Below are 56057 nucleotides of genomic sequence, written 5' to 3' on the forward strand. Positions count from 1 at the left end.
CGGGAATTCTCAGTGCGCCTCGTCCCAATTGTGGGCGGCGCGGGCGTCGACCTTGAGCGGCACGCGCATGGACACGGCCGGCATGGCGGCATTTTCCATGATGTCGACGATCACGGGCATGGCGGCATCGACCGCTTCGTCCTCGACCTCGAAGATCAGTTCGTCATGCACCTGCAGCAGCATGCGGCAGCGTTCCGACAGGCCGGCCGCCACGAGTGCTGGTTCGATCTGGATCATGGCACGACGAATGACATCGGCGGCCGAGCCCTGGATCGGGGCGTTGATCGCAGCGCGTTCATTGAATGCGCGCATCGAGGGGTTGGAGGACTTGATCTCCGGGTAGTGGGCGCGCCGGCCGAAGATGGTTTCCACATAACCGTGCTCGCGGGCGAAGGCCTTGGTGCTCTCCATGTAGTCCTTGATGCCGGGGAAGCGCTCGAAATACTTCTTGATGTAGTCGCCGGCTTCCGAACGCTCGATGCTCAGCTGATTGGCGAGGCCGAAGGCGGAGATGCCGTAGATGATGCCGAAGTTGATTGCCTTGGCACGGCGGCGGACTTCCGACGGCATGCCTTCGACCGGCACGCCGAACATTTCGGACGCGGTCATCGCGTGAATGTCGATGCCATCGGCGAAGGCCTGGCGCAGTTGCGGAATGTCGGCGACATGGGCGAGGACACGCAGTTCGATCTGGCTGTAGTCGGCCGAGAGGAGCTTGTGGCCCGGCGTCGAGATGAAGGCCGTGCGGATCTTGCGGCCTTCGGCGGTGCGGACCGGGATGTTCTGCAGGTTCGGCTCTGAAGATGACAGGCGACCTGTTGTCGTCGAGGCGAGCGAATAGCCGGTGTGGACGCGTTTGGTCTGCGGATGGATGTATCCGGGAAGCGCGTCGGTATAGGTGGACTTCAGCTTGGTGAGCTGGCGCCAGTCGACGATCTTGCGCGGCAGCGGCGCGCCTTCGGCGGCGAGGTCTTCCAGAACCTGGGCCGAGGTGGACCACTGGCCGGTCTTGGTCTTGGAGCCGCCGGGCAGGCCCATGCGGCCGAAGAGGATATCGCCGAGCTGTTTCGGCGAGCCGATGTTGAAGCGCTCGCCGGCGAGTTCGTAAACCTCGTCCTCGGTGGCGGCGGCCTTCTGGGCGAGTTCGCCTGAGAGACGCGAGAGGATCTGGCGGTCGACGGTGATGCCGCGCTCTTCCATGTGGGCCAGCACCGGCACCAGCGGGCGCTCCAGACGCTCGTAGATGCGGGTCAGACCTTCGGCGGCCAGGCGGGGTTTCAGCACCAGCCAGAGACGCAGCGTCACGTCGGCATCTTCGGCGGCGTAGGCCGTGGCCCGATCGATGTCGACGAGGTCGAAGGTGATGGAGGATTTGCCGGAGCCGGCGACATCCTTGTAGGCGATCGGGGTATGGCCGAGCCACTTCTCCGACAGGCCGTCCATGCCGTGATTGCCCTTGCCGGCGTCGAGCACGTAGGACATCAGCATGGTATCGTCGAAGGACTGGAGCGTCACGCCATGGCGCTTCATCACCAGGTAGTCGTATTTCAGGTTCTGCGCGACCTTGAGCACGGAGGGGTCTTCGAGCAGACCCTTCAATGCCGCGAGCGCCTCCTTCATCGGGATCTGGCCATCGGCATGACCGCCGCCGAGCAGATCGCCGATACCGGTCTTGTGGGTGAGCGGGATATAGGCCGCGCGGATATCGGTCGAGCCGGGCGAGAGCACATTGTCCTGGATGGCGAGCGAGACGCCGACGAGTTCGGCCTGCATGGGATCGAGCGAGGTGGTCTCGGTGTCGAAGGCGACGAGGCCGGTTTCCCGGGCCGCGGCGATCCAGAGTTCGAGGGTCTCGATGTCGCGGATCGTCACGTAAGTGCTCGTGTCGATCGGCTTGCCGGCGAATGCGTTGGCGCGGCTTGCGACGAGATCGGCGGGTGTCTTGCCGTCGGGGCTGGCTGCCGGATCAGAGGAGGCTGCGGCGGCAGGCGCCGAGGTCGGCGCAGACGATGCGGGAACGTCGCCGGCATCAAGATCGGGGCCACGGGCAGCATCTCCCCATTCGACCGGAACAACGGCCGCGTCAATGGCACCTGCATCACAATCGCAGACTTCGGCGACGCGCCGCGTCAGTGTGGTGAATTCCATCGCCTTGAGGAAGCCGATCAGTTTCGGCCCGTTCTGCGGCTCCAGCACCAGCTCCTCGAGCTTCATGTCGATCGGCACGTCGGTGCGCAGTTCGACGAGCTTACGGGAGAGCCGGGCGAGCTCGGCATTGGCGACGATGTTTTCGCGGCGCTTGACCTGCTTGATCTCGCCGGCGCGGGCGAGCAGCGTTTCGAGATCGCCGAATTCTTCGAGAAGCTGGGCTGCGGTCTTCGGGCCGATGCCGGGGATGCCGGGCACGTTGTCGGTCGAATCGCCGGTCATCGCCTGCAGATCGATCATCTTTTCCGGCGGCACACCCCATTTCTCGATGACGTCGGGAATGCCAATCTGCTTGTCCTTCATCGCGTCGTACATGTGCACATTCGCCGTAACGAGCTGCATCAGGTCCTTGTCGGAGGAGACGATCGTGACATCGGCACCGGTTGCTTCCGCCTGGCGGGCATAGGTGGCGATGATGTCGTCGGCCTCGAAACCTTCCGTCTCGATGCAGGGCAGGTTGAAGGCGCGCGTGGCATGGCGGATCAGGCCAAACTGCGGAATGAGATCTTCCGGCGGGGCCGAACGGTTCGCCTTGTAGAGTGGGTAGATTTCCTTGCGGAAGGTCGTCGACGAATAGTCAAAGATGACGGCCAGATGGGTCGGCGTCACCCCGACATCGGTGTTGCGGGCGTCGCGCAGGAGCTTCCACAGCATGTTGCAGAAACCTGAAACCGCATTGACGGGCAGACCGTCCGACTTGCGGTTGAGGGCCGGGATGGCGTGGAAGGCGCGGAAGATGAAACCCGAGCCGTCGACGAGGAAGAGATGATCGCCTTTTTTCATGTCGGCATGGATAGCGCGGGGCGGCTGAAACGTCCATGACGGTTTGCTGTCCGGCATGCAAAATCACGCGGCTCAGACGACGGGATCTGTTCGTCGGATCACACCTAATCATCACGAAAAGCTTACCGATTTGTAATCTCGCTTTCCCTTGAAAAACCACATTCCAAGCCACAAATCTCAGTCATCGGCGCCTGATCACGCCGTAGTCTGAAAGAGGCTCGTCCCCCGCCGCTTCAGACTCGGGCAAAGGCCTTATCCCCCTCTCCGGGCCTTTGTCCCCATATTTCGGAGCCGTCGTGGCAGTCCCCGCCCTTAGCCACGACGGCTTCCGTCCCCTCATCTGAAAACCCAAAATTAGTCAGCCTCGGAAATGGATCGCATGCGATCATTCCGTAACGACGAACCACGACGACGTGTCGAGTGCCATGGCCCATGACCGTACGATCCCCGACCGCTCCGAGTCGGCCACCTGGCTGGCGAGCCAGCTGGCGCGTGGATTCACGCGAGCGCTGCAGACGCGAGCCGCAAAGCTCGGCTTCTCGCCCGGGCAGTTTCCGATCCTGATCGAACTGTGGGAGGAAGAGGGGCTGACCCAAAGGCAGCTGCTAGACCGGGTCGACGTGGAGCAGGCGACGATCGCCAATACGCTTGCCCGCATGGAGCGCGACGGGCTGATCGAGCGTCGTGCGCACCCGAGAGACAAAAGGGCGCAGCAGATCTTCCTGACCGACAAAGCGCGGGACATGCGCGAGGAAGCGCTGGCCGCGGCCGAAGAGGCGGAACAGGCGGTCTTTCAGGGGTTTCGGCGTTTCGAGAAGGAATTGCTGAAAGAATATATCCGCTGGGCGATCGCCAATGCGCGCAAGCTGTGAACGGAAATCGATCCGGCATTGAGAAAAATTCGCGGTCCCGACGCCTCGAAACGTCAGGAGGTTTGGTCTATCGTCCGCCCCACTTTCAAATTTGCAGGACATGACCATGACCGATCTCTCCCCCATCCTCGCCAAGGCCGACGAGGCCCTGCCGCAGAGCCTCGAGCGCCTGTTCGATCTCGTGCGCATTCCGTCGATCTCGACGGATCCGGCCTACAAGGCTGATTGCCGCAAGGCCGGCGAGTGGCTGGTCTCGGCGCTCACCGAGCTCGGCTTCGAGGCCTCGCTGCGAGACACGCCCGGCCATCCGATGGTGGTTGCCCATCACGCAGCTGATCAGGCCGACGCACCGCACGTGCTCTTCTACGGCCATTACGACGTGCAGCCGGTCGATCCGCTCGATCTCTGGGAAGACGATCCCTTTGCACCTGCGATCAAGGAGAAGGATGGCCGCAAGGTCATCACCGGTCGCGGCACGTCCGACGACAAGGGCCAGCTGCTGACCTTCGTTGAAGCCTGCCGCGCCTACAAAGCGGTGAAGGGTTCGCTACCCGTCAAGATCACCATCCTGTTCGAGGGCGAAGAAGAATCCGGGTCGCCATCGCTGAAGCCCTTCCTCGCTGCCAACGCCGATGAGCTGAAGGCAGACTTTGCCCTGGTCTGCGATACCAGCATGTGGGATCGCGAGACGCCGGCGATTGCTGCCGCACTGCGCGGCCTCGTCGGCGAAGAAGTCACCATCATCGCGGCCGACCGCGACCTGCATTCCGGTCTTTTCGGCGGTGCGGCTGCCAATCCGGTTCATATCCTGACCAAGATCCTGGCCGACCTGCATGACGAGACGGGCGCGGTCACCCTTCCCGGCTTCTACGATGGTGTCGAGGAGACGCCGGCCAATATCAAGGCCTCCTGGGAGAGCCTGGGGCGCACGGCGGAGAGCTTCCTCGGCGAGGTGGGCCTGTCGGTCCCCGCTGGTGAGAAGGGCCGTTCCGTGCTGGAACTCACCTGGGCGCGTCCGACGGCGGAAGTGAACGGCATCATCGGCGGCTATACCGGCGAGGGCTTCAAGACCGTGATTGCGGCCAAGGCCTCGGCGAAGATCTCCTTCCGCCTCGTCGGCACGCAGGATCCGTCCAAGGTGCGCGAGAGCTTCCGCGCCTTCGTTCAGGCCCGCATTCCGGCAGACTGCAAGGTGGAATTCCACGAGCACGGCGGCTCGCCGGCGATCCAGCTCTCCTATGATTCGCCGGAGCTGACCAAGGCAAAGAACGCGCTGTCGGATGAATGGCCGAAGCCGGCCGTGATCATCGGCATGGGCGGCTCGATCCCGATCGTTGGCGATTTTCAGAAGATGCTGGGCATGGATTCGCTGCTGGTCGGCTTTGGCCTGACCGATGACCGCATCCATTCGCCGAACGAGAAGTATGACCTCAACTCGTTCCACAAGGGCATTCGCTCGTGGATCCGTATCCTCGACGCACTCGCCAACGGCTAAGGCCAGAAAAGCAAAAAGGCCGGTCAAAAACCGGCCTTTCCTTTACGCTTCTACGCTTGCCTGCCAGTACATCCGTGGTCAGGGACGGAAACGTGCCATTCGATGTCTCGGATGTTGCCCACCTTCGTGAACCGCATCCCGGATCTTGATGATCGCTCTGGATGCTTAACAACCGGTTAAGCGTTTCGAAGTTCCTGAAACAGGATCTCTGCAAACGCTCTATCGTCTGGTGATCTAGAGATGGGGATGCTCGATCCGGCTTTCAAGATGCGTGCGCTTGAAAAGCCTTGAGCGCTCCGGTTAGACTTCTCCCATGAGCCTCGAATCCGTCCGACAGTTCTTCCGGGAAAAAGCACCCGACGTCTCCGTCATCGTCACCGAGGCAAGCTCCGCGACCGTGGCGCTTGCAGCCGAGGCACATGGCGTGGAGCCGGACCAGATCGCCAAGACGATCTGCCTGAGGATCGGCGAGGACGTCGTGCTGGTGGTCACGGCCGGCACGAAGCGGCTCGACAATCGCAAGTTCAAGGACCGTTTCGGCGTCAAGCCGCGCATGCTCGATGCCGAAGCGGTGGTCGAGGCAACGAGCCATCCTGTCGGTGGTGTCTGCCCCTTCGGCCTGCCCTCCCCGCTCAAGGTCTATGGCGACCTGTCGCTCAAGGCCTTCGACGAAGTGGTGCCAGCGGGTGGCGCGACCAATGCTGCGGTGAAGATCGCGCCGGAGCGAATGATCGCCTTGGTCGATGGCGAGTGGGCCGATCTCTGCCAATAAACTCACGGCACGTTCAAGGCTTGTTTACGGGGCTTTAACCACCCCTTAAATCGCCGCATTTACTGTGCAATTGCGCGATCATTCATCCGGGCGTCGGCGTGATCAACCGAGATTTCTTGAAGCAATTTTCGTGCGGGCTGCAAGCATCGCACAGCGAACATCTGGAGCAAGATCACCGCAATGGTGAGCCGAGGCAAATCCCGTGACCGCATTGAGCCGAGCTTCGACGAAGAGCGCGAAGACGAGGATTTTCGGCTCGACGCGGATGACCGCGTCATTGGCGGACGGCAGGTTCGTTCGGGCGCCAAGAAGACCAAACCGACCGCGAAACGCGGGAAGTCCAGCAATGAGAGAGGCCGCAAGGCCAAAAGCAGTAGCGGCGGCGGCTTCGGCCTGGGGCGGCTGATCTATTGGGGTTTCGTACTGTCGATCTGGTGCGGCATCGGCGTCGTCGGGCTGGTCGCCTATTACGGCTCGCAAATGCCGAGTGCCAGCAGCTGGTCGATCCCAGAGCGCCCACCGAACATGAAGATCGTCTCCGTCGAGGGCACCGTCATTGCCAATCGCGGGGCAACCGGCGGGGAAGCCCTGCCGCTCGAGGAGATGTCGCCATTCATTCCACAGGCGGTGATGGCGATCGAGGACCGGCGTTTCTACTCGCATTTCGGCGTCGACCCGCTGGGTCTGGCACGCGCGATCCTGACCAATGTGACGAGCGGCCGCGCTGTACAAGGTGGTTCGACGCTCACCCAGCAGCTGGCGAAGAACCTCTTCCTCTCGCCTGAGCGCACCATCGAACGCAAGGTGCAGGAAGTGCTGCTCGCCTTCTGGCTGGAGCAGAAATACACCAAAGATCAGATCATGGCGATGTATCTGAACCGGGTGTTCTTCGGCTCCAACGCCTATGGCGTGGAGGCCGCCGCGCGGCGCTATTTCAACAAGTCCGCGCGCGACGTGAACCTCGGCGAGGCGGCGCTTCTGGCCGGGCTTCTGAAAGCGCCCTCGCGCCTGTCACCGGCGCGCGATCCGGAAGCGGCCGAGGCGCGGGCACAGGTCGTGCTGCAGGCCATGCTGGAAGAGGGCTACATCACCGCCGATGAGATCAAGACGGCCATGTCGCAGCCACCGACCAAGGCGAAGCGCTACTGGAGTGGTGCGGGCCAATATGTCGCCGATCTCGTGCGTGATGAAGTCACCATGCTGATCGGCAAGGTGACCGAGGATATCGTGGTCGAGACGACCATCGACATGACGCTCGAAAAGAAGGCCGAGGCGGCGCTGACTGAATCGCTTTCGGCTGAGGGCGAAAAGGTCAACGCCTCGCAGGCAGCCCTTGTCTCCATCGACGGTACGGGCGCGATCCGTGCGCTGGTGGGCGGGCGCGACTATGCGGAAAGCCAGTTCAACCGTGCGGTGAAGGCCAAGCGCCAGCCGGGATCGGCCTTCAAGCCCTTCGTCTATGCGGCTGCCGTCGAAAACGGGCTGCGTCCGACATCGGTGCGTAACGATGCGCCGATCCGGATCGGTTCCTGGACGCCTGAGAATTACGATCAGAAGTATCGTGGCCAAGTGACCGCGACACAGGCGCTGGCCGAATCGCTGAACACGATTGCCGCCCAGCTGGTCATGGAAGTCGGTCCGGATCAGGTGATCAAGGTGGCGCACCGGATGGGCATCGAGTCGGAGCTGCAGAACAATGCCTCGATCGCGCTCGGCACCTCGGAAGTATCGCTGCTCGAACTGACGGCGGCTTACGCGCCCTTCATGAACGGCGGTTACAAGGCAACGCCACACATCGTGCGCCGGATCTCGAAGGCCGATGGGTCGCTGCTCTACGAGAACAATTATCTCGAGCCGCCGAAGGTGCTTAACGACGGCGTGATTGCGGCGATGAATGCGATGATGCGCGATGTCATCGACCATGGCACGGGCAAGAAGGCACAGCTTTCCGGCTGGGAGGCCGCGGGCAAGACGGGAACGACGCAGTCATTCCGTGATGCGCTGTTCGTGGGTTATACGAGCAATCTGACGACCGGCATCTGGTTCGGCAATGATGATGGTCAGTCGATGAAGAAGGTGACCGGCGGCGGGCTTCCGGCGAAGGCCTGGCATGACTTCATGACGGCAGCCCATCAGGGCCTTGCGCCCGCCCCATTGCCGGGTGGCGATTACTTCGAACCGGCACCCGCCGAGGAGCCTGCGACGATCGGCACAATCATCTCCGACGTGCTGCAGGGCGGCGGCGAGGAGCGCTATTCTGGCGACCCCGTCTATGCAGAAGAGTATCCGTCAGGGCCTGTTCCCGCCGGAGATGTGACCGGGTCTTCGGGGCCGGTTCCTCCAGGCGATGTCGGCGGCGAGCAGGGCACGCGACGGACCACGCTTCTCGACTTGATCCTCGGACAATAGAGCCCACATGTGGACAGCAAGACGCCGTCGGCCTGACGCAAGGCCGGCTGACTAGCATGCCCGATCGATCAGGGCGGACTGGCGCTGCAAAGCACATGAAGCTGCAGCGCCAATCTGTTCTTTTTTACCGGTTTTCGGCGGATTTCCAGCCTTGCAGTCGGAAAATCCGCTTCTTATATACGCGACATAACCGCAGCAGCGCTGCAGTATATCCCAGACATCCACGTCGAGGGGTTGTCAGGAATGCCTGATTGGGGTTCCGACGGCCTGCTTCAAGGAGAGAATGACATGGCAAAAGTAATCGGTATCGACCTTGGAACGACCAATTCCTGCGTCGCCGTCATGGACGGCAAGGATGCGAAGGTCATCGAAAATTCGGAAGGTGCGCGCACCACCCCTTCGATGGTTGCATTTTCGGACGACGGCGAACGCCTCGTCGGCCAGCCGGCCAAGCGCCAGGCGGTCACCAACCCGACCAACACGCTCTTCGCGGTCAAGCGCCTGATCGGCCGCCGTCACGAAGATCCGACTGTTGAGAAGGACAAGGGTCTCGTTCCCTTCCCGATCATCAAGGGCGACAATGGCGACGCTTGGGTCGAAGCCCATGGCAAGGGTTATTCGCCCTCGCAGATCTCGGCCATGATCCTCCAGAAGATGAAGGAAACGGCTGAGGCCTATCTCGGCGAAAAGGTCGAAAAGGCCGTCATCACCGTTCCCGCCTACTTCAACGACGCGCAGCGCCAGGCAACCAAGGATGCCGGCCGCATCGCAGGTCTTGAAGTTCTGCGCATCATCAACGAGCCGACGGCTGCTGCTCTTGCTTACGGCCTCGACAAGAAGGACGGCAAGACGATCGCCGTTTACGACCTTGGCGGTGGCACCTTCGATATCTCGGTTCTGGAAATCGGCGACGGCGTCTTCGAAGTGAAGTCGACCAACGGCGACACCTTCCTCGGCGGTGAAGACTTCGACATGCGTCTCGTCGAATATCTGGCAGCCGAGTTCAAGAAGGACCAGGGCATCGACCTGAAGGGCGACAAGCTTGCGCTGCAGCGCCTGAAGGAAGCCGCTGAAAAGGCCAAGATCGAGCTGTCGTCCTCGCAGCAGACCGAAATCAACCTGCCCTTCATCACGGCTGACGCTTCGGGTCCGAAGCATCTGACGATGAAGCTGACCCGTGCGAAGTTTGAAAGCCTGGTCGACGATCTCGTCCAGCGCACGATCGCGCCTTGCAAGGCAGCCCTCAAGGATGCCGGCGTTACCGCTGCCGATATCGACGAAGTCGTTCTCGTCGGCGGCATGAGCCGCATGCCGAAGGTGCAGGAAGTCGTTAAGCAGCTGTTCGGCAAGGAGCCGCACAAGGGCGTGAACCCGGATGAAGTCGTCGCACTCGGCGCCGCCATCCAGGCCGGCGTTCTGCAGGGCGACGTCAAGGACGTGCTGCTGCTCGACGTGACCCCGCTGTCGCTCGGCATCGAGACCCTCGGTGGTGTCTTCACCCGCCTGATCGATCGCAACACGACGATCCCGACGAAGAAGAGCCAGACTTTCTCGACCGCCGAAGACAACCAGCAGGCCGTGACCATCCGCGTTTCGCAGGGCGAACGTGAGATGGCCCAGGACAACAAGCTGCTCGGCCAGTTCGACCTCGTCGGCCTGCCGCCGTCGCCGCGTGGCGTTCCGCAGATCGAAGTCACATTCGACATCGACGCGAACGGCATCGTCCAGGTTTCGGCCAAGGACAAGGGCACCGGCAAGGAACAGCAGATCCGCATCCAGGCCTCTGGTGGTCTCTCCGACGCCGACATCGAGAAGATGGTGAAGGACGCCGAAGCCAATGCCGAGGCCGACAAGCAGCGTCGCGCCGTGGTCGAAGCCAAGAACCAGGCCGAAAGCCTTGTTCATTCCACCGAGAAGTCTGTCAAGGAATATGGCGACAAGGTTTCGGAAACCGACCGCAAGGCGATCGAGGATGCGATTGCTGCCCTGAAGGCCGCAACCGAAGCCTCCGAGCCGTCGGCTGAAGACATCACCGCCAAGACCCAGACCCTCATGGAAGTGTCCATGAAGCTCGGTCAGGCCATCTACGAGGCCCAGCAGGCCGAGGGTGGCAATGGCAATGCTGAAGGCGGCCAGGATGACAATGTCGTCGACGCCGACTACGAAGAAGTGAAGGACGAAGACGCGAAGAAGTCGGCCTGATGCAGGGTCGCTTCGGACGCCGTTCCACGTGCTGGCTGGCCCTCGGGCCAGCCGCCATTTCGTTGATCCTGACGACCGGTGCCATGGCACAGGACAGGGGGCAGGTCAGCGCCGTTCACCGCCAGGTGGGCGCCGCCGAGGCCAGAGTGGCCAAGGCGATTTCCGCGAAAGACAGCAACTCCCTTTCCCGCATCGGCAATGAACTCGGCAAGATCATCGAAACCGCGCTTCAACGGCGCGAGAGCGGTGGCGAAGTTTCCTCCTGCGATATGGCCGCCCATTCGCTGGCATTCGCTGCAGTGACATCCGCTGACGGGCTGATCAGCAAGGGCGATGCCCGCAAGCTGCTGATGCAGGACGCGATGTCGGCCGCGTCCGACTTCCAGAAAGACATGCAGGCTTGCGACAAGCAGGCCGGCAAGGCAGCGGGCAGCCACACGAGCGTTGTGAAAGCTTTGAGGGCTTTGTAAGACGATGGCAAAGGCAGATTTCTACGAGACCCTTGGGGTCGCCCGTACGGCAGACGAGAAGGAGCTGAAAAGCGCCTTCCGCAAGCTGGCGATGAAATACCATCCGGACAAGAACCCGGGTGACGATGAAGCCGAGAAAAAGTTCAAGGAACTCAACGAGGCCTATGAGACCCTGAAGGATCCGCAGAAGCGCGCGGCCTATGACCGCTTCGGCCATGCTGCCTTCGAACAGGGCGGCATGGGCGGCGGCGGTTTCGGCGGCGGCGGCTTTGCCGGCGGCGGTGGCTTCTCCGACATCTTCGAGGACATTTTCGGCGAGATGATGGGCGGCGGCCGTGGCGGTCGTGCCCGGTCGACAGGTGGCCGCGAACGCGGTGCCGACCTGCGCTACAACATGGAAATCAGCCTCGAAGAGGCGTTTACCGGCAAGACGGCGCAGATCCGGGTTCCAACCTCGATCACCTGCGATGTCTGCACCGGTTCCGGCGCCAAGCCCGGCACGCAGCCGAAGACCTGCACGACCTGTCAGGGCTCGGGGCGCGTCCGTGCGGCTCAGGGCTTCTTCTCGATCGAGCGCACTTGCCCGACCTGTCACGGTCGCGGCCAGACGATCAGCGATCCCTGCGGCAAGTGCCACGGCCAGGGCCGCGTCACCGAAGAACGCTCGCTTTCCGTCAGCATTCCCTCGGGGATCGAGGATGGCACGCGCATTCGTCTGCAGGGCGAAGGTGAAGCCGGGTTGCGCGGTGGTCCGTCGGGCGATCTCTACATCTTCCTGTCGGTCAAACCGCACGAATTCTTCCAGCGTGATGGCGCGGATCTCTATTGCTCCGTGCCGATCTCGATGACGACGGCTGCCCTCGGTGGCACGTTCGACGTGGTGACGCTTGATGGCACGAAGTCACGTGTGACGGTTCCGGAGGGCACTCAGCCCGGCAAGCAGTTCCGCCTCAAGGGCAAGGGCATGCCGGTTCTGCGCTCGACGCAGGTTGGCGATCTCTACATCCAAATCCAGATCGAGACGCCACAGAAGCTGACGAAGCGCCAGCGCGAGCTGTTGCAGGAGTTCGAACAGCTGTCGTCGAAGGAGAACAATCCGGAATCGACGGGCTTCTTTGCCCGGATGAAGGATTTCTTCGATACGCTCAGCGACTGAGCTCGCCATAACCAAAGACACGATTGCAAGGGGCGGTCCCACATCTCCGCCCCTTTTGCATGCGTTCAGGCGACCAAGCGCGGTTGCCGCAGGATGAACCAGGCGAAGTGCTTCTGGATCGCTGGCGCGATGCCGTAGACGATCGACAGCACCATGATCGGCGCCAGAAGCGCCGTGCGGGCCCAGATCGGCCAACCCTCGGTGAGCGGCATCAGGACATAGAGAATGGCTGTAACGAAGGGGTAGATCACCAGGAGCATCAACAGGGCGAGCCTGTGCTTCGAGGGGATTGGGCGGGATGGGGAGATAGGGGTCATGGGAGGCTCCATAAGAACGGTACGTTTCGTTTATATTGAAACGGCCCGTTTCGTTCAATAGATTTTTCTGCTAAGGATCGGTCAAAGGAGCACAGACTGTGACGAGCACCGCACCCGATATCACAAAGCGCACATCGATCGGCGCGCAAAGGAACCCCGCCAGCGAGGACGCCATTCTGACGGCAGCGGCCGAGATCCTGAGCGAAGGCGGATTGTCTGCCTTTTCCATCGAAGCGGTGGCGCGACGGGCCAAGGCGGGGAAGCCGACGATTTATCGCTGGTGGCCCTCCAAGGCCGCTCTCCTGCTCGACGTCTATCATCGGCAGAAGGGCGAGACCTTCTATCCCGACACCGGGAACACGCGGGGGGATCTGACCGCCTTCCTCGAGACCCTGCTCGGCTTCTGGAAGAAGAGTGGCGGGGAGGTGTTCCGGTCGATCATCGCCGAGGCGCAGAGCGATCCAGCCGCTCTGGAAGCGCTGCGCGACTATGCGGTCACGCGCTGCAGGGCAAGCGGCATCATCCTGGAGCGGGGCGTGGCGCGGGGAGAGATCAGGGCCGAACTCGACATTCCGCTGGTCATGGAACTGTTCTCCAGCTTCTGCTGGCAGCGATTGCTCACCGGGCGTCTGGATGCATCGCGCGAACAGCTGTCGCATCTCGTCGACGCGGTGCTGACAGGCTTCGCCAAGAAGGATCGTGCCGTTCAGTAGTGTGGCGGGCGGGTGATGGCGGGGGCTTCGAGGCCCTGCTCTTCCAGAGACAGAAAGCGCTCCGTCAGACGATCAAGCTTCGCCCGCGTCTGCTCAACCACTTTCCACTGTTCCGTCAGCTGGTCAGACAGCTCCTCGATGACACGCATCTGATGCGCAACGGTCTCTTCCAGACGCGTGATGCGTTCGTCTTGCGTGTCCATGGGTCTCTCCATCGTCTCGATACGGCCTAGATGCCGCAAGACGCGAGCGCGGTCAAACGCCGTCTGGCGTCCTTGCGTCAGCGCTGCTTCTTCTTGCGATAGGGCATGGTCATGACGGCCGATGCCGTCACGGCGGCCGCGAAGGTCAATGCGAGGGGAACGGCCAGCATGATGGTCGGCAAGATCGGATGGCTGGACCGAGCGAGCGACGTGCCGAGGCCGCCGAAATCGAGCCAGACGATGGCAAAGGCCACCAGAAAACCAAGGGCTGTTCCAAAACAGGCATTGAGCGCCAGGAAGCCCAGCATCTCCCAATGGTCGCGGCGGGCTTCTTCGGGTGTCAGATCATCGGGATGCAGGGACATGGCTCGGCCTCCGGGCTCGGCTATCCGCTCAAACTACCACCTTCAATGCATGGTTCCATGTCGCCAAGCGCCGCATGGTCCGATCGAGCAGAGATTGGCGGTTGCGCCTTGCCATCGCCCGCCAATCGGCCTAGCTCAAGGCGACAACGATTCCGACCGATGACCCAGAAGACACAGATCCACCGGCTCAAACTCAGCGACTTCCGCAACTACACGCAGGCCGGCCTGACGCTGGACGGGCGGCATGTGGTGCTGGTCGGCGACAATGGCGCGGGCAAGACCAATTTCATGGAGGCGATCTCCTTTCTGTCGCCGGGACGTGGTCTTCGCCGAGCGGTGCTCTCCGACATTCCGCGGGTCGGGGCCTCTGGAAGCTTCACGGTCTTTGCCGCCATCGAGGGCATGGCCGGCGAAGCCGATATCGGCACGGGCACCGAGACGACGGAAGAGGACAACCTGGTCCGCAGGCTGAGGATCAACGGCTCGCCCGCGAAATCCGTCGACGAACTCACCGACCATCTGCGCGTGCTCTGGCTGACGCCGGCGATGGACGGGCTGTTCACCGGCCCCTCTGCGGATCGACGCCGCTTTCTCGACCGTCTGGTCCTGTCGCTCGACCCCGCCCATGGACGGCGCGCGAACGACTTCGAGCGGGCGATGCGCAGCCGCAACAAGCTGCTTTCGGAGGGACGATTCGATCCAAGCTGGCTCTCCGGTATCGAACAGCAGATGGCAGCACTCGGGGTCGCGATGGCCGCAGCGCGGCGGGAGATGCTTGGGCTGCTTTCCGGATTGATCGAGGCGGATCGGGCAACATCGGCATTTCCATCCGCATCTCTCGCACTCTCCGGCTTCCTCGATGACCTCGCCGACCTGCCGGCCTTCGAGTTTGAAGAGCGGTATATCGAGATCCTCGCCCAGTCGCGGAACCGGGATGCGGCAGCCGGGCGCACGCTGGACGGACCTCATCGGGCTGATCTGATCGTCCGCCACATCGAGAAAGACATGGATGCGGAGCGCTGCTCCACCGGAGAGCAGAAGGCATTGCTGATCGGGCTGATTCTTGCCCACGCACGGCTGGTGGCGACGATGACCGGGTTTGCGCCGATCCTGCTGCTCGACGAAATCGCTGCACACCTGGACGAAGGACGGCGGGCAGCGCTTTTTGCCCGCATCGATGCCCTCGGCGGCCAGGCCTTCATGACGGGGACCGACAGGGCGATGTTTTCGGCGCTCGGGGATCGGGCTCAGTTCGTGACCATCAAGGACGGGCAGATCGATGGCTGACACTGCTTTCCTTCAGACCATGCCGGTGGCAAGGTGACCTCCATGGATCCGCTATCGCCTGAAGAACTCTCCCGCTATCACCGCCATATCCTGTTGCCCGAAGTGGGTGGTCATGGCCAGCAATTGCTCAAAGCCGCACGCGTGATGGTGATCGGGGCGGGTGGGCTCGGCTCGCCCGTGCTGCAATATCTGGCGGCAGCGGGTGTCGGCACGCTCGGGATCGTCGATGACGACGGCGTATCGCTCTCCAATCTCCAGCGGCAGGTGATCCATGACACGGGCACGCTGTCCGAGAAGAAGACGGAGAGTGCCGCGCGCGCCATTGCCCGCCTCAACCCGAATTGCCGCACGGTGCGCTATGAAGAGCGCTTTACTGCCGAGTTTGCCGGGGATTACCTGCCGCGCTACACGCTGCTGGTCGATGGCTCCGACAATTTTACCACCCGCTATGCGGCGGCAGATGCTGCGGAGCGTGCGAAAGTGCCGTTGGTGACCGGGGCTGTGGGGCGCTTTGACGGCACTGTGACCGTTCTCAAACCCTATGAGAGCGGGCCTGACGGTATTGCCTATCCACGTTACACCGACCTCTTCCCCGAACCGCCGCCCGAAGGGCTCGTGCCGGCCTGTGCGGAAGCGGGTGTGATCGGGGCCCTCACTGGCGTCATCGGCACGCTGATGGCCATGGAAGCGATCAAGGTCATTACCGGCATCGGGGAGCCATTGGTTGGACGGCTCCTGATGTATGACGGGCTTGCCGCTCGTTTCGACACGGTGCGCTACAAGAGACGGACAGGGATATGAGTGTGACGATCAAACGGATCGATGAGAGTTTCCATCGCTACGAGGAACTGCTGGCGCTGATCATGGGTTCTTTCGCCTATATGGACGGTGTGATCGACCCACCCTCCTCCGCGCATCGGCTGACTGTCGACGCCCTCAAGGACAAGGCGCGGGACGAGATCGGACTGACTGCCGAAGTCGATGGACGGCTTCTCGGCTGCGCTTTCCTGCGGCCCGAGCCGGGCTTCCTCTATGTCGGCAAGCTCGCGGTCTCGCCTGAGGCGCAAGGGTCTGGGATCGGCAGCCGTTTTCTGACCGAGGCGGAGGCGATCGCCCGGGATCTTGGCAAGCCCACCCTGCGGCTCGAGACGCGGATCGAACTTACCGGCAACCACAGACGGTTTGGCGCCTGGGGCTTCGTCCGCACCGCCGAAAAGAGCCATGCAGGCTACGACCGCATCACCTTCATCGAGATGCAGAAGCACCTGGCCTGAGGACCTCAGCCGCGGTTCGGCAGGACACGGTTCGGCGGGCGATGGCCGTCGAAATAAGTGCGGATGTTGATGATCACCTTGTCGCCCATATCGGTGCGACCTTCGATCGTGGCCGAGCCGGTATGCGGCAGGAGCACCACCTTGCCCTCATTGGCGAGCTTCACCAGCTTCGGATTGACCGCAGGCTCGTTCTCGAAGACGTCGAGACCGGCACCGGCGATCTTGCCGGCGCGCAAAGCCTGGACCAGGGCATCCTCGTCGATGATGTCGCCACGGGCAGTGTTCACGACATAGCTGGTGGGCTGCAATAGGGCCAAACGGCGCGCCGAGAGCAGATGGAAGGTGGCCGGCGTGGAGGGGCAGTTCACCGAGACGATGTCGACGCGGGCGAGCATCTGGTCGAGGCTGTCCCAGTAGGTTGCTTCCAGCTCTTCTTCGGTGGCCGGGTTGGCGCGCTTGCGATTGTGGTAATGGATCGACAGGCCGAAAGCCTTGGCGCGGCGGGCAACGGCCGTGCCGATGCGGCCCATGCCGATAATCCCGATGCGCTTGCCCCAGATGCGGCGACCGAGCATCCATGTGGGCGACCAGCCTTCCCATTCGCCCGGCTTGTCCATCAGCACACGCGCGCCCTGCACAAGGCGGCGCGGGACCGCGAGGATCAGTGCCATGGTCATGTCGGCGGTGTCTTCGGTCAGGACATTCGGCGTATTGGTGACGGTGATGCCCTTTTTCGCGGCCGCATCGATGTCGATATGATCCGTGCCGTTCGAAAAACTGGCGATCAGCTTCATCTGCGGGCCGGCCTCGGCGATGAGCGCCGCATCGATTCGGTCCGTTACGGTCGGCACGAGAACGTCCGCCGTCTTCACGGCTGCGATCAATTCTTCGCGCGTCCGCGGCGTGTCATCGACGTTCAGCTCCGCCTCGAACAGCTCCCGCATGCGCGTTTCCACGGCATCCGGCAGTTTCCGCGTGATATAGACCCTTGGTCTTTTCCTGTTCGTCATGGACCGGACCGATGCCTTCTTCAGAACTCGTTAACCAAGTCGCGGGATACTTCGCTCCTCAGGAAGGCAATTTCTACCAAACCCGTCGGCGAAGACAAACAAAACTCGTCGGCTCGTGGCGGATTTGTCCGAAACCCGCGTGACGCGTGACGGGGCGGTAAGAAAGCACTTCATTTCCATAGCTTAGCCCGGAATGACCATGTTTCATAATCTGTGCCGCGTCAGCCTAGCCTTCAGCGTCCTTGCGCTGGCTCTCGTGGCCGGCCCGATGGCCGGTCATGCGCAATCGACGACCAAGGGATCGAGCGGCCTGCCGCTGCCCCGCTTTGTCAGTCTCAAGGCCGAAAAGGTCAATCTTCGGATCGGCCCCAGCACCGATTATGCGGTGTCCTGGCGATACATGAAATCCGGCCTGCCGGTCGAGATCATCCGCGAATACGAGAACTGGCGGCAGATCCGCGATGCCGATGGCACCGAGGGCTGGGTGAACCAGACCTTGCTGACAGGCGAACGGACGGCGGTCGCCGCCCCGTGGATGCGGGGCAATGGCGACAATGTCTATGTGATGATGCGGCGCGATTCGAACTCATCTTCCGCCGTCATTGCCAAGCTCGAGCCCGGTGTGGTGCTCAAGCTCAGCGAATGCAACGGCAACTGGTGCCGCGCCGAGACGGGCGGTGTCAGTGGCTGGCTCTCGCAAAACGAGATCTGGGGCGCCTATCCGGGCGAGGCCTTCAAATAAGGCTGATTGCCGCGGCACCCTTCTGCAGGGACATCATCGGACGCGGGCCGATCTGCTGGATGACAACACCGGCGGCATAGCAGCCGAGATGGCCGCAGTCTTCAAGGCTTCGGCCGTTCGTGTAGCCAAACAGGAAGCCGGAGGCGAAGAGATCGCCGGCCCCGGTCGTGTCGACGACGGTCTCGACCTTCGTTGCAGGCACGCGGATGCGCTGGTCGTTCTTGACGATCACCGCCCCCTGATCGCCCATGGTGACGGCCGCCAGCTTGCAATCCTTTGCGATGCGATCCAGCGCTTCGGCAAAGCTGTCAGTCTCGTATAGGGAAAGTGCTTCCTGCTCGTTGGCGAAGACGATGTCGACGGTGCCGGAGCGCATGAGGTCGAGGAACTCGGCGCGGTAACGTCCGACGCAGAAGCTGTCGGACAGGGTCATCGACATTTCCTGGCCGGCCTCATGGGAGATGCGGGCACAATCGAGGATCGCCTGCTTGGCACGCGGCGGATCCCAGAGATAGCCTTCGAAATAGGTGACCTTGGATTTTGCCACGACCTCGGGCTCGACGTCTTCGGGGCCGAATTCGACGCAGGCGCCGAGATAGGTGTTCATCGAGCGCTCGCCGTCTTCGGTGACGAAGATCATGCTGCGGGCGGTCGGCGGCTGGCTGCCCAGCGGGCGGGTTTCGAAATGCACGCCCTGGGCGCGGATGTCATGCGTGAAGATCTCGCCGAGCTGGTCTTCCGAGACCTTGCCGAAATAGGCAGCCTTGCCACCGAAGTTCGCGATGCCCGCGGCCGTATTGCCCGCGCTGCCGCCAGAGGCTTCCACCGCCGGTCCCATCATGCCGTAGAGCCGTTCGGCGCGTTCCGCGTCAATGAGGTTCATGGCGCTCTTGGTGATGCCGTTGTCGATCAGAAACTGGTCGTCGCAGCGAGAAATAATGTCGACGATCGCATTTCCGACAGTCAGGACATCGAACTGGCTCATGGTGGGCGGGGCTCCGTTTGCTTGGCCAGACGGTCATAGCCGTTTTTCCAGCGATGGGAAGGGGCAAGCGGATCAACGTCATCGTGTCGTTACATCGACAGGCTAGGGATCGACACAAGGACGGCCATCTCCCCTGGACGTCCGGTTGGACCATTACCGGTCCTACACGGGAGAGCCGACCACGGATGTACTGGCGGCGGATCCCAACCCGGCATGAGGCCGGGCGTGAAAGCAGGCAATGGCCTGCTTTTGTCGTTTGTGGCGGATTGGCTGGGATCGGCAGGGGGCCTAAGAAGGTCTCATCTTGCCATTTCCCGAGTCGATTTTCATGACAGCCGTTGCCCAGGACGTCCTTCCCATTTTCATTCTCATTCTTTTCGGCTGGGCTCTTGTCCGGTTGAAGATCCTCGCCGCGGATATCGGCGATGGGCTCGGCGACTTCGTCTTCAAGGTGGCGGTGCCGCTGCTTTTACTCCGAACCATCGCCAATGCCGACTTCCACGGAGCGTCACCCTTCCGTCTGTGGATTGCCTATTTCTCCGGCGTCTTCGTTGCCTGGGCCGTGGGCCATCTGGTGGCGACGCGGATCTTCAAACGCGATCAACGGCTTGGTGTGCTGGCGGGCGTTTCGTCCGCCTTTGCCAACAATGTTTTCATCGGTCTGCCACTCGTGGAACGTACGGTCGGGCCGGAGGGGATCGTCGCCATGTCGATCCTGCTCGCCATCCACCTGCCGCTGATGATGATCGCCGGTGTGATTGCCATGGAGCGGGCCGAGCAGAAGGGCGGCGGCCGCAAGGCGGAAGGCATCCTGTCGGTCGTGAAGCAGGTGGGCATGAACCTCGTTCGCAACCCTCTCATCATCGGTCTTGCGGGCGGGATCCTGCTGCAGATCCTGGGCACGCCGGTTCCCGCAATGATCGACGGTGTCGTGGCGCAGGTGGCCGGGATGGCGGCGCCGGCGGCGCTGATCTCGCTCGGCATGACCTTGAACAAGTACGGGATGGCAGGGAATGTGCGGATCGCGACAAGCATCTCGCTCTTGAAACTCGGCCTGATGCCGGCGGTGGTCTGGGTCGCGTCGACCCTGCTTGGCCTCTCGCCACAATGGACGGCGGCACTCGTTCTGACCTCTTCCGTGCCGACCGGGATCAATGCGTGGTTGATTGCGAGCCGCTTCGGCGTCGGTCAGGGGCTTGCCGCATCCGTGATCACACTCTCGACCGCGGCAGGCGTGGTGACCGTTTCCTTCTGGGCTCTGCTTCTGCTCTGACGCACAAACGAAAATGCCCGGCCGCAAGGCCGGGCATTTGAATGAAACGGATCCGATGGATCAGTCCATAAGGATCAGGGCGTGGCCGGCTGTGCCGGTGCAGGCTCGGCCGGAGCAGCCGGGGCGGTCTCGGCAGGTGCCGCAGGAGCAGCGTCTGCCGGAGCGGCAGGGGCAGCTTCGGCGGGTGCTGCGGCCGGGGCCTCTGCGGGTGCTGCAGCGGCGTCTGCCGGGGCTGCATCGGCCGGAGCAGCAGCGGCATCGGCCGGCGCTGCGTCAGGTGCCGGCAGCGGGACCGGGCTGTCAGCCATGGTGTGCAGGTAGACGATCAGGTTGGCGCGCTCGTCGTCCTTCTTGATGCCGGCAAAGCCCATGGCGGTGCCCGGAATGTGCTGCTTCGGAGCGAGCAGGAACTCGTTCAGGTGATCCCAGGTCCAGAGGACCGAGCCGCCCTGGGCGAATTCAGTCATGGCAGCCGAATAGCTGAAGCCTTCATGCGAAGCGATCGGGCGGTCGACAAGGCCATAGAGGTTCGGGCCAACCTTGTTGGCGCCGCCCTTGTCGACCGTGTGACAGCTCGCACACTTCTTGAAGACGCCTTCGCCTGCGGCCGCGTCGGCGCTGGCGAGAAGCACGGCGATGGGCGTCGCGGCGACCTCCGGTGCTGCGTCTGCCGGTGCGGCTTCTTCTGCCACGATGGCGAAGCCTTCCTTCTCAGGCGTTTCCGCGTGGAAAATGCCTTCCGAAGCGATCGACACAGACATCAGGACGAAGACGGTGCCGAGAAAGGCACCCACGCCCATGTTGGTATAAGAGTTCATCTGCAAAGCTCCCCGTGCAGCCGGCCGATGAGCAACCGGACGATCTTGAAATCGCGCGGAACCTATGTCTTTTGCATAACACTTGCAACACGATTATGGTCCCGCAACTGGGACTATTTGACACTTCTGTGCGGTGATTTGAAGGGGTTACGGCGATGAATGAAGGCATAACTGCCAAAACCTTAGTCCTGATCCCGGCCCGCATGGCATCCACCCGACTTCCGGGCAAGCCGCTGGCCGATATCGCCGGCCTTCCGATGATCGTGCAGGTCGCAAAACGGGCTCAGGAGGCCAATGTGGGCCGAATCATCGTGGCCGTCGATGACATCGAGGTCTTCGACGCGGTCGAGGCGGCGGGCTTCGAGGTGGTGATGACACGGGCCGATCACCAGTCCGGATCCGACCGGATCTTCGAGGCCCTGACAAAGGTCGATCCCGATGGGCAGGCCGAGATCGTCATCAACGTGCAGGGCGACCTGCCGACGATCGATCCGCAGACCATTCGCGCCTCGCTACGGCCGCTCGAAGACCCCGCCGTCGACATCGCAACGCTGACCGTCGAAATCGAAGACGAGCAGGAAAAGACCAATCCGAACGTGGTGAAGGTCGTCGGCTCGCCGCTTTCGGCCGACAGGCTTCGGGCGCTCTACTTTACCCGCGCCACCGCACCCCATGGGGCCGGTCCGCTCTATCACCATATCGGGCTTTACGCCTATCGCCGCCACGCGCTCGAGCGCTTCGTTTCGCTTTCGCCGTCGACGCTCGAGAAGCGCGAATCGCTGGAACAGCTTCGCGCGCTCGAAGCCGGCATGCGCATCGATGTTGAGGTGGTGAAGACCGTGCCGCTCGGCGTCGACACACCCGCCGATCTCGAAAAGGCGCGCCGCATTCTTTCCGCATCCTCCAACGCAGGACACTGATCCCTTGGCTCCCACGAACAAGATTTCCTTCCAGGGCGACTATGGCGCCAATTCCGACATGGCCTGCCGGGATATGTTCCCGGATATGGAGCCCCTGCCCTGCCCGACCTTCGAGGATGCCTTCGTGGCGCTGGAAACGGGCGAAGTCGATCTCGCGATGATCCCGATCGAGAACACGCTCGCAGGTCGTGTCGCCGACATCCACTATCTCCTGCCGCTGTCGCGCCTGCATATCGTCGGCGAGTATTTCATGCCGATCCGCTTCCAGCTGATGGTGCTGCCGGGCGTGAAGCTCGACGAGATCCGCACCGTGCACAGCCATATCCATGCACTCGGCCAGTGCCGCAAGATCATCCGCAGCCATGGCTGGAAGGCGGTTGTCGCCGGAGATACGGCCGGGGCTGCCAAGCTGGTTTCCGAGAAGGGTGACCGCTCGATGGCGGCCCTTGCTCCGCGGCTTGCGGCCTCTCTCTACGGGCTCGATATCCTCGCTGAAAACGTCGAGGATTCGGAAAACAACGTGACCCGCTTCGTGGTGCTCTCGCGAGACGAGGACGACCAGAAGCGCACAGCTCTCGACGAGCAGTTCATCACCACCTTCGTGTTCAATGTCCGCAATCTTCCGGCTGCGCTCTACAAGGCGATGGGCGGATTTGCGACGAACGGGGTGAACATGACCAAGCTGGAAAGCTACCAGATCGGCGGCAAGTTCACGGCGACGCAGTTCTATGCCGATATCGAGGGGCATCCAGACGATGCGCCAGTACGGCGAGCGCTGGAAGAGCTGCGCTTCTTCTCGGAGAAAGTGCGCATTCTCGGCGTGTACAAGGCGCATGCCATGCGGGGCAAGCTCTAAGGCGACACCGGCGTGAGCGAACTATGTCAGTCGTATCTTCGTTTGTTCAGCCGGGGCTATCTGCCTCTGCCACTCGTCGGGATTCCCCCGCTGACCTACACGGTCAGTTACTACACTGGGACAGACGCCACTGGATTGTTCTCTTTCCTTAGTGTCTTTTACCCACGACTGGCCTGCGACCTTGAAGTCGTCTCCAGCTATGCTGGATACAACGGTGACGCCTATGTGGGCTCGATCCTGCTCGGCATAGCAGGCTGCCTTGCCTTCATATTCGTCAGCCTCGGAAATTTGGTTGTTTTTGGCCACCGCCAAATTCGAAAACATGTCGGCAGAGAGCACCTAAGCAAGAGGATGATGGCACTCGCCGTGATCATGTCGCTGCTGCTGAGTGCCTTCGTGTTTATGATGCACTCCTACTTGCCAACGATTAACGGTTCGCAAGGTGGGTGTTCCTGGCTGGGAAGAGGCTTGCCACCGAATGAATTCGCGCAACAGTTCTGGTTCTCTCTATTTCTTTCGGGCTGGTTGTTGTGCGGCCTTGTTCAGTTAGCTCAAGTTCTCATCGTTCACTTTGTAGGTCTGCTCCTTCCGACAAAGGCAACAACTCCCCGGCAAAGAATAGATAGCTAAAGCCTACGACAGCGTGGTGAGAACGTTGAAAGCGCAGTCGGTTATGGCGGCTCAGTGCTTCCACTCATACCAGTCTTCGATCAACCTGCGGGCGATCGTGCCCTGGATCGGTAGCGACCGCCCATCGAACGCCCCCTCCGACAGCATGGCGCCGATCTCGGCCCGGATGAACCAGCGGCAATCCTCAAGCTCTACAGTGTCAAAGGCAATGTCGAAGTCTGTGGCCTCACCGTAGCAGCCGATCATCAGCTGGTGCGGCATCGGCCAGGGCTGCGATGCGTGATAGCGGACGCGGCCGACGGTAATGCCCGACTCCTCGCGCGTTTCGCGTCGAACGGCGTTTTCGATGGTCTCGCCCGGCTCGACGAAACCGGCAAGCGAGGAATACATGCCCGTCGGAAAGCGCGGGCTGCGGCCCATCAGGCACCGATCCTTCTTCTCGTCGACGATCAACATGATGGCGACCGGATCGGTGCGCGGGAAGATCTCGTGGCTGCAGGCCGTGCATTTGCGCTTGTAGCCGCCGATGAGGGTTTCCATCGTGCCGCCGCAGCGACCGCAGAAGCGGTTGTCGGCATTCCAGCGCAGGAGGCTCAGCGCCTGGGCGACTTCGCCGAGCAGTTCGTCACCAACAAGAGCGTCGCGGAAGAGTGCACGCGGGTCGGCCGGCTTGTAATGCGCCGCGAGCGCTTCCGGCGCGACATTGACGGGCACGGCAAGACGCGGTTCGCCGGAGGCCTGGTGGCCCAGCAGGATCGCATCGTCGAAGTTCGGCTGCAGCTCGGCGAGCTCGTAAGGGGCAAACAACGGATCGAGCACCTGGCCGTCATGCTTCAGCACAAGCTGGGTACCGGAGAAGGCGAGGATATGGGTACCCTCGACCTTCAGCGCTTTTTCGAGCGAGGTCTCGTCGCGATGTTCGCTGTCGCGGTCGAGCTTGTTGCCCGAGAAGGCCGTGAGTTCGCTGGGTTCGAGATGCGGGGCACGGTTGAGGAAAATCGAATTCTTCATTGGAATGCTTCAAGTATCCTGTGCTTCATGGCCTCGAAGGCCTTTTCCTCATACGGGACAGACTGGCCAAAACCCCAGATCGGGCCCGGCCAATTCGGGTCATTTTCGCTGCGTGCGACGACATGCACGTGAAGCTGGCGCACGATGTTGCCGATCGCTGCGATGTTGATCTTCTCGGCATCTGTCGCCTTCTTCAGCGCCGTGCCAACGGTCACCTGCTCGAAGGTCAGCATGGCCTGGTCGAGCGGCGTGAGGTCGAAGATCTCCGATACCTCAGGACGCTGCGGGACGAGAATCAGCCACGGCCAGCGGCTATCCCGGGCAAGCCGCAGGTCGCAAAGGCCGAGTTTCAGTATCGACTCGCTGTCTCTGCCAAGACGCTCATCAAGGGTGAATGGCTGCACGGTGTTTCTCTCCGCTTTGTTTTCAATGAAGCTAGCAGTTTTTTCGGCGCTTGGCTTGCATTTGGCGACGTTATTGCCGATATGTCTCCTCGGGAGGTTGGTGGTGGACGAGCCACTCGCCAACCGGGTCAGGTCCGGAAGGAAGCAGCCCCAACGAGCGCGGCACGGGTCATCGTGCCAGCCTCCCACCTCATCTTCATTTACGGCCTCTCTTTCCAACAGGGGCCGTGCCATGCCCGGATGCGGGCGACGGGGAAGCTGGCAACGCGATGAGCGATTTCGAGCCGACTGCAGAGGCCAAGTCCGCCCCCGGCGGCTACCGCGTTCTCGCCCGCAAATATCGCCCCAAGGATTTCACGGACCTGATGGTCGGCCAGGAGCCGATGGTGCGGACGCTGACCAATGCGTTCGAGACCGGACGTATCGCCCAGGCCTATATGCTGACCGGTGTGCGCGGAGTGGGCAAGACGACCACGGCCCGCATTCTGGCGCGCGCGCTGAACTACAAAACCGCTGAGATCGACAAGCCGACGATCGACCTTCGCATCCCCGGCGAACATTGCCAGGCGATCATGGAAGGGCGGCATGTTGACGTGATCGAGATGGATGCCGCCTCGCATACCGGTATCGACGACATCCGCGAGATCATCGAGCAGGTGCGCTACCGCCCGGTTTCGGCACGCTACAAAGTCTACATCATCGACGAAGTGCATATGCTGTCGACGGCGGCCTTCAACGGGCTGCTGAAGACGCTCGAAGAGCCGCCGGAGCATGTGAAGTTCATCTTTGCGACGACCGAAATCCGCAAGGTTCCAATCACCGTTCTTTCCCGCTGCCAGCGCTTCGACCTGCGCCGGATCAGTGCGGGCGATCTCGTCGGGCTGTTCTCGACGATCGCGTCAAAGGAAGGCATCGAGGCCGAGGAAGAAGCGCTTTCGATGATCGCGCGCGCGGCCGAAGGCTCTGCCCGTGACGGGCTCTCGCTGCTCGACCAGGCGATTGCCCATGGCGGCGGCATGGTGCATGCCGATGCCGTTCGCGCCATGCTGGGTCTCGCCGACAGGGCCCGCATCGTCGACCTTTTCGAGCATGTGGTGCGCGGTGACGTGGCCGCAGCACTCTCCGAATTCGGCAGTCAGTATGAGGCTGGTGCGAACCCGACGGTGGTGCTGACCGATCTTGCCGACTTCACCCATCTGGTGACCCGGCTCAAATACATTCCGTCTGCCGCACAGGATCCCTCGCTTTCCGAAGTGGAGCGCGTGCGGGGCGCCGAGCTGGCTGATAGCGTGGCGGTAACGACGCTGTCGCGCATGTGGCAGATGCTGCTGAAGGGCATTCCGGAGGCCGAGGCCTCGTCGCGTCCGGCAGGGGCTGCCGAAATGGTGCTGATCCGGCTGGCGCATGCCGCCCATCTGCCCTCGCCCGAGGATGCGGCGCGACGCCTGCTCGAGCTGTCGAATGGCGATGGCGGAGCAGAGCGTGGGCCATCCTCACCCCGTCCGAACGGCGGCGGTGGTGGCGCCTCGATGGCGATGCGGGTGCAGGCCGTCGGTCAACCCGCACAGGACAGCGCCCCGCGCCCGGCAATGAGCCAACCGGTTGCGCATCTGCAGAGCGTGCCGGCTGGTGATGCCCTGCCGCAGATGATGGAACGCCGCGAACCCAAGGTCGAGGAAGCGCTAGCCCCGGGTGTCCGCGTCGAAACGCTGGACGACATCGCGGATCTCTGCACCAAGAACCGCGCGCCGGTCTTGCGTGCCCAGCTTCGCCAGTTCGTGCATCTCGTGAAGATAGAGCCGGGCAGGCTGGAAATTCGTCTCGAATCGCAATGCCCGCCGACAATCGTCAACGAACTGAAGATGAAGCTCAGCGAGTGGACCGGCATTACCTGGTGGGTGACGCTCTCCAACGATGCGGGCGCGCCGACGCTGGTCGAGGTTGAAAAAACGACTCGCGAGGCGCGGCTCGTCGATGCGCGGCAGGACCCCGATGTGGCGGCGATCCTCGCCCGCTTTCCCGGCGCCAAGGTGACCGACGTCCGGATCAAGGCAGCTGCGATCGAGGACGACGATATCGTAGCGGCACCGCCGGCGGCGGCGGAATCGGCCGATGGCGACATCCTGCCGGGCGACGACATCGAATTCTAGGGCTTAGAGTCCTTCTCGCAAAACACGACAACAATCCAAGGAGATGACGATGCGCGACATCATGGGCATGATGGGCAAGGTCAAGGAAATGCAGTCCAAGATGGAGAAGATGCAGGAAGAGATTGCTGCACTCGAAATCGAAGGCAAGTCTGGCGGCGGCCTGGTGACCGTCGTCCTGACCGGCAAGGGCGAGATGCGCAGCATCAAGATCGACCCGTCGCTCTTCAAGGAAGACGAAGTCGAGATCCTCGAAGACCTGATCGTGGCTGCCCACAAGGACGCCAAGGACAAGGGCGAAGCCCAGGCGCAGGAAAAGATGGCGGCGCTGACGGCCGGCATCCCGCTGCCGCCGGGCATGAAGTTCCCGTTCTGATCAGCACGGCTGATCGGGTCCGTCAGGGATAGACCCGATTACCCCACGGATTTTCCCCGTCGCGCAGAAACGTGAGGCTCTGGCGCCAGAAGCCATCCTGATGGCGGGCGTGGAAGAGATCAAAGTGGCCGACCCTGGCAAAGCCGAGGTCCTCGGGTGCAAGCAGCACCTTGGTCACCGGCGAGCGACGGTAGTAGCGCATGGCGCGGCTGATCGCCTTCGGGGTGGCGAATTCATCATCCGACATGGTGACGCTGAGGATCGGGCCGGTTGCGGTCGCGAAACGGTCGCACATGACTTCAGCGGCTTCCTGTGACAGGCCCTGCTCGGCCCTGCCCTGCTGCAGCCCCCAGCCATAGGCAACGCCTTTCGGCAGATCCTCCAGCCAGCCGAGACGCTTTCCGGGAAAGTGCCCGAGTGCAAGCGTGATCGCGGGCATCGCGACATGCCATTTGAGGAATAGCGGCAGGCGCCGCGCCGGCAGATAGTCCCCCCAATAGCCGTATTGGCCGCCGACCGAGAGCATGGCCGAGATGCGTCCGACCGCAGGCGAATAGCCCGGCAGGAAACCGCCGATGCTGTGGCCGACGACGAGCACGCGTCCGGTATCATCATCCTGCAAGGCGTGGCGTAGGGCCGCGTCGAAATCCTGCTCGCCCCACTGGCGCCAAGTGAAGGTTGAGCCCTTGAGGCTTTCGGGACGGGACAGCCCGATGCCGCGATAGTCATAGGTCAGGACAGAGAAACCGTTGGCCGCGAGATAGGCAGCGTATCGGTGGTAATAACGGGCGTGGACGCCGGTAGCCGGGTTGATGACAACGGTGGCGGATGGCGACGCCTCCGCTGCCGGCCACCAATGACCGATCAGCCGCACGCCATCGGCCGCGGTCAGCTCTATTCTCCTCGGGTCCATCACTCCTCCAAGCGGGCGGCATGATGGCGAGACGTTCGATGGGGGTAAAGCCTCGGAGACTAAGACCTTCGGCGGAGGCTCACATCTCCCCGGCTCGGATCGTATCCCTGACCTTGTAGTGGACGGGTGCGGCGAGATAACGGGCACGATCGGTCTCGCTCAGTCTGCGGCCGAAGGTCGCCATCATTTCCCGCATGGTGACGCGATCGCCACTCCAGGGCGTGAATTCGACGGCTTGGCCGGCTTCGACCATGCCACCCTGAAGCACCCGAGCATAGGCGCCCGGACGGGCGGCTTTCGTATAGCGCTTGACGATGGTCGGATCGTCCATCTTGGCGGCGAAGGTGGCGCAGGGCATGCGGGCGGAGGTGACTTCGAGAAGCACCTCGCCGATGGCCAGCCTGTCGCCGGCCGCCAACATGGCGCTCTCAATCCCCTCGATCACAAGGTTCTCACCGAAGGTGCCATAGGGCAGATCGCGACCGAGTTCGGCCTGCCACCAGGCGAGGTCGATGGACCCCTCGATATAGACGGCCTGATCGACGCCGCCGTGGTGCTTGCGGTTGAGGATCGCGTCGCCGACGAGGCCTTCGGCATCGACCATGATCGGCCCCTGGATGGCGAGCTTGTTGATGCCGGTCTTGTATTTCTTGCCGGGGAGGATCTCGGGTCGACCAAGGCAGACGGCGAGGATTTTCATGTCGGGCATCCCTTCGGCGATTCCGTTTCCCGACTATATGGGCTAGAAACGCCGCCATGGCAAAACGAGTCACCGGCCCCGAAATCGAGAAACTCATCCAGCTTCTGGCGAAAGTGCCCGGGCTTGGACCGCGCTCGGCGCGGCGTGCGGCGCTGCATCTGATCAAGAAGAAAGACCAGCTCCTTGGCCCGCTCGGCCACGCGATGGGCGAGGCCTATGACAAGGTGAAGATCTGCTCCTGCTGCGGCAATGTCGACACCGTCGATCCCTGCACCGTCTGCACTGACGTCGCTCGGGACCAGACGGTGATCATCGTCGTTGAAGACGTATCCGATCTCTGGGCACTGGAACGCGCGGCCGCGATGAATGCCGCCTATCATGTGCTGGGAGGCACTTTATCACCACTCGACGGGATCGGGCCCGATGATCTCAACATCAAGGGGCTGATCGACCGGGTGGCGAAGGGCGGGATCCGCGAGATCATCATCGCGGTCAATGCCACCGTCGAGGGGCAGACCACAGCACACTATATAACCGACCACCTGACGGGGCTCGACGTGAAGATCACGCGGCTTGCTCATGGCGTGCCCGTTGGGGGCGAACTGGATTATCTGGACGAGGGAACACTGTCTGCGGCGATCAGGGCCCGGACCACGATCTGACCGCGAGGAAGAACCGATGGCACGAACCCGCAAGCGACTCCGCTGGCTGATGACGACTGTTTCGCTGCTTTTGGCAGGGAGTTTTGCCACGCCGTCCGCAGCCGCTTCCCGGAGCGCCGTCGAAGCGCAATTCCGGCAATGGATCGCCAGCGATCTATGGCGTGCCGCGCAGGACGGCGGGATCAGCAAGGAGATCTTTGATCGGACGCTTCAGGGCGTAAAGCTGAACTGGGATCTGCCTGATCTCGTGCCGCCGGGCACGGAGCCGCCGAAGGAGCGGACGCAGAGCCAGGCGGAGTTCAGCTCGCCGGCCTCCTATTTCAACGAGAAGCGCCTGCAGGGACTGGCCGCCACAGGCCGGACCCTTGCGAGCCAGCATGCGTCGACGCTGCGCAAGGTCGAGGCGACCTATGGCGTTCCGGGTTCTGTCATCGTAGCCATCTGGGGACGCGAATCTGGCTATGGGCGGGCGAAGCTGCCGCATTCGGCGATCGACGTGCTGGCGACCAAGGCCTTCATGTCGACCCGGAAGCCGATGTTTCAGCAGGAGCTTATTTCGGCGCTGCATATCGTCGAAAGCGGGGACGTGAGCGCCAACATGCTGATGGGCTCCTGGGCTGGGGCGCTCGGGCAACCGCAGTTCATGCCGGGAAGCTACCTCAAATATGCCGTCGATTTCGACGGCGATGGCAAGCGCGACATCTGGAACTCGGTGCCGGATACGCTGGCGTCCATCGCCAACTATCTGGTGAAGAGCGGCTGGCAGAGAGGCCGCGACTGGGGCTACGAGATCACCATTCCCGACGGCGTGTCCTGCGCGCAGGAAGGGCCTGACAGAGCCAAGTCGGTGTCTGCCTGGGCGAGCGGCGGGCTGACCCGGATTTCAGGTCGGGCCTTCCCATCGTCGGAGGCCTCGCAGCCGGCGATGATGCTGGTTCCAGCCGGCACCTATGGTCCGGAATTCCTGGTGACGCCGAACTTCTATGTGCTCAAGGAGTATAACAATTCCGACCTCTACGCGCTTTTCATCGGCAATCTTGCCGACCGGATCGCGAGCGGTGGCGGGGCCTTCAAGGCCTCCTGGGGCGATGTCGGCAAGATGCTGCGCTCGGACGTGCTTGCCATGCAGCAGGCGCTGGTGGCGCAAGGCTATGATGTCGGCAAGGTGGATGGCCTGCCCGGCTTCAAGACGCGGCGGTCGCTTGGCGAATGGCAGGCGAAGAACGGGATGAAACCGACCTGCTATCCGAGTGCAGACCTCAAGGCCAAGCTGCGCTGATACCCGCCATCAGTGGTGATCGATATGCGACTGGTGGAAGACGTCATCCGCCGGCGGGATTGCCTGACGTTCGATCATCCGGTGAACCTTGGGCGGCCGGTCGCCGCGATGCAGTTCCAGCAAACGGTCGGTAATCTCGGCATCGGCCTTGGTGCGGCGCTGGTTGTGGCGGACATAGTCCACCCAGGTCGGCACATGATAGGTTTCCGTCCAGATGTCAGGGTTCTCCAGGTCGCGCATCAGCGTCCAGTTGCGTGCGCCGTCACGCAGGCGAATGCGGCGGCGCTCGACCATGATCCTCAAGAATTCGGGAACGTCTTCGTCGGTGATCTCGAAATCAATATGAATGACGATCGGGCCACTGCGCGGGCGGATGTCGAGCTTTAGCGCCGGCTCGTTGAAGCGGTTGAGCGGATCGAGATCGAGGGTGGCAAAGGCCGGCATGGGCAGAAAGAAGCCGATGAAGACGCCGACCATCATCAAAAGGCTTGAGGCGACCAGCGCATGGTCGGAGCCATAGTTCTCGGCCACGCTGCCCCAGAGCCAGCTGCCTGTGGCCATGCCGCCGAAGGTGGCTGTCTGGTAAAGCGAGAGCGCGCGCCCCACGACCCAGCGGGGAGCAGAGAGCTGGACGACCGTGTTGAAGAGCGACAGTGCCAGGACCCAGCAGGCGCCGGCAACCATCAGGGCCAGCGCCGTGATCCAGACCGAGGTGCTGATGCCGGTCACGCCGGCTGCCACGGCAAAGCCGGCAAAGGCTGCGCGGACGATGTCCTCGCTAGATAGGAGTTCGCGGGCGCGCTGGTTGGAAAAGGCGCCAAAGATGGCGCCAAGCCCGAAGGCGCCGAGCAGGCCACCGAAGGTTAGCGGTCCGCCCGCAAGCTGGTCACGGGCGACGATCGGCAGGAGCGAAAGAATGGCAGTTGCCGTCAGACCGAAGACGAAGCCGCGGAAGAGAACCTTGCCGAGATTGGGTGACATCGCGACGTAGCGCAGGCCTGCTGCGATGGCCGAGCCCAGATGCTCCCGCGGGAGCGGGCTCTTCGGAATATCCGGACGCCAGCGGAAGAGCGCGTAGGTTATGGCAAAGTAGGAGAGCGTGTTGACCGCGAAGGCGGCAGCAGCCCCTGCGGCGGCGACGATCGCACCGCCGATCGCCGGGCCGACGCTGCGGGTGATGTTGAAGCCCATGCTGTTGAGCGAGACAGCGGCCGGCAGATCGGCGCGCGGGACGATGTCGCCGACCGAGGCCTGCCAGGACGGATTATTGAGCGCGGTGCCGCAGCCGATCAGGAAGGTGAAGGCCAGCAGCGCCCAGGGGGTAATCAGATCGAGCAGGGCAAACAGTGTCAGGAGCGCCGAGACCACGATCATGAAGAGCTGCGCCGCGATCATGACGCGACGGCGATCGAAGCTGTCGGCGATGGCTCCAGCGATCAGGGAGAGCAGCATGATCGGGCCGGTGTTTGATGCCTGGACGAGCGCCACCATGTTCTCGGAGGTGGAGATCGATGCCATCATCCAGGCGGCACCGACGCCCTGGATCAGGCCACCCAGATTGGACGAAATGCTGGCGAGCCAGATCCGGCGATAGGCTTCATTGCGGAGCGGTAGAAGCGGGGAACGGCGTTCTGATGTGGACATGTCTTGAACTTTTCTGGCCGCGGCGATGTCGAGAGACAACCGTGGTGAGCACGAGCTTGCCTTGCGCAACGCATGAATGGCAAGTTTGTTTTCACCCCTTACCGAAAAGCTTGCAAAAGTTGGGGCGCTCGCGTATATGAGCTTCAAATTCTTGATCGACAGATGAAGGGTGGGCCCGGAAGGACCCGCTCTTTTTTATTGGCGATCGCAGCCAATCGGGAGTAAAACGATTGTCCGAAGACATGCCGAAGCCGGAACTCGGCGAAGCACGGATCATCACTGAGACGGGCCTTGACCGTCGTATCGCAGACATTATCGAGCCCGTGCTCGTCGCGATGGATTTCAAGCTGGTTCGCGTGCGTATGATGAACCAGAACGGAATGACGCTGCAGATCATGGCAGAACGCACCGACGGCACAATGGATGTCGAAGGTTGCGAAGCCGTATCGATGGCCGTATCGCCGGTTCTCGACGTCGAGGATCCGGTCGACAAGGCCTATCACCTGGAAGTGTCGTCGCCGGGCATCGACCGGCCCATGGTGCGCAAGTCGGATTTCAGCCGCTGGCAAGGCCATATCGTGAAGTGCGAGACGTCGATCCTGGTCGACAACCGCAAGCGCTTCCGCGGCAAGATCACCGACGTGAACCAGGACGGGTTTACCCTGGAGCGTGACCAAGTGGCCTATGGCGAAGAGCCGAAGGTGGTTATCCCCTTCAATACGCTTGCCGAGGCAAAGCTCATTCTGACGGACGATCTGATCCGTGACGCGCTCCGAGCCGACAAGCTCGCCAAGGCGCAGGCCGCGAACCAGAACGACGAAGACGACAGCGAAGAATAACGTTTGACCTATAGCCCGAGGCCGATGCCCGGGCGTGAAGACGGAGACCTAAGACAATGGCAGTCAGTGCTAACAGGCTCGAGCTCTTGCAGATCGCAGATGCCGTCGCCCGTGAAAAGGTGATCGACCGCGAAATCGTGCTCGCCGCCATGGCCGACGCGATCCAGAAGGCTGCCCGGTCGCGCTACGGCAGCGAAACCAACATCCGCGCCGACATCAATTCCAAGACCGGCGAGATCCGTCTGCAGCGTCTTCTGGAAGTGGTCGAGAAGGTCGAAGACTACGCGACGCAGATCGCGCTCGAACTCGCTCGCGACCGCAATGTCGACGCCAAGCTCGGCGACTTCATCGCCGATCCGCTGCCGCCGATGGACTTCGGCCGTATCGCCGCCCAGTCGGCCAAGCAGGTCATCGTGCAGAAGGTGCGCGAAGCCGAGCGTGACCGTCAGTTCGACGAATTCAAGGACCGCGTTGGCGAGATCGTCAACGGCACCGTCAAGCGCGTCGAATACGGCAACGTGATCGTCGATCTCGGCCGTGGCGAAGGCATCATCCGTCGTGACGAGATGATCCCGCGCGAAGCCTTCCGTTACGGTGACCGTGTGCGCGCCTATGTCTACGACGTGCGCCGCGAACAGCGCGGCCCGCAGATCTTCCTGTCGCGTACCCATCCGCAGTTCATGGTGAAGCTCTTCACCATGGAAGTGCCTGAAATCTACGACGGCATCATCCAGATCAAGTCGGTTGCCCGTGACCCGGGTTCGCGCGCCAAGATCGCTGTTATCTCGAACGATTCGTCGATCGATCCGGTCGGCGCCTGCGTCGGTATGCGCGGTAGCCGCGTTCAGGCCGTTGTTGGCGAGCTTCAGGGCGAAAAGATCGACATCATCCCGTGGAGCCAGGATCCGGCTTCCTTCATCGTCAACGCCCTGCAGCCGGCTGAAGTCGCCAAGGTCGTTCTCGACGAAGATGCAGAACGCATCGAAGTCGTGGTTCCGGACGAGCAGTTGTCGCTCGCCATCGGCCGTCGCGGTCAGAACGTGCGTCTGGCCTCGCAGCTGACCGGCTGGGATATCGACATCATGACGGAAGCCGAGGAATCGGAGCGCCGCCAGAAGGAATTCAACGAACGCACCAACCTGTTCATGGATGCGCTCGACGTCGACGAAATGGTCGGCCAGGTGCTGGCGTCGGAAGGCTTCGCCCAGGTCGAGGAAGTGGCTTACGTCAATCTCGACGAAATCGCTTCGATCGATGGCTTCGACGAAGACACGGCGCAGGAAATCCAGACCCGCGCCCGCGAATACCTCGAGAAGATCGAAGCCGAGATGGATGCGAAGCGCAAGGAGCTCGGCGTTGCCGACGAACTGCGCCAGATCGAGGGCATCACCTCGCAGATGATGGTCGCGCTCGGCGAAGACGGCATCAAGACGATCGAGGACTTCGCCGGCTGCGCCGCTGACGATCTCGTCGGCTGGAGCGAACGCAAGGACGGCGAGACGAAGAAGTTCGAGGGCCTGTTCTCGAAGTTCGACATCTCGCGTGCCGAAGCCGAAGCCATGGTCGTCAAGGCACGCCTCGCTGCTGGCTGGATCACCGAGGAAGACCTCGCGGTCGAAGCTGAAGCAGAAGGCGAACTCGAAGGCGAAGAAGCCGAGCAGGAAGCGTGATGAGCGCCGAGAGGCCGGACGCGACAGAGGTCGAAGATGATTTCGACCTCTCCGAAGCGAACGGGCGGATGTGCATCGTTACCCGCGAAAGCGGATCGCCGGAAACGCTCCTGCGTTTCGTGGCGGCACCCGACGGGACAATTGTCCCGGATCTGAAGCGGGCGCTTCCAGGCCGGGGCTGCTGGGTCAGCCCCAGCCGTGAGGCTGTCGACAAGGCCGTGGCGAAGAAGCTCTTCGCCCGGGCCCTGAAACGAGATGTGAAGGCGGATCCGGATCTCGGATCCGTGGTTGAGCGGCTTCTGGTCGCGCAGCTGATCGGCATGATGAACATGGCACGGAAGGCCGGCCAGTTCGTCACCGGAGCGGCGAAGGTCGAGGCGGCGGTGCGAAGCGGTGAGGCCATTGCGGTGTTCCATTCGCAGGATGCCGCAGCGGATGGCGTGAGAAAGATCGACCAGGCCCGAAAGGCCTGGCACCTCGGAACGGGGGCGGACGCGGAAGTGCCCGCTTTCCACCTTCTGACCGGGGCGGAATTGGAAGAGCAGATGGGCCAGAATGCGTTTATCCATGCTTGCGTGCTTGCAGGGCAGGCAGGTGAAGGTGTAGTGAAGCGCGCAACTCTGCTCGAAACCTATCGCGGCCGCGCGCCGCAGGTATCGGGCGCTGGCCCGAAATCACAATGACGCGGTCACCGGCACAGGTCGGCCTCCGTGGTTTAGGACAGTATGTGAACGGCGAGGCCTGATGCTCGGCATCCGGCCCCGCTCGAAGGAACGGGAACGGAATGACCGACAACAAAGACGACAAGACTATCGGCGTGAAGAAGACTCTCACCTTGAAGCCCTCAGGGATGAGCCAGGGTACCGTGCGCCAGGACATGGGGCGCGGCCGTACGAAGTCGGTCGTCGTCGAGACGGTGAAGCGCCGCCCGACCCGCCCGCTGGACGAAAAGCCACCAATTACACCGATCACACCTGTTCGTGCAGAACCGGTCGCGGCCGCTCCGACGCCGGCACCGACACAGGCGCCTACGCCGGTTGCAGCACCCGTTGCAGCTGCACGCCCGGCACCGACACAGCAGCCGCATCGTCCGCAGCAACCGCAGCGCCCCCAGCAGCCGCAGCGCCAGCAGCCTTCGCAGCCGCCGCGCCAGCAGGAACGTCCGCGTGGCGCCGTTCTGCACGACCTGTCGGCCGGCGAGATGGAAGCGCGTCGCCGCGCTCTCGCCGAAGCCCAGGTTCGTGAAGTCGAGGAAGCCAAGCAGCGCGTGATCGACGAGGCTCGCCGCAAGGTGGAAGCCGAGGAAGCTGCACGCCTGGCTGCCGAAGAGGCCGCACGCCGCGCCGCCGAGCCACAGCCCGAGCCGCAGCCGGAACCCGAAGTTGTCGCGGAGCCCGAAGTGGCGCCAGTGGCTGCCGCGCCTGCCCCCGTGGTCCGTACGGCCATTCCGGCACCCGGCGCACCTGGGTTCGTGCGTGGACGCAAGACCAATGACGAAGACGAGGGCCGTGCCTCTCCGCGGACGATCCCCGGCCGCGGCAAGGTCGCCATGCCCGTGGCCCCCAAGGTCCCTGCCCGTCCGAAGGTCGAAGAGGACCGCCGTCGTGGCAAGCTGACCGTCACCACGGCCAATGTCGAGGACGACGGCACGGCACGCGGCCGTTCGCTGTCTGCCATGCGCCGCCGGCAGGAGAAGTTCCGCCGCAGCCAGATGCAGGAAACCCGCGAAAAGGTCATGCGCGAGGTCATCCTGCCGGAAACCATCACCATTCAGGAACTGTCGCAGCGCATGTCCGAACGCGCCGTCGACGTCATCAAGTACCTGATGAAGGAAGGCCAGATGATGAAGCCGGGCGACGTCATCGACGCCGACCTCGCCGAACTCATCGCAACCGAATTCGGCCACACCGTGAAGCGCGTTTCGGAATCCGACGTCGAAGAAGGCATCTTCAACGTCAAGGACGACGAAGGCGAACTGGTGGCGCGTCCGCCGGTTGTAACCATCATGGGTCACGTCGACCACGGCAAGACCTCGCTGCTCGACGCCATCCGCAAGACCTCGGTCGTATCGGGCGAAGCAGGTGGCATTACCCAGCATATCGGTGCTTACCAGGTCGAGCAGAACGGCCAGAAGATCACCTTCATCGACACCCCCGGCCACGCCGCGTTTACCGCGATGCGTGCCCGTGGCGCCCAGGCGACCGACATTGCGATCCTCGTGGTTGCAGCGGACGACAGCGTGATGCCGCAGACGATCGAATCCATCAGCCATGCAAAGGCTGCCGGCGTTCCGATCATCGTGGCGATCAACAAGATCGACAAGCATGAGGCAAACCCGGACAAGGTTCGCCAGCAGCTTCTGCAGCATGAAGTGTTTGTCGAATCCATGGGCGGTGAAGTACTCGACGTCGAAGTCTCGGCGAAGAACAAGCTCAATCTCGACAAGCTGCTCGAAGCGGTACTGCTGCAGGCCGAAATCCTCGACCTGAAGGCTGACCCGACGCGCACTGCCGAAGGTACTGTCATCGAAGCCCAGCTCGACCGCGGTCGTGGTGCGGTGGCAACCGTTCTCGTCCAGAAGGGCACGCTGAAGCCTGGTCAGATCATCGTTGCCGGTGACCAGTGGGGCCGCGTTCGTGCCCTCGTCAACGACAAGGGTGAGCACGTCAAGGAAGCGGCTCCTGCCATGCCGGTCGAGATACTCGGCCTGTCGGGCACGCCTGCTGCCGGTGACAAGTTCGCCGTCGTCGAGAACGAAAGCCGCGCTCGCGAGATCTCCGAGTATCGTCAGCGTCTGGCCCGCGACAAGGCTGTTGCCCGCCAGTCGGGTCAGCGCGGTTCGCTGGAACAGATGATGAGCCAGCTGCAGAACACCGGCTTCAAGGAGTTCCCGCTGGTCATCAAGGGCGATGTTCAGGGTTCCGTCGAAGCCATCGTGGCTGCCCTCGACAAGCTCGGCACCGACGAGGTGCGTGCCCGTATCGTCCATTCGGGCGCTGGCGCCATCACGGAATCGGATATCTCGCTCGCCGAAGCCTCCAATGCCGCGATCATCGGCTTCAACGTCCGTGCGAACGCTCAGGCTCGTACCGCTTCCGAGCGTGCCGGCATCGAGATCCGCTACTACAACATCATCTACGATCTGGTGGATGACGTGAAGGCAGCGATGTCGGGCCTGCTCTCTCCGGAGCGTCGCGAAACCTTCCTTGGCAATGCCGAAATCCTGGAGGTGTTCAACATCACCAAGACCGGCAAGGTGGCAGGTTGCCGTGTTATCGAGGGCAAGGTCGAGCGTGGTGCGGGCGTTCGCCTGCTGCGCGACAATGTCGTCATCCACGAAGGCAAGCTCAAGACGCTCAAGCGCTTCAAGGACGAAGTGTCTGACGTTCCGATGGGTCAGGAATGCGGTATGGCCTTCGAGAACTACGAAGACATCCGCGCCGGCGACACGATCGAGTGCTTCCGCGTGGAACACATCACGCGTACGCTCTGATCTCAGGCGTTTCGACCACGATCCCTTCGGGCGCCGGATCTTCCGGCGCTCGCTGTTTATGGGGATCATGACCTCCGACGTATCGTCGGATGAACGACAATTCACGGCATGATGTGAGCGGCGATAGCCCCGGATACCTCATGCGAAAGGCAAGTGAACCATGACAAAACCAACCTCATCGGCACCTTCGCAGCGCATGCTGCGCGTCGGCGAGCAGGTGCGCGCCGCCATCACCCAGGTGCTTCAGCGCGGGGAAGTGAACGACGATGTCATCGAAAAGACCGTGATTTCGGTCTCGGAAGTGCGGATGTCGCCGGACCTGAAGATGGCGACCGCCTATGTGGCGCCGCTCGGCGTTTCCGACCATGACGCTGTCATCGCGGCCCTCAACAAGCATGCGAAGTTCATTCGCGGACGGATCGGCGGCCAGCTTCGGCAGATGAAGTACATGCCGGAAGTGCGTTTCCGCGACGATACCAGCTTCGACAATTACCAGAAGATCGATGCGCTCCTGCGCTCGCCGGAGGTCCAGCGCGACCTCGGCTCCGACGAAGACAAAGACTGAGAAAAGACCTAGATGTCCAAACCCAGAAAGCCCAAGGGCCGCCCGATTTCGGGTTGGCTCATCCTCGACAAGCCGGTGGATTTCGGCTCGACCGAGGCGGTTGGCAAGATCAAGTGGCTGTTCAACGCCCAGAAGGCCGGCCATGCCGGCACGCTCGACCCGCTCGCTTCCGGCATGCTGCCGATCGCGCTCGGCGATGCGACGAAGACCGTTCCTTACGTCATGGACGGGCGCAAGATCTACGAATTCACGGTGACCTGGGGCGAAGAGCGCTCGACGGATGACCTCGAGGGAGAGGTCACGCAGAGCTCGGACACGCGTCCGGCCGAGGAAGACATTCGGGCCCTGCTGCCGAACTATACGGGGACCATCAACCAGATCCCGCCGCAGTTCTCGGCGATCAAGATTGCCGGTGAGCGCGCCTATGATCTGGCGCGCGATGGCGAGACGGTCGAGATCCCCTCGCGCGAGGTCGAAGTCCACCGCCTGACGTTGCTCAACTGCGAAGCCGACAAGGCCCATTTCGAAGTCGAATGCGGCAAGGGAACCTATGTGCGCTCGCTCGCCCGTGATTTCGGTCGCGATCTCGGCTGCTATGGTCACATCTCCTCGCTCCGCCGCACCTTCGTGGCGCCGTTTGCCGAGGAGATGATGGTGCCGCTCGCGGAGCTCGTGGCGCTCGAAGCCATCGAGGACCGCGATGAACGGCTGGCCGCTCTCGATGCTTTCCTCGGCGATACGGCAGAAGCCCTCTCCGCCCTGCCGCAGCTCAGGATCACCGATGATCAGGCGCATCGGCTGCGCATGGGCAATCCCATCATCCTGCGCGGGCGCGATGCGCCGGTCGCAGAACCGGAAGCCGTGGCACTTGCCGGTGGCAAGCTCATTGCCATCGGCGAGATTGCCGGTGGCGAATTCCATCCGCGACGAGTCTTCGCCTGAGCCTTACCGTCGCCTGCTCTTTCCTTTCTTCATGGAATAGAGTATAGGCGGCGGCAGCTGGCCCCTCGGGTGCCTGCATTCACGGCCAATGCTGGACGACATCCCGGCGTTTGGCGACCTGTTTCTCCTTATTCTAGAAAGGATTCACGATGTCGATCACTGCAGAGCGCAAGGCCGCCCTCATCAAGGAATACGCAATCAAGGAAGGCGACACCGGCTCTCCGGAAGTTCAGGTCGCAATCCTGACCGAGCGTATCACCAACCTGACGGAACACTTCAAGGGTCACAAGAAGGACAACCACTCGCGTCGTGGCCTTCTGACCATGGTTTCGACCCGCCGTTCGCTTCTCGACTATGTCAAGAAGCAGGACGAGGCTCGTTACACGAAGCTCATCACCAGCCTCGGCATCCGTCGCTAACAAGTTCCCGGCGGGTCTTCGGAAACGAAGATCCGCCGGTTGCCTTTCCGGGTCAGGCCAGACGACCCGCGACCGGTTCCGCGCGACGATCGCCCGGAACGAACGACAGACCGGATGGGCCGGATCTGTCGACGACAACCGATGGCCTGTCATGGGGCAGGATTGTTGGACGCTTCCGCATCCCGAAAGATGCATATGCCGGCCGCGGCCGTTTCCGAAGCCTCCCACTGTCTTGCCCGTGATTGCGTCAGCACATTGCAGACCGACCGCCCCCTGCCAATTCGGCAGGACGAAGGTCCGCATATGAAGGACAAGATATGTTTGATGTTCACAGCGTTGAGATCGAGTGGGCAGGCCGCCCGCTGAAGCTGGAAACGGGCAAGATCGCCCGCCAGGCCGACGGCGCCGTTCTCGCCACCTATGGCGAAACCGTTGTTCTCGCCACCGTCGTTTCGGCCAAGTCGCCGAAGCCGGGCCAGGACTTCTTCCCGCTCACCGTCAACTACCAGGAAAAGACCTATGCCGCCGGCAAGATCCCGGGTGGCTATTTCAAGCGCGAAGGTCGTCCGTCGGAAAAGGAAACGCTGGTTTCCCGCCTGATCGACCGTCCGATCCGCCCGCTTTTCCCGGAAGGCTACAAGAACGACACGCAGGTCGTCGTTACCGTCATCCAGCATGACCTTGAGAACGACCCTGACGTCCTGTCGATGGTTGCCGCTTCGGCTGCCCTCACCCTCTCCGGCGTACCCTTCATGGGCCCGGTCGGTGGCGCCCGCGTCGGCTACATCAACGGCGAATACGTTCTGAACCCGCATCTCGACGAGATGGACGAATCGGTTCTGGACCTCGTCGTTGCCGGCACCCAGGACGCCGTCCTGATGGTTGAGTCGGAAGCCAAGGAACTGAACGAAGACGTCATGCTCGGCGCCGTCATGTTCGGCCACAAGGGCTTCCAGCCGGTCATCGACGCGATCATCAAGCTCGCTGAAGTGGCTGCCAAGGAGCCCCGCGAATTCGAACCGGAAGATCATTCCGCTCTCGAAGCCGAAATGCTCTCGATCGCCGAGACCGAACTGCGCGCTGCCTACAAGATCACCCAGAAGGCTGATCGCTACACCGCCGTCGACGCCGTCAAGGCGAAGGTAAAGGCACACTTCTTCCCGGAAGGTGCAGAGCCAAAGTATTCGAACGAAGTCATCGGTGCCGTCTTCAAGCACCTGCAGGCAAAGATCGTTCGCTGGAACATTCTCGACACGAAGAGCCGCATCGACGGCCGCGACCTGTCGACCGTTCGTGCGATCGTGTCGGAAGTCGGTATCCTGCCGCGCACCCACGGTTCGGCTCTCTTCACCCGCGGCGAGACCCAGGCGATTGTTGTCGCCACGCTCGGCACCGGCGAAGACGAACAGTACGTCGACTCGCTGACCGGCATGTACAAGGAACGTTTCCTTCTGCATTACAACTTCCCGCCCTACTCGGTCGGTGAAACCGGTCGCATGGGTTCCCCGGGCCGCCGCGAAATCGGTCACGGCAAGCTCGCCTGGCGCGCTATCCGCCCGATGCTGCCGTCTGCAGAGCAGTTCCCTTACACGCTGCGCGTCGTCTCCGAGATCACCGAGTCGAACGGCTCGTCCTCGATGGCTACCGTTTGCGGCACCTCGCTCGCTCTGATGGACGCCGGCGTTCCGCTGGCCAAGCCGGTTGCCGGTATCGCCATGGGTCTGATCCTGGAAGGCGAGCGCTTTGCGGTTCTCTCCGACATCCTGGGTGACGAAGACCACCTCGGCGACATGGACTTCAAGGTTGCGGGTACTGCCGACGGCATCACCTCGCTGCAGATGGACATCAAGATCGCCGGTATCACCGAAGAGATCATGAAGGTCGCACTCGGCCAGGCACAGGGTGGCCGCAAGCACATCCTGAACGAAATGGCGAACGCCCTTTCGGAGAGCCGTGGTCAGCTCGGCGAATTCGCACCGCGCATCGAAGTGATGAACATCCCGGTCGACAAGATCCGTGAAGTCATCGGTTCGGGCGGCAAGGTCATCCGCGAAATCGTCGAAAAGACCGGCGCCAAGATCAACATCGAAGACGATGGCACCGTGAAGATCGCCTCTGCCTCCGGCAAGGAAATCGAAGCAGCCCGCAAGTGGATCCACTCGATCGTGGCCGAGCCGGAAATCGGCGTGGTCTATGAAGGTACCGTTGTGAAGACCGCCGACTTCGGCGCCTTCGTCAACTTCTTCGGTTCGCGTGACGGCCTCGTGCACATCTCGCAGCTCGCTTCCGAGCGCGTTGCCAAGACCTCCGACGTCGTCAAGGAAGGCGACAAGGTCTGGGTCAAGCTGATGGGCTTCGATGAGCGCGGCAAGGTTCGCCTTTCCATGAAGGCCGTCGACCAGACGACCGGCAAGGAAATCGTTGCCGAGAAGAAGGATGGCGAAGCCGCTGAATAAGCGGACGTCGCACCCGATCCGAGGCGCGGGAGAAATTCCGCGCCTTTTTTGTTCGCCGAGAGAGAAGACCAAGCCATGAGCCGCGAAAGCCTGAAGACCCTTTTCCATCCCTTCGTTACCGAGGCTGTCGCTCTACCGGCTGCAGAAAGCCGTTGGCTATTCCTCGGCGCGGAAGCCGGATTTGCAAAGCCCGAAGGCTTCGCAGCCGAACTGACGGCGGTGCAGGATTTCCGCCCCGAGTTCCGGCGGCTCGAAGCCAGCCATCTGAAGCCCCTGCCAGCGGTCGAGGGCGAGGCCTATGACGGCGCGCTCGTTCTGTGCGGCAAGCACAAGGGCGTCAACGAGGATCGCATCGCCGAGGCGCTGAAGCGCGTCACGGCTGGCGGCACCGTCGTTGTGGCGGGTGCGAAGGAAGACGGGATCGTGCCGCTTCGCAAGCAGCTCGATCGTCTGGGGCTCGAGCCCGAGTCCACGCCAAAATATCATGGCGTCGCGGTCTGGTTCACGGTTCCCGCCGAGACCACCACGCTGGTTACAGCGCTTGCTGCGAAATCCGTGACGGTCGAGGGACGGTTCGAAACGCGCTCCGGTCTCTTCTCCCATGCGCATGCCGACGAAGGTTCGGAACTTCTGGCAAGCCGCTTCCCGGTCGACTTCAATGGCAATGCCGCTGATTTTGGCGCAGGCTGGGGCTATCTGTCGGTGATGCTGGCCGAGGCTGCGCCGCGCACCAATCGCATCGACCTGTTCGAAGCGAGCCACGAGGCGCTGGAGCATGCCAAGCGCAATCTGGCGAAGAATTGCCCTGATCTGACGACGCGTTTCTTCTGGCAGGATTTGGCCAGCGAACCGCCGAAGGAAAAATACGATCTCGTCATCATGAACCCGCCTTTCCACGAGGGTCACGCTGCCGAGCCGTCGATCGGCGCTGCCATGATCAAGGCGGCGGCTGATTCGTTGCGCGGCGGCGGAGATCTCCTGATGGTCGCCAATCGCGGACTGCCTTACGAGCCGGTGCTGGGTGCGCATTTCAAGCAGCATGGCGAAGTCTGCCGCAACGCGCGCTTCAAGGTGCTCTGGGCCAAGCGCTGAGCACGCGTGATCGTGAACGGCCGCGTTCGTACATAGACTACGCGGCCCTCGACTCTGGACATCCGCTGGCTTAGCATCTGACGCCAACAGCTTCTCTTCTGGCGCCAGCGGTCCAATGCCTCCTCGGAATCTCACCGATGAATTGACCACCGTGGCCGGCCTCGCCTCTGCGGTGGTCGAGCATGCCCAGTCCTATGGCATCGACATAAAGCCGATTTGCAAGGCGCTGGACATCGATCCGGAGGTCTTCCAGAGCCTCACAGCGCGGATCAGCCTCGACCGCCTGTGCAGGCTTCTGGAGGCCTGTGCGTTGCTGGCCGATGACGAAGCGTTTGGGCTGACCAGCATCAAGAGCTATGAGGCGGGCTCGACCGGCCCCTTCGGCTACGGCCTGATGGCGGCGCCGACCGGGCTGGACTTCGTGCGCTTCCTCGATGACCACATCCAGTATGTGACCCATACCAGCTATTCCAGGCTCTCGATCGACGAGCGAGGGGCGCATCTGGCCTGGACCTTTGCGCCCATCATCGTGAAGCGCGACCAGTATGTCGACATGTCCGTGGGTCTCGTCATGCAGCGGGCGAAGGAACTCACCAGCGGCGACAGCATCGAGATCGAGCTGGAACGGCAGCCGCCGCGCAATCCGCAACCTTTCCGGCATCTTCTGTCGCGCCGGATAAGTTTTGCGGCCGGTATGAACTGCGTTCACTTCCCGCGCGGCTTTCTGGATGCGCACAATCCCACAGGCGACCGACGCCTTTTCGAGCTGATGGATCTCCAGTGCCGCAGCCTGAGACCTGCCCTGCCGGAAAAGCCCGCAGACTTCCTTGAACAGGTCAGACGGTATCTGCTGCTTCACGTGTCGGACGACGACTATCCGCTCTCGGAGATCGCCCCCTATTTCGGGCTGTCAGAGAGGACCTTCCAGAGGCGGTTGGCCGCCCAGGGGACGAGCCTCAACGACTTACGGGACCAGATCAGGAAGGACGTCAGCTTCAGCCTGCTGACGGAAAGCGAACTGCCGATCTCCGAGATCTGCTACCGCCTGGGCTATTCGGCGCCCAGCGCCTTCACCCGATCAGTGACGCGGTGGTTCGGATCGACGCCGACGGAGGTGCGGGAGCGCAAGTCCGCTTGAACCGTCGACAGCTTGACAATGTTGGCTCGAAGGTTCCTAATTCGACTGCGAGGTCGACTTATTGCACCGCAGACCGCTTGATTAGCGCGCATGGATAAAAGCTTGTCGTCTGCGGTGAACGACTGACGCCAATCAGAATGATATTTGCGCCGCTTGACGACCTGATGTGTTCATCAAGTCGCGTATCTCCATTACGGCAACTTTGATCATGAAAACCGATACCATACGGGCCATCGGGAGGAATTCCTCTTTTCCGGCCCTATCCGACCGGGAAATCCGCTGTCTGCAGCTGGTAGCCGAAGGCATGCGCTCGGATGAGGCTGCCAATGTACTGGCTCTGTCACATCTTGAAGTGAACCAGGCGCTTGTCAGTGCTCAAGAAAAGCTCGAGGCGAGCAATCTGATGCATGCGGTGAGCCTCGCCATGCTGATCGGCGTCATCGACCATACCGATCCCCATCAACCGAAGTAAGCCGAACTCCCACGGCTGGCGGACCACTTCGGATGAACGCCTGGCGCGGCAACGCGCCAGGCTTTTTTTATGTCTTGCGTCTCGCGATCAGCCGTTATGGCGCTGGAAGACCAGCGTCGCATTGGTGCCGCCAAAGCCGAAGGAGTTCGACAGGACAGTGTCGATCTTGGCGTTGTCGATGCGCTTGCGCACGACCGGAACGCCTTCGAATTCCGGGTCGAGCTCGGTGATATGCGCGCTCTCGCCGATGAACTTTTCCTGCATCATCAGAAGGCCGTAGATCGCTTCCTGGACGCCGGCGGCACCCAGCGAGTGACCGGTCAGAGACTTGGTCGACTGGATGTGCGGGATCTTGTCGCCGAAAACTTCGCGGATCGCGCCGATTTCCTTCGAGTCACCCACCGGCGTCGAGGTGCCGTGCGTGTTGATGTAGTCGACATCGCCCTTCACCGTGGACAGCGCCTGACGCATGCAGCGGATGGCGCCTTCGCCCGAGGGGGCGACCATGTCATAACCGTCGGAGGTTGCGCCATAACCGACGACCTCTGCATAGATCTTGGCGCCACGCGCCTTGGCGTGCTCGAGTTCCTCGAGAACCAGCACGCCAGCGCCGCCAGCGATGACGAAGCCGTCGCGGGAAACGTCATAGGCGCGGGAGGCGGTCGAAGGCGTATCGTTGTACTTCGAAGACATGGCACCCATGGCATCGAACAGGCTCGACATGGACCAATCGAGATCCTCGTGGCCGCCGGCAAAGACCATATCCTGCTTGCCCCACTGGATCATCTCATAGGCATTGCCGATGCAATGGGCCGAGGTCGAGCAGGCAGACGAGATCGAGTAGTTGACGCCGTGCAGCTTGAACCAGGTGGCAAGCGTGGCAGAGGCGGTCGACGACATGGCCTTCGGCACGGCAAACGGGCCGATGCGCTTCGGGCTGTTGTTCTGGCGGACGATGTCAGCCGCTTCGACGATCTGCTTCGTCGACGGGCCGCCGGAGCCCATGATGATGCCGACGCGCTCGTTCTGCTGATAGTCGGCCTCTTCCAGGCCAGCATCGGCAATCGCCTGCTTCATGGCCACGTGGTTCCAGGCGCCGCCCTGGGACAGGAAACGCATGGCGCGGCGGTCGACGAGTTCCGTTGGATCCAGATTGGGCTTGCCCCAGACCTGGCACCGAAAGCCGTGCTCGGCGAAATCGGGAGAAAAGGTGATGCCCGACTTGGCATCACGCAGCGAAGCGGTGACTTCGGCGGCATCGGCACCGATGGAGGACACGATGCCAAGACCTGTTACTACAACCCGTCTCATCTCTCAGACCTTCTTTATGAACTTCAGGTGCGGACCGGGCCGGATCAGGCCGTCTTGTCCTTCGACAGACCGACGCGCAGGTCGGATGCCTGATAGATAGTTTCGCCATCGGCCTTCAACCAGCCGTCAGCCGTACCAAGGACCAGGCGACCGCGCATGACGCGCTTGAAGTCGATGCCGTATTCCAGGAGCTTGGTCTCGGGGCGCACCATGCCCTTAAACTTGACCTCACCGGTGGAGAGCGCCATGCCGCGACCGGGCTCGCCGAGCCAGCCGAGGAAGAAGCCGGTCAGCTGCCACATGCCGTCGAGGCCGAGGCAGCCCGGCATGATGGGGTTGCCCTGGAAATGGCAGGGGAAGTACCAGTCGTCGGGACGCACGTCATATTCCGCGCGGATATAGCCCTTGTCGAAGGCGCCGCCGGTTTCCGAAATGTCGGTGATCCGATGGACCATCAGCATTGGCGGCAGAGGAAGCTGCGCATTGCCCTCGCCAAAGAGTTCACCGCGGCCGCAGGCGAGGATTTCGTCGTAGTTATAGCTGGACTGTCTCGTAACCATTGTTCTTCTTCTTCCCCCCTCTGCTTCACATCGTCGGGACCCATTAGACCAAGACGGTGGCAAATTGAAGCCCCGCGCCCATCCACTGGTTCCCCGGGCCTTTTGCCCATCCTCTTATCATCGTCGCATACAGGAAGGAAAAGGGCATCACCAGACCCGACGGGTCAAAAACCGCCCAATAGCGGGCATCTGCGGGCTTCTGCCCACTGCAACTATTGAAACACCCTGATTTTGCAGCTATATCGACATCTGTGGATGCTCATGCATGCCACGCAACGACTGGAGTGCGTCTTTGACGATGGCAACCTGCGAAACGGGTATAGAACTCAAACTGCGTCGCTCGGGCCTGCGCCCGACGAAGCAGCGCATTGCGCTTGCCGGTCTTTTGTTCGCAAAGGGCGATCGGCATCTGACCGTGGAAGAACTCCACGAGGAAGCGCTGTCGGCTGATTTTCCGGTATCGCTTGCGACCGTCTACAATACCCTGCATCAGTTCACCGAAGCCGGTTTGATCCGGGTGCTCGCGGTCGAGAGCTCCAAGACGTATTTCGACACCAATGTCTCGGACCACCACCACTTCTTCGTGGAAGGCGAGAACAAGGTTCTCGACATTCCCGTGAACAATATCAGCATCGACAACCTGCCGCCGCCGCCGGAAGGCATGGAAATCGCCCATGTCGACGTCGTGATCCGCTTGCGGCCCAAGCAGAGCTGAACGCCCCACCCTCCCCTCACATGACTTCGTCCGGATGCCGACCAGGCTTGTGCTTGTAGGTCGGGAACGTCCATCCGAAGTGCAGCGCTCCTCCGCGGATGACAAATGCCGCTACGGCTCCGATAGCGGAGGCCGCATACAGGGGCATGCCAAGCTCGTTTGCCGCCGTGAACACTGCGGCGCCGACGAGGGCCGCCGTGATGTAGATCTCGGGCCGCAGCAGCACGGAAGGCTCGTTTGCCAGGAGATCTCGAAGGACGCCACCGAGGCTTGCCGTCAGGGTTCCCGTGACGATCGCAATCGTCGGCGAGCCGGTGGCCGCAAGACCTTTCGCCGCGCCCATGACGCAATAGGCCGAGAGACCGATCGCATCGAGCCAGATCAGCAGGCGGTAGCGCGATTCGACGAGATGGGCGGTGAAGAAGACCACGACGCCGATCGCGCAGCAGACCAGGATGTAATCCGGATTGAGAACCCAGAAGACGGGAACGCGACCGAGGACGATATCGCGCACCGTGCCGCCGCCAAGCCCCGTCACGACGGCGAAGAACAGAAAGCCGATCATGTCGAGCTGCTTGCGGGAGGCGGCAAGCGCGCCCGTCGCCGCAAACAGGGCGATCCCTGCATAATCGAGATAGGATAGGAGCGACATGCCTTCATTCCTCAATGGAGCCGTTTGCCCTAGGCCAGATTTGCACCACGCCGTTAAGGGTGGGGCAAGACGCAGCCGCTAGACTTACCCATCGTTCAGCACAGAATGCGATCCGGAGTCCAGACCGTGACTTTTCTCTCCCGCCTCCTCCTCGTTGTTGCCATGGGCCTTTTTTCGGCGCCTGCGGTCGCCCAACAGGAATTGCTGACCGATCCCGAGATCTACGAGAAGGACCACTACACCAAACGCTGCGACGCGGTGCAATTCGGCAGTGCCTTCATCGATCGCATCGATATCAACAATGACGGCATCAAGGATGCGGTCACCAACAGCAGCGAAATCGTTTGCGACGGCGTGCGCGGACCCGATTGCACGGCAGAGGGCTGCCCGTTCAACTTCTACCTTCAGGTGAAGGAAGGCGGCTACTTCATGATTGCCACGGCGCAGATGTACTCTTACGACTTCGTCCAGCGGTTCGGAAACATGGTCTTCGTGCTGAAGATGCATCCGCGCTATTGCGAGCGTGAGGAAGGCCAGGAGCCCTGCGCAATGACGGTGCGCGTGCGCGGCACGAAATTCCTGACGATCTCGAAGAAATAACCCACCTCACGGCGCCGGAAAGACCTCGTCGATGCGGCCGAGCGCCCGATAGGCGAAGAGCCCTACCCATTCCCGGACAGATGTCGACATCTGCTGTGCGTTCAGGCTCGGCTGGGTGAAGTCGAGCCGGAAGGCGACATTGCCGGCGGTGCGATAGTCGACCGGCCATGGCGTAACCTCGACGCCTGCCTTTCGAAACAGGCCAACCGAGCGCGGCATGTGAAAGGCGGAGCTGATGAGCAGGCACGGCCCAAGGCCGCTGGAGGCCAGGAGCTCCTTACTGTTCTGAGCGTTCTCGTCGGTATTTCTGGAAGTGGTCTCGGCTATCAGCCTGTCGCGAGAAATTCCAAACGCCTCGAAAAAGCGGATCGATGCCGCGGCATCCCCTTCATAAGTACCGCTCAGCGAGCCATCGCCGCCGGACACCAGGATCTTTGCCTCGGGATAGCGGATGGCGAGCCGCAGCGCTTCGACGAAGCGGTCAGCTGCCTGATTGAGATCCATGCCGCCGCGCTCCGTGGTCACCTCCGTCTCGAAGGCACCGCCGAGCACGATCATGCAGGACAGCTCAGCCGGGTCCGCCGTCTGACGCGGGAAGCGCGCTTCAAGGCTTTGCAGCAGCAGGGAGCCGAGCGACGTGTAGAGCGTGAGGAAGAGGATAAGCAGGGAGACAAAGAGGGCGGATGCCGCCAGGCGCAGCCACCGCATCCAGATCAGTACCAATGCAAGGCCGCCGAGCAGGAAGACCAGCGACAGGGGCTGGACCATGTTCCAGAAAATCTTGGAAACGACAAACACTCTGCATTCTCCCTGCCCGAGATCCGGACGCGTCATCCGGGTGGCCGCCGCTTCAGGAGACCAGCTTCGCTCAAGGACGCGTTACTAAACCCTCGTCCCACTGTCATCATTTCGATTCTGAATTTTTCGGGAGGTCACCATGCGATTTGCCGTCGACACCGTGGACGATTCCGGCAACGATCGCCTCTATATCGGCACTCCCGTTGACGTCATCGAGGACAAGCTGCACCTGAAGCTGCGCGACGGCGAGGTGAAGCTCGACATCCGCAAGATCATCGACTGGTTCCAGATCGATCTCTCGGAGAGCGGCGAGCGGGTGGAATTGTTTCGGCGGTGAGGAGCGCGAGCGCATGCCCATCAAGGGAAGTGCGCCGCCATTGCAATCGCCACAACGAAAAGCGCCTTAGGGCGCTTTTTTCTATCAACATTTCATTAGAAAATTTGGTGGAGCTAAGCGGGATCGAACCGCTGACCTCTTGCATGCCATGCAAGCGCTCTCCCAGCTGAGCTATAGCCCCATCAGGGTACCGGGTAATTTCCGGCTCCGGGAACCCCGTTGAAAGCACCGCTTCCGTCGGGGTGGCGGCTTGATACTTCCGGTAGTCGGAGATGGCAAGCCGAAAAATGAAAGCCCGGGCATTTTTTTAAGCCCGGGCTCGAAATCCTTGAAATATCAGACTTCGTCGTCGTCGCCGGTGACGCCGATCAGGCCGGTCATGTCATCGTCGTCATCGTCTTCGTCGGCTTCAAGGAAGGTATCGTCGTCGTCGCCATCGATCTCGACGTCGTCGTCGCCCATATCGGGGATATCGTCGCCCGCTGCCTCGTCGGCGTCCTCGAGGGACACGAGTTCGACATCCGTGTTTTCGGTATCGACTTCGGCGACTTCCTCTTCCTCAGCCTTCTCCATGATGGCTGCGACCGAGGTTTCCTCAAAATAGGAAAGCGGCCAGGACTTGTTCGTGTACGGCGACACGATCGGGTCCTTGTTCAAGTCGTAGAATTTCTTGCCGGTGTCGGGGCAAGTGCGTTTCGTTCCAAGTTCTGCCTTCGCCACTGTCAAAGCCTCATGAAGTCGTGAAGAATAAGGGCATGCGCCTAGCGCCCGGCACGAGGCCGGCCAAACTGTAGTCGGTCCCCTTAATCGCTGGCGTTCGTCCTGTCAAAGGCAAACTTCGCTCCGGTTTCTGCAACCTTGGGATCGCATGCATCGCTTGGCAAGCGGGCGCAAGGTTTGTATCAGACGGGCGAAGGAACCAGGAGAGACAGAGGGTCGGATGATCATTGCCATCGACGGACCGGCCGCGGCCGGTAAGGGAACTCTCTCGCGCCGGATCGCGGAGGCTTACGGCTTCCATCATCTGGATACGGGCCTGACCTATCGGGCCACGGCCAAGGCCCTGCTGGACGCCGGCCTGCCGCTCACCGACGAGGCGATCGCAGAAGGCGTGGCCCTCAATCTCGATCTCGGCGGACTGGATCGCGATATTCTCTCAGCCCATCATATCGGCGAGGCGGCTTCCAAGATCGCGGTCATGCCGGCGGTTCGCCGCGCTCTGGTCGAGGCGCAGCGATCCTTCTCCACCCGCCTGCCCGGCACCGTGCTCGACGGGCGCGACATCGGCACCGTGGTGTGCCCGCAGGCCGCGGTGAAGCTCTATGTGACGGCTTCTCCGGAGGTGCGCGCGCGCCGCCGCTATGACGAGATCATCGCCAAGGGGCTCGAGGCCGATTTCGATGCGATTTTCGCCGATGTGAAGACGCGGGACGAGCGCGACATGGGCCGCGCCGACAGCCCTTTGAAACCGGCTGATGACGCGCACTTGCTAGATACTTCCGAAATGAGTATAGAGGCCGCATTCTTGGCAGCGAAGACACTGATCGATGCTGTCCTGACGAAATGAAGTGACCAGGATCCGGCCAAGCCGGAGCCTTCAGGCCGACACCCAGTCCCCGCGCCGGATTGCTCTCCAAAAGAGAGCGGATCGGATGCCGGCCAAGATCAACACCAACCCCCGGCGCTCACGCATCCAGTGGGATGCGACTAGGAGATTTCATGTCTGTTTCTACCCCGTCGCGCGAGGACTTTGCTGCCCTCCTCGAGGAATCCTTTGCCAAGACCGATCTGGCCGAAGGCTATGTTGCCAAGGGCATCATCACGGCCATCGAAAAGGACGTCGCTATCGTTGACGTCGGCCTCAAGGTTGAAGGCCGCATCGCGCTGAAGGAATTCGGTGCACGCGCCAAGGACGGCACGCTCAAGGTCGGCGACGAAGTCGAAGTTTACGTCGAGCGCATCGAAAACGCTCTCGGCGAAGCTGTTCTGTCGCGCGAGAAGGCTCGTCGCGAAGAAAGCTGGATCAAGCTCGAAGCCAAGTTCGAAGCTGGTGAGCGCGTTGAAGGCGTTATCTTCAACCAGGTCAAGGGCGGCTTCACGGTTGACCTCGACGGCGCCGTTGCCTTCCTTCCGCGTTCGCAGGTCGACATCCGTCCGATCCGCGACGTCACCCCGCTGATGCACAACCCGCAGCCCTTCGAAATCCTCAAGATGGACAAGCGTCGCGGCAACATCGTTGTATCGCGTCGTACGGTTCTCGAAGAGTCCCGCGCCGAGCAGCGTTCTGAAATCGTTCAGAACCTCGAAGAAGGCCAGGTTGTCGACGGCGTCGTCAAGAACATCACCGATTACGGTGCGTTCGTTGACCTCGGCGGCATCGATGGCCTGCTGCACGTCACCGACATGGCATGGCGCCGCGTCAACCATCCTTCGGAAATCCTGTCCATTGGCCAGTCGGTCAAGGTTCAGATCATCCGTATCAACCAGGAAACCCACCGCATCTCGCTCGGCATGAAGCAGCTCGAGTCGGATCCGTGGGATGGCATTGCTGCCAAGTACCCGGTTGGCAAGAAGATCTCCGGTACCGTCACGAACATCACCGACTACGGTGCATTCGTCGAGCTGGAGCCGGGCATCGAAGGCCTGATCCACATCTCGGAAATGTCCTGGACGAAGAAGAACGTTCATCCCGGCAAGATCCTTTCGACCACGCAGGACGTCGACGTTGTCGTTCTCGAAGTCGATCCATCCAAGCGCCGTATCTCGCTCGGTCTCAAGCAGACCCTCGAGAACCCGTGGCAGGCATTTGCCTACAGCCATCCGGCCGGCACTGAAGTCGAAGGCGAAGTCAAGAACAAGACCGAATTCGGCCTGTTCATCGGCCTCGAAGGCGACGTTGACGGCATGGTTCACCTCTCCGACCTCGACTGGAACCGTCCGGGCGAACAGGTCATCGAAGAGTTCAACAAGGGTGACGTGGTCAAGGCCGTCGTTCTCGATGTTGACGTCGAGAAGGAACGCATCTCGCTCGGCATCAAGCAGCTCGGCAAGGATGCTGTCGGCGACGCCGCTGCTTCCGGCGACCTGCGCAAGAACGCTGTCGTTTCGTGCGAAGTCATCGGCATCAACGATGGCGGCATCGAAGTGAAGCTGGTCAACCACGAGGACATCACGTCCTTCATCCGCCGCAACGACCTGGCCCGCGATCGTGACGATCAGCGTCCGGAGCGTTTCTCGGTCGGTCAGGTTGTCGACGCTCGCGTCACCAACTTCTCCAAGAAGGACCGCAAGGTCATGCTGTCGATCAAGGCTCTCGAGATCGCAGAAGAGAAGGAAGCCGTCGCTCAGTTCGGTTCGTCCGACTCTGGCGCTTCGCTCGGCGACATCCTGGGTGCAGCCCTGAAGAACCGCAGCAACGACTAATCGTCGCTGTTGACTGAAATAAAAGAACCCGCCGGAAGCAATTCCGGCGGGTTTTTCTTTGCCTGGGATTAAATCAGTTGAGACCGGCCATCCGCAGATAAAGCTCATGCGCAGGCTCTACCCGGAGGCTGATCTGGCTGTCAGCCGGTGGTGGCAGCGCGGCTGGGGCGGTTTCCTGCTCAAGAGCAGCGGGACCTTCAGGTCCATCGATTTGGCCTGGAGCATTGGCGGAGACTGTGTCCGTCTGGCTGTGCTCGCCGGCAGGCTCTCCGGAATCCTCAGGATCTTCATCCTCAGGCTCCCTCTTGCCTCCAGCCTGTTCGTCCTGCTCTTCCTCTTCCTCGACACGATCCTCTTTGAAGTCATCATCGATCAGATAGGAGATGAAGGGCAAGGGAATGCCTTCACGGGCAATGGCGGAGCGGATTTGGGCTTGCTCCGCAAGGAGAGCCGGTGGCGGCAGACTGCGCTCTTCGGTGTGCTCCGGTGATGCGGGATCGAGCATGCGGATGGCGTGCTCTGGTTCATCGGCGGCCTCGTCCGGCATCACCGTTTCGGGCGACGGGAGTGGGGAAGCCGTATCCGCTGCAGCCTGACGGCTGTTTGCCAGGATCTGGCCGCCGATATCGGCGGAAAGCGTCTTCAGTTGCAGCAGAGCCTTGACGAAATCCGTCTCCAGCAGCTCGGCCAGCCAGGCGGCCGGTAGCGGCGGTGCTGGACGTGCGTCGGCTGGGATGGAAGGCTGTACGGCGCCAAGGAGCGCTGCTCGCTCGATTGTTTGCCGGCCCTCGGTCTCGGCCTGGGCAGGCCGCTCGGTGGGCGCATTGCGTGACGGGGGGAGCGGCTCGCCGGACCGCGGAGTACTGTAATCGTCAGCCGTGGGTTCGGCGAGGTCGGGCAGGACAGGTCGTGCCGTGGTGGCGTCTGTGGTCGCCTTAGGTAGTTGCGTCGACGGGTTGGTGGTCGAAGCCAGGCTGGTGCGGAGAAGTTCGGATGACGGCTGCTCGCCAGGCAATCGAAGCGCGGCAGAGGGCGCGGAAGACCGTGACGACAGGGCGGCATCCGTGTTGGACGGCCTCGCTGGAGCGGAAGCCGTCTGTTCGGCTCCGGTCTCTGTCTCGCGACTAATCGCAGGCGCAGCAAGTCGGGTCGCTTGAAGCTGCTCACCTGTCTTCTGATTCGGCAGCGGCGCATCGGCTAGAGGTCGGCCGCCATCATTGGCGGCGATCCGCCGTGCCGGCGAAGCGTCAGAAGAGCGGAGATCGCCGGCAAGCTCTCGGTAGGACGAGATGACGGAACGGGCTGCGCCATCCCTGTCCGTTTGGCGGTAAAGCTCGAGGTAGAGCGCCAGCGTCGTGCGCTCGGGTCCGGACGGATTGGCCATGGCGTCGAGAAGGGTCCGCAACTGCAAACCGGCGAAGGACTGGGCGAGAAGTTTCTGCAGCTTCAGGCGATTGGCGGCAGGAAGACCCGCGATACCGTCAATCAATCTGCCCATGTAGTCGGTGAGGCTTTCATCGACACGGCGTTCGATCTTCAGCGCGCTGCCCAGCACGTCAGCGAGGGCGGCGAGATTCTGCGACATCCGTTCGGGGCCGGATAGCAGCATCATGTTGAGCTGTCCGGCAACAGTTGCTTCGCGAGCGATTGCTGTCGGTGCTGCCGGCATATTGGCCGTC

General features: G+C 62.0%; 54 protein-coding genes, 1 tRNA gene and 1 other RNA gene (1 of these 56 cut by a window edge). 37 read left to right on the forward strand and 19 right to left on the reverse strand.

The features are described 5' to 3' along the window. Positions 1-9: 9 nt before the first annotated feature. Complete coding sequence (gene polA, locus AC02Y0_RS17920; protein WP_476380180.1) at positions 10-3048, reverse strand: DNA polymerase I; 3039 nt, start codon at positions 3046-3048, stop codon at positions 10-12. A gap of 368 nt (positions 3049-3416) precedes the next feature. Here polA and AC02Y0_RS17925 point away from each other — a divergent pair, with 368 nt between their 5' ends. From AC02Y0_RS17925 to dnaJ, 7 genes are all read left to right on the forward strand, one after another. Beyond that, on the forward strand, positions 3417-3863 hold the full coding sequence (locus AC02Y0_RS17925; RefSeq protein WP_102020580.1) for a MarR family winged helix-turn-helix transcriptional regulator: 447 nt from the start codon (positions 3417-3419) through the stop codon (positions 3861-3863). A 106-nt stretch (positions 3864-3969) separates the two neighbouring features. Then, the gene (locus tag AC02Y0_RS17930; RefSeq protein ID WP_476380181.1) at positions 3970-5358 is read left to right on the forward strand and encodes a dipeptidase; all 1389 of its coding nucleotides are present in this window, start codon (positions 3970-3972) and stop codon (positions 5356-5358) included. A gap of 313 nt (positions 5359-5671) precedes the next feature. Next, positions 5672-6130, forward strand: coding sequence for a YbaK/EbsC family protein (locus AC02Y0_RS17935; RefSeq protein ID WP_476380182.1), 459 nt, complete (start codon positions 5672-5674; stop codon positions 6128-6130). 180 nt (positions 6131-6310) lie between these two features. After that, a complete protein-coding gene (locus AC02Y0_RS17940) occupies positions 6311-8539 on the forward strand; it encodes a transglycosylase domain-containing protein (protein WP_476380183.1) in 2229 nt (742 codons plus the stop codon). Between the two features lie 288 nt (positions 8540-8827). After that, positions 8828-10741, forward strand: a complete 1914-nt coding sequence (gene dnaK / locus AC02Y0_RS17945) for a molecular chaperone DnaK (RefSeq protein WP_476380184.1) — start codon at positions 8828-8830, stop codon at positions 10739-10741. Continuing rightward, positions 10741-11211 carry a hypothetical protein gene (locus AC02Y0_RS17950; RefSeq protein ID WP_102020576.1) on the forward strand — a complete coding sequence of 157 codons (471 nt, stop codon included), beginning with the start codon at positions 10741-10743 and terminating at the stop codon, positions 11209-11211. Before dnaK ends, AC02Y0_RS17950 begins: the two co-directional genes overlap by 1 nt. Before the next feature lie 4 nt (positions 11212-11215). Beyond that, on the forward strand, positions 11216-12367 hold the full coding sequence (gene dnaJ, locus AC02Y0_RS17955) for a molecular chaperone DnaJ (RefSeq protein ID WP_102020575.1): 1152 nt from the start codon (positions 11216-11218) through the stop codon (positions 12365-12367). A 65-nt stretch (positions 12368-12432) separates the two neighbouring features. Here the strand turns inward: dnaJ and AC02Y0_RS17960 are convergent, their stop codons facing one another. After that, complete coding sequence (locus tag AC02Y0_RS17960; protein WP_476380185.1) at positions 12433-12684, reverse strand: putative antibiotic biosynthesis monooxygenase; 252 nt, start codon at positions 12682-12684, stop codon at positions 12433-12435. Between the two features lie 98 nt (positions 12685-12782). Here AC02Y0_RS17960 and AC02Y0_RS17965 point away from each other — a divergent pair, with 98 nt between their 5' ends. Further along, on the forward strand, positions 12783-13397 hold the full coding sequence (locus AC02Y0_RS17965) for a TetR/AcrR family transcriptional regulator (protein ID WP_476380186.1): 615 nt from the start codon (positions 12783-12785) through the stop codon (positions 13395-13397). Here the strand turns inward: AC02Y0_RS17965 and AC02Y0_RS17970 are convergent. Next, positions 13391-13600, reverse strand: a complete 210-nt coding sequence (locus tag AC02Y0_RS17970; protein ID WP_307370853.1) for a SlyX family protein — start codon at positions 13598-13600, stop codon at positions 13391-13393. The two genes, AC02Y0_RS17965 and AC02Y0_RS17970, sit on opposite strands and share 7 nt — an antisense overlap. 77 nt (positions 13601-13677) lie before the next feature. Beyond that, on the reverse strand, positions 13678-13965 hold the full coding sequence (locus AC02Y0_RS17975; RefSeq protein WP_476380187.1) for a hypothetical protein: 288 nt from the start codon (positions 13963-13965) through the stop codon (positions 13678-13680). Between the two features lie 159 nt (positions 13966-14124). Here AC02Y0_RS17975 and recF point away from each other — a divergent pair, with 159 nt between their 5' ends. The 3 genes from recF to AC02Y0_RS17990 are packed head-to-tail and all read left to right on the forward strand — an operon-like array spanning position 14125 to position 16526. Next, positions 14125-15252 (forward strand): DNA replication/repair protein RecF, encoded by a 1128-nt coding sequence (gene recF, locus AC02Y0_RS17980; protein ID WP_476380188.1) that lies wholly within the window; start codon positions 14125-14127, stop codon positions 15250-15252. A 42-nt stretch (positions 15253-15294) separates the two neighbouring features. After that, positions 15295-16053 carry a molybdopterin-synthase adenylyltransferase MoeB gene (locus AC02Y0_RS17985; protein WP_476380189.1) on the forward strand — a complete coding sequence of 253 codons (759 nt, stop codon included), beginning with the start codon at positions 15295-15297 and terminating at the stop codon, positions 16051-16053. Continuing rightward, complete coding sequence (locus AC02Y0_RS17990) at positions 16050-16526, forward strand: GNAT family N-acetyltransferase (RefSeq protein WP_476380190.1); 477 nt, start codon at positions 16050-16052, stop codon at positions 16524-16526. Before AC02Y0_RS17985 ends, AC02Y0_RS17990 begins: the two co-directional genes overlap by 4 nt. Before the next feature lie 5 nt (positions 16527-16531). On the opposite strand, the gene AC02Y0_RS17995 is transcribed toward AC02Y0_RS17990, so the two are convergent. Further along, complete coding sequence (locus AC02Y0_RS17995; protein ID WP_476380191.1) at positions 16532-17536, reverse strand: 2-hydroxyacid dehydrogenase; 1005 nt, start codon at positions 17534-17536, stop codon at positions 16532-16534. Positions 17537-17804: 268 nt separating this feature from the next. On the opposite strand from AC02Y0_RS17995, the gene AC02Y0_RS18000 reads away from it, so the two are divergent. Next, positions 17805-18278 carry an SH3 domain-containing protein gene (locus tag AC02Y0_RS18000; protein WP_476384075.1) on the forward strand — a complete coding sequence of 158 codons (474 nt, stop codon included), beginning with the start codon at positions 17805-17807 and terminating at the stop codon, positions 18276-18278. Here AC02Y0_RS18000 and AC02Y0_RS18005 read toward each other — a convergent pair. Beyond that, positions 18271-19263 (reverse strand): adenosine kinase, encoded by a 993-nt coding sequence (locus AC02Y0_RS18005; protein ID WP_476380193.1) that lies wholly within the window; start codon positions 19261-19263, stop codon positions 18271-18273. The genes AC02Y0_RS18000 and AC02Y0_RS18005 overlap by 8 nt on opposite strands. A 328-nt stretch (positions 19264-19591) precedes the next feature. On the opposite strand from AC02Y0_RS18005, the gene AC02Y0_RS18010 reads away from it, so the two are divergent. Further along, positions 19592-20536 carry an AEC family transporter gene (locus tag AC02Y0_RS18010; protein ID WP_476380194.1) on the forward strand — a complete coding sequence of 315 codons (945 nt, stop codon included), beginning with the start codon at positions 19592-19594 and terminating at the stop codon, positions 20534-20536. 74 nt (positions 20537-20610) lie between these two features. Here the strand turns inward: AC02Y0_RS18010 and AC02Y0_RS18015 are convergent, their stop codons facing one another. Next, positions 20611-21354: a c-type cytochrome gene (locus AC02Y0_RS18015; protein ID WP_476380196.1), complete on the reverse strand. Its 744-nt coding sequence runs from the start codon at positions 21352-21354 to the stop codon at positions 20611-20613. A 155-nt stretch (positions 21355-21509) separates the two neighbouring features. Between AC02Y0_RS18015 and AC02Y0_RS18020 the strand changes: the two genes are divergently transcribed. Genes AC02Y0_RS18020 through AC02Y0_RS18030 form a run of 3 tightly spaced genes read left to right on the forward strand, consistent with a single transcriptional unit; the run spans position 21510 to position 23760 of the window. Then, positions 21510-22274, forward strand: coding sequence for a 3-deoxy-manno-octulosonate cytidylyltransferase (locus tag AC02Y0_RS18020; RefSeq protein ID WP_476380198.1), 765 nt, complete (start codon positions 21510-21512; stop codon positions 22272-22274). Between the two features lie 58 nt (positions 22275-22332). Beyond that, on the forward strand, positions 22333-23130 hold the full coding sequence (locus AC02Y0_RS18025; protein WP_476384076.1) for a prephenate dehydratase: 798 nt from the start codon (positions 22333-22335) through the stop codon (positions 23128-23130). Positions 23131-23142: 12 nt separating this feature from the next. Then, positions 23143-23760, forward strand: a complete 618-nt coding sequence (locus tag AC02Y0_RS18030) for a hypothetical protein (protein ID WP_476380200.1) — start codon at positions 23143-23145, stop codon at positions 23758-23760. 51 nt (positions 23761-23811) lie between these two features. Here AC02Y0_RS18030 and nudC read toward each other — a convergent pair whose 3' ends face one another. Together nudC and AC02Y0_RS18040 are read right to left on the reverse strand one after the other, a co-directional pair. Beyond that, positions 23812-24771 (reverse strand): NAD(+) diphosphatase, encoded by a 960-nt coding sequence (gene nudC, locus AC02Y0_RS18035; RefSeq protein ID WP_476380202.1) that lies wholly within the window; start codon positions 24769-24771, stop codon positions 23812-23814. After that, positions 24768-25175, reverse strand: a complete 408-nt coding sequence (locus AC02Y0_RS18040) for an HIT family protein (RefSeq protein ID WP_476380204.1) — start codon at positions 25173-25175, stop codon at positions 24768-24770. The genes nudC and AC02Y0_RS18040 overlap by 4 nt, the downstream gene beginning before the upstream one ends. A gap of 92 nt (positions 25176-25267) precedes the next feature. Here AC02Y0_RS18040 and ffs point away from each other — a divergent pair. The 3 genes from ffs to AC02Y0_RS18055 all read left to right on the forward strand — a co-directional run bounded on the left by ffs (position 25268) and on the right by AC02Y0_RS18055 (position 27698). Beyond that, positions 25268-25364, forward strand: an RNA gene (gene ffs / locus AC02Y0_RS18045) — signal recognition particle sRNA small type. A gap of 80 nt (positions 25365-25444) precedes the next feature. Further along, on the forward strand, positions 25445-27325 hold the full coding sequence (locus AC02Y0_RS18050) for a DNA polymerase III subunit gamma/tau (protein WP_476380206.1): 1881 nt from the start codon (positions 25445-25447) through the stop codon (positions 27323-27325). A 49-nt stretch (positions 27326-27374) separates the two neighbouring features. Beyond that, positions 27375-27698: a YbaB/EbfC family nucleoid-associated protein gene (locus AC02Y0_RS18055; protein ID WP_102020558.1), complete on the forward strand. Its 324-nt coding sequence runs from the start codon at positions 27375-27377 to the stop codon at positions 27696-27698. 22 nt (positions 27699-27720) lie between these two features. Here the strand turns inward: AC02Y0_RS18055 and AC02Y0_RS18060 are convergent, their stop codons facing one another. Together AC02Y0_RS18060 and AC02Y0_RS18065 are read right to left on the reverse strand one after the other, a co-directional pair. Then, a complete protein-coding gene (locus AC02Y0_RS18060) occupies positions 27721-28611 on the reverse strand; it encodes an alpha/beta hydrolase family protein (RefSeq protein WP_476380208.1) in 891 nt (296 codons plus the stop codon). 79 nt (positions 28612-28690) lie between these two features. Next, positions 28691-29311, reverse strand: coding sequence for an MOSC domain-containing protein (locus AC02Y0_RS18065; protein ID WP_476380210.1), 621 nt, complete (start codon positions 29309-29311; stop codon positions 28691-28693). A 56-nt stretch (positions 29312-29367) separates the two neighbouring features. On the opposite strand from AC02Y0_RS18065, the gene recR reads away from it, so the two are divergent. Together recR and AC02Y0_RS18075 are read left to right on the forward strand one after the other, a co-directional pair. Next, positions 29368-29973, forward strand: a complete 606-nt coding sequence (recR, locus tag AC02Y0_RS18070; protein ID WP_476380212.1) for a recombination mediator RecR — start codon at positions 29368-29370, stop codon at positions 29971-29973. Positions 29974-30019: 46 nt separating this feature from the next. Then, positions 30020-31252 carry a lytic murein transglycosylase gene (locus AC02Y0_RS18075; RefSeq protein ID WP_476384077.1) on the forward strand — a complete coding sequence of 411 codons (1233 nt, stop codon included), beginning with the start codon at positions 30020-30022 and terminating at the stop codon, positions 31250-31252. A 9-nt stretch (positions 31253-31261) separates the two neighbouring features. On the opposite strand, the gene AC02Y0_RS18080 is transcribed toward AC02Y0_RS18075, so the two are convergent. Then, on the reverse strand, positions 31262-32896 hold the full coding sequence (locus tag AC02Y0_RS18080; protein ID WP_476380214.1) for an MFS transporter: 1635 nt from the start codon (positions 32894-32896) through the stop codon (positions 31262-31264). A 242-nt stretch (positions 32897-33138) separates the two neighbouring features. Here AC02Y0_RS18080 and rimP point away from each other — a divergent pair, with 242 nt between their 5' ends. The 11 genes from rimP (at position 33139) to AC02Y0_RS18135 (ending at position 45982) form a co-directional block, all read left to right on the forward strand. Then, on the forward strand, positions 33139-33735 hold the full coding sequence (gene rimP, locus AC02Y0_RS18085; protein WP_476384078.1) for a ribosome maturation factor RimP: 597 nt from the start codon (positions 33139-33141) through the stop codon (positions 33733-33735). Between the two features lie 56 nt (positions 33736-33791). Then, positions 33792-35405, forward strand: a complete 1614-nt coding sequence (gene nusA / locus AC02Y0_RS18090; protein ID WP_476380216.1) for a transcription termination factor NusA — start codon at positions 33792-33794, stop codon at positions 35403-35405. Then, on the forward strand, positions 35402-36088 hold the full coding sequence (locus AC02Y0_RS18095) for an RNA-binding protein (protein WP_476380218.1): 687 nt from the start codon (positions 35402-35404) through the stop codon (positions 36086-36088). Before nusA ends, AC02Y0_RS18095 begins: the two co-directional genes overlap by 4 nt. 101 nt (positions 36089-36189) lie before the next feature. Beyond that, complete coding sequence (gene infB / locus AC02Y0_RS18100; RefSeq protein WP_476380220.1) at positions 36190-38898, forward strand: translation initiation factor IF-2; 2709 nt, start codon at positions 36190-36192, stop codon at positions 38896-38898. Positions 38899-39058: 160 nt separating this feature from the next. Beyond that, positions 39059-39463, forward strand: coding sequence for a 30S ribosome-binding factor RbfA (rbfA, locus tag AC02Y0_RS18105; protein ID WP_102020550.1), 405 nt, complete (start codon positions 39059-39061; stop codon positions 39461-39463). 12 nt (positions 39464-39475) lie between these two features. Then, positions 39476-40405 (forward strand): tRNA pseudouridine(55) synthase TruB, encoded by a 930-nt coding sequence (gene truB / locus AC02Y0_RS18110; protein WP_476380223.1) that lies wholly within the window; start codon positions 39476-39478, stop codon positions 40403-40405. Positions 40406-40554: 149 nt separating this feature from the next. Then, positions 40555-40824 (forward strand): 30S ribosomal protein S15, encoded by a 270-nt coding sequence (gene rpsO / locus AC02Y0_RS18115; protein WP_102020548.1) that lies wholly within the window; start codon positions 40555-40557, stop codon positions 40822-40824. A gap of 317 nt (positions 40825-41141) precedes the next feature. After that, positions 41142-43280 (forward strand): polyribonucleotide nucleotidyltransferase, encoded by a 2139-nt coding sequence (gene pnp, locus AC02Y0_RS18120; RefSeq protein ID WP_476380225.1) that lies wholly within the window; start codon positions 41142-41144, stop codon positions 43278-43280. 75 nt (positions 43281-43355) lie between these two features. Beyond that, positions 43356-44372 carry a class I SAM-dependent methyltransferase gene (locus AC02Y0_RS18125; RefSeq protein WP_476380226.1) on the forward strand — a complete coding sequence of 339 codons (1017 nt, stop codon included), beginning with the start codon at positions 43356-43358 and terminating at the stop codon, positions 44370-44372. A 115-nt stretch (positions 44373-44487) separates the two neighbouring features. Then, complete coding sequence (locus AC02Y0_RS18130) at positions 44488-45510, forward strand: helix-turn-helix domain-containing protein (RefSeq protein WP_476380228.1); 1023 nt, start codon at positions 44488-44490, stop codon at positions 45508-45510. A gap of 166 nt (positions 45511-45676) precedes the next feature. Then, entirely contained in the window at positions 45677-45982 is a 306-nt protein-coding gene (locus AC02Y0_RS18135) for a LuxR C-terminal-related transcriptional regulator (RefSeq protein WP_476380230.1), read from the forward strand. Positions 45983-46069: 87 nt separating this feature from the next. Here AC02Y0_RS18135 and fabB read toward each other — a convergent pair whose 3' ends face one another. Together fabB and fabA are read right to left on the reverse strand one after the other, a co-directional pair. Further along, entirely contained in the window at positions 46070-47293 is a 1224-nt protein-coding gene (gene fabB, locus AC02Y0_RS18140) for a beta-ketoacyl-ACP synthase I (RefSeq protein WP_476380231.1), read from the reverse strand. Positions 47294-47337: 44 nt separating this feature from the next. Next, on the reverse strand, positions 47338-47853 hold the full coding sequence (gene fabA / locus AC02Y0_RS18145) for a 3-hydroxyacyl-[acyl-carrier-protein] dehydratase FabA (RefSeq protein WP_006725266.1): 516 nt from the start codon (positions 47851-47853) through the stop codon (positions 47338-47340). A 298-nt stretch (positions 47854-48151) separates the two neighbouring features. Between fabA and irrA the strand changes: the two genes are divergently transcribed. Further along, entirely contained in the window at positions 48152-48568 is a 417-nt protein-coding gene (gene irrA, locus AC02Y0_RS18150) for an iron response transcriptional regulator IrrA (RefSeq protein WP_476384080.1), read from the forward strand. A 16-nt stretch (positions 48569-48584) separates the two neighbouring features. On the opposite strand, the gene AC02Y0_RS18155 is transcribed toward irrA, so the two are convergent. Beyond that, positions 48585-49220 carry a trimeric intracellular cation channel family protein gene (locus AC02Y0_RS18155; protein ID WP_476380234.1) on the reverse strand — a complete coding sequence of 212 codons (636 nt, stop codon included), beginning with the start codon at positions 49218-49220 and terminating at the stop codon, positions 48585-48587. A 105-nt stretch (positions 49221-49325) separates the two neighbouring features. On the opposite strand from AC02Y0_RS18155, the gene AC02Y0_RS18160 reads away from it, so the two are divergent. Beyond that, entirely contained in the window at positions 49326-49820 is a 495-nt protein-coding gene (locus AC02Y0_RS18160) for a hypothetical protein (RefSeq protein ID WP_444558222.1), read from the forward strand. A gap of 6 nt (positions 49821-49826) precedes the next feature. Here the strand turns inward: AC02Y0_RS18160 and AC02Y0_RS18165 are convergent, their stop codons facing one another. Further along, on the reverse strand, positions 49827-50618 hold the full coding sequence (locus AC02Y0_RS18165) for a YdcF family protein (protein WP_476380236.1): 792 nt from the start codon (positions 50616-50618) through the stop codon (positions 49827-49829). Between the two features lie 139 nt (positions 50619-50757). Here AC02Y0_RS18165 and AC02Y0_RS18170 point away from each other — a divergent pair, with 139 nt between their 5' ends. Then, positions 50758-50955, forward strand: coding sequence for a hypothetical protein (locus AC02Y0_RS18170; RefSeq protein WP_102020541.1), 198 nt, complete (start codon positions 50758-50760; stop codon positions 50953-50955). A 105-nt stretch (positions 50956-51060) separates the two neighbouring features. On the opposite strand, the gene AC02Y0_RS18175 is transcribed toward AC02Y0_RS18170, so the two are convergent. Then, positions 51061-51136 (reverse strand) — tRNA-Ala (locus AC02Y0_RS18175). Between the two features lie 155 nt (positions 51137-51291). Further along, a complete protein-coding gene (locus AC02Y0_RS18180) occupies positions 51292-51675 on the reverse strand; it encodes a TIGR02300 family protein (RefSeq protein ID WP_102020540.1) in 384 nt (127 codons plus the stop codon). 220 nt (positions 51676-51895) lie between these two features. Between AC02Y0_RS18180 and cmk the strand changes: the two genes are divergently transcribed. Continuing rightward, entirely contained in the window at positions 51896-52522 is a 627-nt protein-coding gene (gene cmk, locus AC02Y0_RS18185) for a (d)CMP kinase (protein ID WP_476380238.1), read from the forward strand. Positions 52523-52674: 152 nt separating this feature from the next. Then, positions 52675-54378 (forward strand): 30S ribosomal protein S1, encoded by a 1704-nt coding sequence (gene rpsA / locus AC02Y0_RS18190; protein ID WP_102020538.1) that lies wholly within the window; start codon positions 52675-52677, stop codon positions 54376-54378. A 73-nt stretch (positions 54379-54451) separates the two neighbouring features. Here the strand turns inward: rpsA and AC02Y0_RS18195 are convergent, their stop codons facing one another. After that, positions 54452-56057: the 3' portion of a hypothetical protein gene (locus tag AC02Y0_RS18195; protein ID WP_476380240.1), read on the reverse strand. 92 nt of this gene lie beyond the right edge of the window; only the last 1606 of its 1698 coding nucleotides appear in the window; its start codon lies beyond the right edge, outside the window; its stop codon occupies positions 54452-54454.

Source organism: Allorhizobium sp. nf9_anc, from assembly GCF_056323085.1.

What these genes read in the sequence shown, in the direction of transcription:
- recR (WP_476380212.1), top strand. Translation starts at nt 29,368, where the DNA reads ATGGCAAAACGAGTCACCGGCCCCGAAATCGAGAAACTCATCCAGCTT.
- AC02Y0_RS17960 (WP_476380185.1), bottom strand. Translation starts at nt 12,684, where the DNA reads ATGACCCCTATCTCCCCATCCCGCCCAATCCCCTCGAAGCACAGGCTC.
- pnp (WP_476380225.1), top strand. Translation starts at nt 41,142, where the DNA reads ATGTTTGATGTTCACAGCGTTGAGATCGAGTGGGCAGGCCGCCCGCTG.
- irrA (WP_476384080.1), top strand. Translation starts at nt 48,152, where the DNA reads ATGGCAACCTGCGAAACGGGTATAGAACTCAAACTGCGTCGCTCGGGC.
- AC02Y0_RS18055 (WP_102020558.1), top strand. Translation starts at nt 27,375, where the DNA reads ATGCGCGACATCATGGGCATGATGGGCAAGGTCAAGGAAATGCAGTCC.
- AC02Y0_RS17935 (WP_476380182.1), top strand. Translation starts at nt 5,672, where the DNA reads ATGAGCCTCGAATCCGTCCGACAGTTCTTCCGGGAAAAAGCACCCGAC.
- rpsA (WP_102020538.1), top strand. Translation starts at nt 52,675, where the DNA reads ATGTCTGTTTCTACCCCGTCGCGCGAGGACTTTGCTGCCCTCCTCGAG.
- nusA (WP_476380216.1), top strand. Translation starts at nt 33,792, where the DNA reads ATGGCAGTCAGTGCTAACAGGCTCGAGCTCTTGCAGATCGCAGATGCC.
- AC02Y0_RS17990 (WP_476380190.1), top strand. Translation starts at nt 16,050, where the DNA reads ATGAGTGTGACGATCAAACGGATCGATGAGAGTTTCCATCGCTACGAG.
- nudC (WP_476380202.1), bottom strand. Translation starts at nt 24,771, where the DNA reads ATGAAGAATTCGATTTTCCTCAACCGTGCCCCGCATCTCGAACCCAGC.
- infB (WP_476380220.1), top strand. Translation starts at nt 36,190, where the DNA reads ATGACCGACAACAAAGACGACAAGACTATCGGCGTGAAGAAGACTCTC.
- fabB (WP_476380231.1), bottom strand. Translation starts at nt 47,293, where the DNA reads ATGAGACGGGTTGTAGTAACAGGTCTTGGCATCGTGTCCTCCATCGGT.
- truB (WP_476380223.1), top strand. Translation starts at nt 39,476, where the DNA reads ATGTCCAAACCCAGAAAGCCCAAGGGCCGCCCGATTTCGGGTTGGCTC.
- AC02Y0_RS18065 (WP_476380210.1), bottom strand. Translation starts at nt 29,311, where the DNA reads ATGAAAATCCTCGCCGTCTGCCTTGGTCGACCCGAGATCCTCCCCGGC.
- AC02Y0_RS18000 (WP_476384075.1), top strand. Translation starts at nt 17,805, where the DNA reads ATGGCCGGTCATGCGCAATCGACGACCAAGGGATCGAGCGGCCTGCCG.
- AC02Y0_RS18050 (WP_476380206.1), top strand. Translation starts at nt 25,445, where the DNA reads ATGAGCGATTTCGAGCCGACTGCAGAGGCCAAGTCCGCCCCCGGCGGC.
- rpsO (WP_102020548.1), top strand. Translation starts at nt 40,555, where the DNA reads ATGTCGATCACTGCAGAGCGCAAGGCCGCCCTCATCAAGGAATACGCA.
- AC02Y0_RS18080 (WP_476380214.1), bottom strand. Translation starts at nt 32,896, where the DNA reads ATGTCCACATCAGAACGCCGTTCCCCGCTTCTACCGCTCCGCAATGAA.
- recF (WP_476380188.1), top strand. Translation starts at nt 14,125, where the DNA reads ATGACCCAGAAGACACAGATCCACCGGCTCAAACTCAGCGACTTCCGC.
- AC02Y0_RS17950 (WP_102020576.1), top strand. Translation starts at nt 10,741, where the DNA reads ATGCAGGGTCGCTTCGGACGCCGTTCCACGTGCTGGCTGGCCCTCGGG.
- AC02Y0_RS18170 (WP_102020541.1), top strand. Translation starts at nt 50,758, where the DNA reads ATGCGATTTGCCGTCGACACCGTGGACGATTCCGGCAACGATCGCCTC.
- AC02Y0_RS18160 (WP_444558222.1), top strand. Translation starts at nt 49,326, where the DNA reads ATGCGATCCGGAGTCCAGACCGTGACTTTTCTCTCCCGCCTCCTCCTC.
- AC02Y0_RS18125 (WP_476380226.1), top strand. Translation starts at nt 43,356, where the DNA reads ATGAGCCGCGAAAGCCTGAAGACCCTTTTCCATCCCTTCGTTACCGAG.
- cmk (WP_476380238.1), top strand. Translation starts at nt 51,896, where the DNA reads ATGATCATTGCCATCGACGGACCGGCCGCGGCCGGTAAGGGAACTCTC.
- AC02Y0_RS17970 (WP_307370853.1), bottom strand. Translation starts at nt 13,600, where the DNA reads ATGGACACGCAAGACGAACGCATCACGCGTCTGGAAGAGACCGTTGCG.
- rimP (WP_476384078.1), top strand. Translation starts at nt 33,139, where the DNA reads ATGCCGAAGCCGGAACTCGGCGAAGCACGGATCATCACTGAGACGGGC.
- AC02Y0_RS17925 (WP_102020580.1), top strand. Translation starts at nt 3,417, where the DNA reads ATGGCCCATGACCGTACGATCCCCGACCGCTCCGAGTCGGCCACCTGG.
- AC02Y0_RS17975 (WP_476380187.1), bottom strand. Translation starts at nt 13,965, where the DNA reads ATGTCCCTGCATCCCGATGATCTGACACCCGAAGAAGCCCGCCGCGAC.
- AC02Y0_RS18155 (WP_476380234.1), bottom strand. Translation starts at nt 49,220, where the DNA reads ATGTCGCTCCTATCCTATCTCGATTATGCAGGGATCGCCCTGTTTGCG.
- AC02Y0_RS17985 (WP_476380189.1), top strand. Translation starts at nt 15,295, where the DNA reads ATGGATCCGCTATCGCCTGAAGAACTCTCCCGCTATCACCGCCATATC.
- AC02Y0_RS17995 (WP_476380191.1), bottom strand. Translation starts at nt 17,536, where the DNA reads ATGACGAACAGGAAAAGACCAAGGGTCTATATCACGCGGAAACTGCCG.
- dnaK (WP_476380184.1), top strand. Translation starts at nt 8,828, where the DNA reads ATGGCAAAAGTAATCGGTATCGACCTTGGAACGACCAATTCCTGCGTC.
- AC02Y0_RS18025 (WP_476384076.1), top strand. Translation starts at nt 22,333, where the DNA reads ATGGCCTGCCGGGATATGTTCCCGGATATGGAGCCCCTGCCCTGCCCG.
- polA (WP_476380180.1), bottom strand. Translation starts at nt 3,048, where the DNA reads ATGCCGGACAGCAAACCGTCATGGACGTTTCAGCCGCCCCGCGCTATC.
- rbfA (WP_102020550.1), top strand. Translation starts at nt 39,059, where the DNA reads ATGACAAAACCAACCTCATCGGCACCTTCGCAGCGCATGCTGCGCGTC.
- AC02Y0_RS18060 (WP_476380208.1), bottom strand. Translation starts at nt 28,611, where the DNA reads ATGGACCCGAGGAGAATAGAGCTGACCGCGGCCGATGGCGTGCGGCTG.
- AC02Y0_RS18020 (WP_476380198.1), top strand. Translation starts at nt 21,510, where the DNA reads ATGAATGAAGGCATAACTGCCAAAACCTTAGTCCTGATCCCGGCCCGC.
- AC02Y0_RS17940 (WP_476380183.1), top strand. Translation starts at nt 6,311, where the DNA reads ATGGTGAGCCGAGGCAAATCCCGTGACCGCATTGAGCCGAGCTTCGAC.
- dnaJ (WP_102020575.1), top strand. Translation starts at nt 11,216, where the DNA reads ATGGCAAAGGCAGATTTCTACGAGACCCTTGGGGTCGCCCGTACGGCA.
- AC02Y0_RS18130 (WP_476380228.1), top strand. Translation starts at nt 44,488, where the DNA reads ATGCCTCCTCGGAATCTCACCGATGAATTGACCACCGTGGCCGGCCTC.
- AC02Y0_RS17930 (WP_476380181.1), top strand. Translation starts at nt 3,970, where the DNA reads ATGACCGATCTCTCCCCCATCCTCGCCAAGGCCGACGAGGCCCTGCCG.
- AC02Y0_RS18015 (WP_476380196.1), bottom strand. Translation starts at nt 21,354, where the DNA reads ATGAACTCTTATACCAACATGGGCGTGGGTGCCTTTCTCGGCACCGTC.
- AC02Y0_RS18005 (WP_476380193.1), bottom strand. Translation starts at nt 19,263, where the DNA reads ATGAGCCAGTTCGATGTCCTGACTGTCGGAAATGCGATCGTCGACATT.
- AC02Y0_RS18010 (WP_476380194.1), top strand. Translation starts at nt 19,592, where the DNA reads ATGACAGCCGTTGCCCAGGACGTCCTTCCCATTTTCATTCTCATTCTT.
- fabA (WP_006725266.1), bottom strand. Translation starts at nt 47,853, where the DNA reads ATGGTTACGAGACAGTCCAGCTATAACTACGACGAAATCCTCGCCTGC.